The 55612-nt window shown below is 73.6% G+C and carries 58 protein-coding genes, 1 pseudogene and 1 riboswitch (2 of these 60 only partly in view); of the genes and pseudogenes, 23 read left to right on the top strand and 36 right to left on the bottom strand.

All coding sequences use genetic code 11. The features are described from left to right. The 3 genes in view from JQN84_RS14500 to JQN84_RS14490 are tightly spaced (at most 16 nt apart) and all read right to left on the bottom strand, a layout consistent with a single transcriptional unit that may run on beyond the window. Positions 1-398 carry the beginning of a heavy metal translocating P-type ATPase gene (locus JQN84_RS14500; RefSeq protein ID WP_204958853.1) on the bottom strand. Its footprint begins 1891 nt before the window's first position, so 398 of the gene's 2289 nt are visible here — the first part of the coding sequence; the start codon lies at positions 396-398; the stop codon falls past the left edge of the window. 14 nt (positions 399-412) lie between these two features. Continuing rightward, positions 413-622: a hypothetical protein gene (locus JQN84_RS14495; RefSeq protein WP_204958998.1), complete on the bottom strand. Its 210-nt coding sequence runs from the start codon at positions 620-622 to the stop codon at positions 413-415. A 16-nt stretch (positions 623-638) separates the two neighbouring features. Beyond that, complete coding sequence (locus JQN84_RS14490; RefSeq protein WP_204958852.1) at positions 639-845, bottom strand: heavy-metal-associated domain-containing protein; 207 nt, start codon at positions 843-845, stop codon at positions 639-641. Positions 846-939: 94 nt separating this feature from the next. Between JQN84_RS14490 and JQN84_RS14485 the strand changes: the two genes are divergently transcribed. Further along, positions 940-1239 (top strand): metal-sensitive transcriptional regulator, encoded by a 300-nt coding sequence (locus JQN84_RS14485; protein WP_091244878.1) that lies wholly within the window; start codon positions 940-942, stop codon positions 1237-1239. A gap of 111 nt (positions 1240-1350) precedes the next feature. Here the strand turns inward: JQN84_RS14485 and JQN84_RS14480 are convergent, their stop codons facing one another. The 3 genes from JQN84_RS14480 to JQN84_RS14470 all read right to left on the bottom strand — a co-directional run bounded on the left by JQN84_RS14480 (position 1351) and on the right by JQN84_RS14470 (position 4751). Further along, positions 1351-1971, bottom strand: a complete 621-nt coding sequence (locus tag JQN84_RS14480; RefSeq protein WP_281900934.1) for a DUF305 domain-containing protein — start codon at positions 1969-1971, stop codon at positions 1351-1353. Positions 1972-2040: 69 nt separating this feature from the next. After that, positions 2041-2586 carry a hypothetical protein gene (locus JQN84_RS14475; protein ID WP_204958850.1) on the bottom strand — a complete coding sequence of 182 codons (546 nt, stop codon included), beginning with the start codon at positions 2584-2586 and terminating at the stop codon, positions 2041-2043. A 44-nt stretch (positions 2587-2630) separates the two neighbouring features. Then, complete coding sequence (locus JQN84_RS14470; protein ID WP_204958849.1) at positions 2631-4751, bottom strand: heavy metal translocating P-type ATPase; 2121 nt, start codon at positions 4749-4751, stop codon at positions 2631-2633. A 161-nt stretch (positions 4752-4912) separates the two neighbouring features. Here JQN84_RS14470 and JQN84_RS14465 point away from each other — a divergent pair, with 161 nt between their 5' ends. Both JQN84_RS14465 and JQN84_RS14460 read left to right on the top strand, forming a co-directional pair. Further along, entirely contained in the window at positions 4913-6256 is a 1344-nt protein-coding gene (locus JQN84_RS14465) for a YibE/F family protein (protein ID WP_204958848.1), read from the top strand. Between the two features lie 166 nt (positions 6257-6422). Further along, positions 6423-6554: riboswitch (cyclic di-AMP (ydaO/yuaA leader) on the top strand. Between the two features lie 3 nt (positions 6555-6557). Continuing rightward, positions 6558-7583, top strand: a complete 1026-nt coding sequence (locus JQN84_RS14460; protein WP_204958847.1) for a coiled-coil domain-containing protein — start codon at positions 6558-6560, stop codon at positions 7581-7583. Positions 7584-7714: 131 nt separating this feature from the next. Here JQN84_RS14460 and JQN84_RS14455 read toward each other — a convergent pair whose 3' ends face one another. Continuing rightward, positions 7715-8389, bottom strand: coding sequence for a carbonic anhydrase (locus JQN84_RS14455; RefSeq protein ID WP_204958846.1), 675 nt, complete (start codon positions 8387-8389; stop codon positions 7715-7717). A gap of 256 nt (positions 8390-8645) precedes the next feature. On the opposite strand from JQN84_RS14455, the gene JQN84_RS14450 reads away from it, so the two are divergent. Continuing rightward, the gene (locus tag JQN84_RS14450) at positions 8646-8972 is read left to right on the top strand and encodes a helix-turn-helix transcriptional regulator (protein ID WP_372444599.1); all 327 of its coding nucleotides are present in this window, start codon (positions 8646-8648) and stop codon (positions 8970-8972) included. A 103-nt stretch (positions 8973-9075) separates the two neighbouring features. Here JQN84_RS14450 and JQN84_RS14445 read toward each other — a convergent pair whose 3' ends face one another. Continuing rightward, a complete protein-coding gene (locus JQN84_RS14445; RefSeq protein ID WP_204958845.1) occupies positions 9076-9678 on the bottom strand; it encodes a lipocalin family protein in 603 nt (200 codons plus the stop codon). A 239-nt stretch (positions 9679-9917) separates the two neighbouring features. Between JQN84_RS14445 and JQN84_RS14440 the strand changes: the two genes are divergently transcribed. The 5 genes and pseudogenes from JQN84_RS14440 (at position 9918) to JQN84_RS14420 (ending at position 13039) form a co-directional block, all read left to right on the top strand. Next, the gene (locus tag JQN84_RS14440; RefSeq protein WP_204958844.1) at positions 9918-10289 is read left to right on the top strand and encodes a hypothetical protein; all 372 of its coding nucleotides are present in this window, start codon (positions 9918-9920) and stop codon (positions 10287-10289) included. A gap of 231 nt (positions 10290-10520) precedes the next feature. Further along, the gene (locus tag JQN84_RS14435; RefSeq protein ID WP_204958843.1) at positions 10521-11318 is read left to right on the top strand and encodes a hypothetical protein; all 798 of its coding nucleotides are present in this window, start codon (positions 10521-10523) and stop codon (positions 11316-11318) included. 82 nt (positions 11319-11400) lie between these two features. Further along, positions 11401-11751 (top strand): YkvA family protein, encoded by a 351-nt coding sequence (locus JQN84_RS14430; protein WP_204958842.1) that lies wholly within the window; start codon positions 11401-11403, stop codon positions 11749-11751. Positions 11752-11797: 46 nt separating this feature from the next. Then, positions 11798-12205: pseudogene (locus JQN84_RS14425) on the top strand (TIGR03618 family F420-dependent PPOX class oxidoreductase); the annotation flags it as partial. A 231-nt stretch (positions 12206-12436) separates the two neighbouring features. Beyond that, positions 12437-13039: a hemerythrin domain-containing protein gene (locus tag JQN84_RS14420; RefSeq protein ID WP_204958840.1), complete on the top strand. Its 603-nt coding sequence runs from the start codon at positions 12437-12439 to the stop codon at positions 13037-13039. 44 nt (positions 13040-13083) lie between these two features. On the opposite strand, the gene JQN84_RS14415 is transcribed toward JQN84_RS14420, so the two are convergent. Then, positions 13084-13314: a ferredoxin gene (locus JQN84_RS14415; RefSeq protein WP_204958839.1), complete on the bottom strand. Its 231-nt coding sequence runs from the start codon at positions 13312-13314 to the stop codon at positions 13084-13086. A gap of 21 nt (positions 13315-13335) precedes the next feature. Beyond that, positions 13336-14544: a cytochrome P450 gene (locus tag JQN84_RS14410; protein WP_281900953.1), complete on the bottom strand. Its 1209-nt coding sequence runs from the start codon at positions 14542-14544 to the stop codon at positions 13336-13338. Between the two features lie 329 nt (positions 14545-14873). On the opposite strand from JQN84_RS14410, the gene JQN84_RS14405 reads away from it, so the two are divergent. Next, a complete protein-coding gene (locus JQN84_RS14405; protein ID WP_281900955.1) occupies positions 14874-16040 on the top strand; it encodes an AI-2E family transporter in 1167 nt (388 codons plus the stop codon). 109 nt (positions 16041-16149) lie between these two features. On the opposite strand, the gene JQN84_RS14400 is transcribed toward JQN84_RS14405, so the two are convergent. Further along, complete coding sequence (locus JQN84_RS14400; RefSeq protein WP_204958837.1) at positions 16150-16806, bottom strand: dienelactone hydrolase family protein; 657 nt, start codon at positions 16804-16806, stop codon at positions 16150-16152. A 125-nt stretch (positions 16807-16931) separates the two neighbouring features. Here JQN84_RS14400 and JQN84_RS14395 point away from each other — a divergent pair, with 125 nt between their 5' ends. From JQN84_RS14395 to JQN84_RS14385, 3 genes are all read left to right on the top strand, one after another. After that, a complete protein-coding gene (locus JQN84_RS14395) occupies positions 16932-17324 on the top strand; it encodes a MerR family transcriptional regulator (protein WP_204958836.1) in 393 nt (130 codons plus the stop codon). Next, complete coding sequence (locus JQN84_RS14390; RefSeq protein WP_281900958.1) at positions 17294-17641, top strand: thioredoxin family protein; 348 nt, start codon at positions 17294-17296, stop codon at positions 17639-17641. The genes JQN84_RS14395 and JQN84_RS14390 overlap by 31 nt, the downstream gene beginning before the upstream one ends. Positions 17642-17737: 96 nt before the next feature. Next, positions 17738-17917 carry a hypothetical protein gene (locus tag JQN84_RS14385; protein WP_204958835.1) on the top strand — a complete coding sequence of 60 codons (180 nt, stop codon included), beginning with the start codon at positions 17738-17740 and terminating at the stop codon, positions 17915-17917. A 56-nt stretch (positions 17918-17973) separates the two neighbouring features. Here JQN84_RS14385 and JQN84_RS14380 read toward each other — a convergent pair whose 3' ends face one another. The 9 genes from JQN84_RS14380 to JQN84_RS14340 form a co-directional block, all read right to left on the bottom strand. Then, on the bottom strand, positions 17974-20346 hold the full coding sequence (locus JQN84_RS14380; protein ID WP_204958834.1) for a glycoside hydrolase family 65 protein: 2373 nt from the start codon (positions 20344-20346) through the stop codon (positions 17974-17976). Further along, a complete protein-coding gene (locus JQN84_RS14375; protein WP_204958833.1) occupies positions 20343-21092 on the bottom strand; it encodes a beta-phosphoglucomutase family hydrolase in 750 nt (249 codons plus the stop codon). Before JQN84_RS14375 ends, JQN84_RS14380 begins: the two co-directional genes overlap by 4 nt. 48 nt (positions 21093-21140) lie before the next feature. Beyond that, entirely contained in the window at positions 21141-21608 is a 468-nt protein-coding gene (locus tag JQN84_RS14370; RefSeq protein ID WP_204958832.1) for a DUF4442 domain-containing protein, read from the bottom strand. Positions 21609-21750: 142 nt separating this feature from the next. Continuing rightward, positions 21751-23055 carry an ABC transporter ATP-binding protein gene (locus JQN84_RS14365; RefSeq protein WP_204958831.1) on the bottom strand — a complete coding sequence of 435 codons (1305 nt, stop codon included), beginning with the start codon at positions 23053-23055 and terminating at the stop codon, positions 21751-21753. 134 nt (positions 23056-23189) lie between these two features. After that, on the bottom strand, positions 23190-25364 hold the full coding sequence (locus JQN84_RS14360; protein WP_204958830.1) for a bifunctional glycosyltransferase/CDP-glycerol:glycerophosphate glycerophosphotransferase: 2175 nt from the start codon (positions 25362-25364) through the stop codon (positions 23190-23192). 17 nt (positions 25365-25381) lie between these two features. Then, positions 25382-27346 carry a DUF5941 domain-containing protein gene (locus JQN84_RS14355; protein ID WP_204958829.1) on the bottom strand — a complete coding sequence of 655 codons (1965 nt, stop codon included), beginning with the start codon at positions 27344-27346 and terminating at the stop codon, positions 25382-25384. Next, complete coding sequence (locus JQN84_RS14350; protein ID WP_204958828.1) at positions 27343-28083, bottom strand: ABC transporter ATP-binding protein; 741 nt, start codon at positions 28081-28083, stop codon at positions 27343-27345. Before JQN84_RS14350 ends, JQN84_RS14355 begins: the two co-directional genes overlap by 4 nt. Next, a complete protein-coding gene (locus JQN84_RS14345; protein WP_204958827.1) occupies positions 28084-28911 on the bottom strand; it encodes an ABC transporter permease in 828 nt (275 codons plus the stop codon). A gap of 59 nt (positions 28912-28970) precedes the next feature. Further along, positions 28971-30341, bottom strand: coding sequence for an L-serine ammonia-lyase (locus tag JQN84_RS14340; protein WP_204958826.1), 1371 nt, complete (start codon positions 30339-30341; stop codon positions 28971-28973). Between the two features lie 309 nt (positions 30342-30650). On the opposite strand from JQN84_RS14340, the gene JQN84_RS14335 reads away from it, so the two are divergent. Beyond that, entirely contained in the window at positions 30651-30857 is a 207-nt protein-coding gene (locus JQN84_RS14335; RefSeq protein WP_204958825.1) for a PspC domain-containing protein, read from the top strand. Between the two features lie 153 nt (positions 30858-31010). Here the strand turns inward: JQN84_RS14335 and JQN84_RS14330 are convergent, their stop codons facing one another. The 7 genes from JQN84_RS14330 to pdxH all read right to left on the bottom strand — a co-directional run bounded on the left by JQN84_RS14330 (position 31011) and on the right by pdxH (position 37082). Further along, complete coding sequence (locus JQN84_RS14330; protein WP_204958824.1) at positions 31011-31778, bottom strand: DUF4230 domain-containing protein; 768 nt, start codon at positions 31776-31778, stop codon at positions 31011-31013. 101 nt (positions 31779-31879) lie between these two features. Further along, positions 31880-33043 carry an acyl-CoA dehydrogenase family protein gene (locus JQN84_RS14325; protein WP_204958823.1) on the bottom strand — a complete coding sequence of 388 codons (1164 nt, stop codon included), beginning with the start codon at positions 33041-33043 and terminating at the stop codon, positions 31880-31882. 32 nt (positions 33044-33075) lie between these two features. Further along, complete coding sequence (locus tag JQN84_RS14320) at positions 33076-33381, bottom strand: type II toxin-antitoxin system VapB family antitoxin (RefSeq protein ID WP_145917627.1); 306 nt, start codon at positions 33379-33381, stop codon at positions 33076-33078. 179 nt (positions 33382-33560) lie between these two features. Continuing rightward, on the bottom strand, positions 33561-34163 hold the full coding sequence (locus JQN84_RS14315; protein ID WP_204958822.1) for a nitroreductase family protein: 603 nt from the start codon (positions 34161-34163) through the stop codon (positions 33561-33563). A gap of 2 nt (positions 34164-34165) precedes the next feature. Further along, complete coding sequence (locus JQN84_RS14310) at positions 34166-35095, bottom strand: aldose 1-epimerase family protein (protein WP_204958821.1); 930 nt, start codon at positions 35093-35095, stop codon at positions 34166-34168. A 68-nt stretch (positions 35096-35163) separates the two neighbouring features. Beyond that, positions 35164-36456, bottom strand: coding sequence for an MFS transporter (locus JQN84_RS14305; RefSeq protein WP_204958820.1), 1293 nt, complete (start codon positions 36454-36456; stop codon positions 35164-35166). Continuing rightward, positions 36453-37082 carry a pyridoxamine 5'-phosphate oxidase gene (gene pdxH / locus JQN84_RS14300; protein WP_204958976.1) on the bottom strand — a complete coding sequence of 210 codons (630 nt, stop codon included), beginning with the start codon at positions 37080-37082 and terminating at the stop codon, positions 36453-36455. The genes JQN84_RS14305 and pdxH overlap by 4 nt, the downstream gene beginning before the upstream one ends. Positions 37083-37353: 271 nt before the next feature. Here pdxH and JQN84_RS14295 point away from each other — a divergent pair, with 271 nt between their 5' ends. From JQN84_RS14295 to JQN84_RS14280, 4 genes are all read left to right on the top strand, one after another. Further along, positions 37354-38460, top strand: a complete 1107-nt coding sequence (locus JQN84_RS14295) for a citrate synthase 2 (RefSeq protein ID WP_204958819.1) — start codon at positions 37354-37356, stop codon at positions 38458-38460. Between the two features lie 264 nt (positions 38461-38724). Then, the gene (gene serC, locus JQN84_RS14290) at positions 38725-39852 is read left to right on the top strand and encodes a phosphoserine transaminase (RefSeq protein ID WP_204958818.1); all 1128 of its coding nucleotides are present in this window, start codon (positions 38725-38727) and stop codon (positions 39850-39852) included. Between the two features lie 188 nt (positions 39853-40040). Beyond that, positions 40041-41123, top strand: coding sequence for a septation protein SepH (gene sepH, locus JQN84_RS14285; protein WP_204958817.1), 1083 nt, complete (start codon positions 40041-40043; stop codon positions 41121-41123). A gap of 60 nt (positions 41124-41183) precedes the next feature. Further along, a complete protein-coding gene (locus tag JQN84_RS14280) occupies positions 41184-42170 on the top strand; it encodes an aldo/keto reductase (protein WP_204958816.1) in 987 nt (328 codons plus the stop codon). A gap of 120 nt (positions 42171-42290) precedes the next feature. On the opposite strand, the gene thpR is transcribed toward JQN84_RS14280, so the two are convergent. The 5 genes from thpR to JQN84_RS14255 all read right to left on the bottom strand — a co-directional run bounded on the left by thpR (position 42291) and on the right by JQN84_RS14255 (position 46891). Next, positions 42291-42863, bottom strand: coding sequence for an RNA 2',3'-cyclic phosphodiesterase (gene thpR / locus JQN84_RS14275; protein ID WP_204958815.1), 573 nt, complete (start codon positions 42861-42863; stop codon positions 42291-42293). Continuing rightward, positions 42860-43375 carry a hypothetical protein gene (locus tag JQN84_RS14270; RefSeq protein WP_372445978.1) on the bottom strand — a complete coding sequence of 172 codons (516 nt, stop codon included), beginning with the start codon at positions 43373-43375 and terminating at the stop codon, positions 42860-42862. Before JQN84_RS14270 ends, thpR begins: the two co-directional genes overlap by 4 nt. Before the next feature lie 90 nt (positions 43376-43465). Next, positions 43466-44770, bottom strand: coding sequence for an MFS transporter (locus JQN84_RS14265; protein WP_204958814.1), 1305 nt, complete (start codon positions 44768-44770; stop codon positions 43466-43468). A gap of 66 nt (positions 44771-44836) precedes the next feature. Beyond that, positions 44837-45286, bottom strand: coding sequence for a MarR family winged helix-turn-helix transcriptional regulator (locus tag JQN84_RS14260; RefSeq protein ID WP_204958813.1), 450 nt, complete (start codon positions 45284-45286; stop codon positions 44837-44839). A 126-nt stretch (positions 45287-45412) separates the two neighbouring features. Next, positions 45413-46891, bottom strand: coding sequence for an NCS2 family permease (locus JQN84_RS14255; protein WP_204958812.1), 1479 nt, complete (start codon positions 46889-46891; stop codon positions 45413-45415). Positions 46892-46980: 89 nt separating this feature from the next. On the opposite strand from JQN84_RS14255, the gene JQN84_RS14250 reads away from it, so the two are divergent. Next, positions 46981-47244 carry a DUF2530 domain-containing protein gene (locus JQN84_RS14250; protein ID WP_204958811.1) on the top strand — a complete coding sequence of 88 codons (264 nt, stop codon included), beginning with the start codon at positions 46981-46983 and terminating at the stop codon, positions 47242-47244. 4 nt (positions 47245-47248) lie between these two features. On the opposite strand, the gene JQN84_RS14245 is transcribed toward JQN84_RS14250, so the two are convergent. After that, positions 47249-48085, bottom strand: a complete 837-nt coding sequence (locus tag JQN84_RS14245; protein WP_204958810.1) for a DUF3027 domain-containing protein — start codon at positions 48083-48085, stop codon at positions 47249-47251. 85 nt (positions 48086-48170) lie between these two features. On the opposite strand from JQN84_RS14245, the gene JQN84_RS14240 reads away from it, so the two are divergent. Both JQN84_RS14240 and JQN84_RS14235 read left to right on the top strand, forming a co-directional pair. Beyond that, on the top strand, positions 48171-49868 hold the full coding sequence (locus tag JQN84_RS14240; RefSeq protein ID WP_204958809.1) for an MFS transporter: 1698 nt from the start codon (positions 48171-48173) through the stop codon (positions 49866-49868). Beyond that, positions 49865-50515, top strand: coding sequence for a futalosine hydrolase (locus JQN84_RS14235; RefSeq protein WP_204958808.1), 651 nt, complete (start codon positions 49865-49867; stop codon positions 50513-50515). The genes JQN84_RS14240 and JQN84_RS14235 overlap by 4 nt, the downstream gene beginning before the upstream one ends. Before the next feature lie 65 nt (positions 50516-50580). Here the strand turns inward: JQN84_RS14235 and JQN84_RS32700 are convergent, their stop codons facing one another. Further along, entirely contained in the window at positions 50581-51555 is a 975-nt protein-coding gene (locus JQN84_RS32700) for a GNAT family N-acetyltransferase (protein ID WP_504739425.1), read from the bottom strand. Positions 51556-52047: 492 nt separating this feature from the next. Between JQN84_RS32700 and JQN84_RS14225 the strand changes: the two genes are divergently transcribed. After that, positions 52048-52884 (top strand): 1,4-dihydroxy-6-naphtoate synthase, encoded by an 837-nt coding sequence (locus JQN84_RS14225; protein ID WP_204958807.1) that lies wholly within the window; start codon positions 52048-52050, stop codon positions 52882-52884. On the opposite strand, the gene JQN84_RS14220 is transcribed toward JQN84_RS14225, so the two are convergent. Both JQN84_RS14220 and JQN84_RS14215 read right to left on the bottom strand, forming a co-directional pair. Beyond that, complete coding sequence (locus tag JQN84_RS14220; RefSeq protein WP_088643517.1) at positions 52845-53231, bottom strand: cold-shock protein; 387 nt, start codon at positions 53229-53231, stop codon at positions 52845-52847. The genes JQN84_RS14225 and JQN84_RS14220 overlap by 40 nt on opposite strands. A 29-nt stretch (positions 53232-53260) precedes the next feature. After that, positions 53261-53884 (bottom strand): HAD family hydrolase, encoded by a 624-nt coding sequence (locus JQN84_RS14215; protein ID WP_204958806.1) that lies wholly within the window; start codon positions 53882-53884, stop codon positions 53261-53263. Positions 53885-53967: 83 nt separating this feature from the next. Between JQN84_RS14215 and JQN84_RS14210 the strand changes: the two genes are divergently transcribed. Continuing rightward, positions 53968-55612, top strand: the 5' portion of a protein-coding gene (locus JQN84_RS14210) for a helicase-associated domain-containing protein (protein ID WP_204958805.1). Its footprint extends 821 nt past the window's final position; only the first 1645 of its 2466 coding nucleotides appear in the window; the start codon lies at positions 53968-53970; its stop codon lies off the right edge, out of view.

Genomic DNA, 55612 nt, shown 5'->3' with positions numbered 1-55612 from the left:
AGCGACAGCCACTGCCAGTAGGTGAACTGCCAGGCCGGGACCATCGCCAGCACGATCACCGGCACGGTGAGCACGGCCGACACCCGCAGCCGGGTCCGCAGGGCACCCAGCTCGTCGACCGGCGCACCGGCCGGTTCCGTCCCGGCGGGGGTGGGCGGGGGCGGCACGACGGCGGTGTAGCCGGTCTTCTCGACGGTGGCGATCAGGTCGTCCGGGGTGACCCCGTCGGGGTACCGGACGGTGGCCTTCTCGGTGGCGTAGTTGACGCTCGCCTCGACGCCGTCGAGCCGGTTGAGCTTCTTCTCGATCCGGGCGGCGCAGGAGGCGCAGGTCATTCCGCCGATGGCCAGCTCGATCAGGTGGGGGGCGGTGGGCAGGTTCTGGGTGGTCGGGGTCATCGCGGCACCTCCGGTCAACCGTGGGTGTGACCGGCCCCGCCGGTGCCGGTGCCGGTCGGCGTCGGGTCGGTGGCAGGGTCGGGGCGGTGGACGGGTCGCGTGGGGTCGTGGCGGGTCTCGGCGGGCGGGGTACCGGGGCCGGTCAGCTGGCCGACCCCGTACGCCGCGCCGAACACCACCGCGAGGACCAGGGCGAAGCCGCCCAGCCTGGTCGGTGTGTTCATCGGTCGCCCTGGACCGTCACGCCTCGACGAGGTCGTAGCCGGCCTCGTCGACGGCGGCCCGCACGGACGCGGTGTCCAGCGGGCGGTCGCTGGTGACGGCGACCCGGCCGGAGGCCAGGTCGACCTGGACGTCGGTGACGCCGTCAAGGGCACCCACCTCGGCGCTGACCGCGCTGACGCAGTGCCCGCAGGTCATGCCCGTCACCTGGTAGTCCGTGATCATGCGACTCTCCCCTCCACTCGTCCAACATACCCCCCAGGGGTACGTCACCCCGCGACCGTAGCATACCCCCCAGGGGTACGCTATCGTGGTCCCCATGACCACACCGAGCACCCCGGTCCGGGGTTACACCGCCAGCAAGGACCAGCTGCTCGCGCGGCTGCGCCGGGTGGAGGGGCAGGTCCGGGGGATCGAGAAGATGGTCGACGACGACCGGTACTGCATCGACGTGCTCACCCAGATCTCCGCCGTGCAGGCCGCCCTGGACAAGGTCGCCCTCGGCCTGCTCGACGGCCACGCCCGGCACTGCATGCACGAGGGGGCCGCCGAGGGCCGCGCCGACGAGATGGCCGCCGAGATGATGGCCGCCGTCGGCCGCCTGATGAAACGCGGCTGACCCGACCCACCCGTCCGGCGACCGGCGGGGCAACGGCCGGGCGGGACCGGGCGGGAGACCGACGTCGCGGGGCCGGTGGGATCCGGCCCCGCGACGCGTCACGGGTGGCGGTCAGAGCCGGGCGAGGATCTTCCGCATGGTGTCGATCTCGCCCTGCTGGGTGGTGACGATCTGCTGCGCCATGGCCCGCGCCCCGGCGTGCCGGCCGTCCGCCAGCTCCTGGCGGGCCATGGTGATCGCCCCCTCGTGGTGGGCGATCATCATGCTGAGGAACCGGCGGTCGAAGTCCCGACCGGTCGCCCCCTCCAGCCGGGCCAGGTCGGCGTCGGACATCATCCCCGGCATCCCGTGGTCCATCCCTGGCAGATGGCCGTCGGCCGGGCCGTCGGACGGGACGGGCCGGCCCCAGGCGGTGAGCCAGCCGGTCATGGTGGCGATCTCCGGGGCCTGGGCGGCGCGGATCCGTTCGGCCAGCCGGGTGACCTCCGGATCGGCGGCCCGGCTCCCGGCCAGCTCCGACATGCGTACCGCCTGCTGGTGGTGCGGGATCATCATCTGGGCGAACATCACGTCGGCCGGATCCGCGGCGGCCGAGGAAGGGCCGGCCCCGGCGGCCGGGCGGCCGTGACCGCCGGCGGTGGAGTGGCCGCCGCCGCAGGCGGTCAGGGCGGACGCGGCGGCGAGAGCGACGCCGGCCAGGGCGACGCGACGGGCAAGGGTACGGGTGGACACGGGCATACCTTTCGGTGGACGGACACGTACGCGACGGACGGTGGACACGGCAAAGCCGCGCCGGGTGTCCTATCTGCGCAGTACCGACACCGTGGCGAGCCGCAGCCCGAGCGGGCGCGGTGGCGGGGCGCGCGGCTGGCGGGGCCGCGACGGCGGCCGGAACACCCCGGCCGGCCTGGTACGGACCACGAAGAGCAACACCAGCACCAGCACGGTGAGCGCCCCGAGCACCGCCAGGCAGACGCTCCACGCCGTTACGGGTGTGCCTGACGGGCCGGCGGGCAGCGCCACCGGGCACCCGTCCCCGCAGGACCGCACGGCCGGGTCCGGCACCGCGACGCCCCACCCCGGACCGACCGGCACCCCCCACACCGCCGGGATCAGGTGCATCAGGTCCGCCGCCGGCCCGGAGACGGACGACCTGTCGGTGTCGTGCCCGGCGGCGGGCCGGTGCGGGTCGTCGGTCGACGTGCCGTGGCCGGTGGGATGGTGGACGCCGCCGAGGTGCCCGTCGTGACCGAGGGTGTGCATCGCGGAGAGCCCCAGCAGCGTGCCGACGAGCAGCAGCAGCCGCAGCCACCGCCCGGTCGTCGTCGCCGTACCCGCCCGCCGCACGGCTCCACGCTAGCCGTACCGGTCGCCCGGCGGGCCGGTACGGGTCACCGGGCGTCGAGGCGTACCCGGCGCAGCAGTTGGGCGTTGAGCGCCACCACGATGGTGGAGGCGGACATCAGGACCGCGCCGACCGCCGGGCCGAGCGTGATCCCCACCCCGGCCAGTACCCCGGCGGCCAACGGCAACGCCACCACGTTGTAGCCGGCCGCCCAGGCCAGGTTCTGGAGCATCGTGCGGTACGCCGCCCGGGACAGCCGCAGCACACCGGCCACCCCGCGCGGGTCGGACGAGGCGAGCACCACCCCGGCCGACTCGACCGCCACGTCGGCACCCGCCCCGATGGCGATCCCGACGTCGGCTCTGGCCAGGGCCGGGGCGTCGTTCACCCCGTCACCGACCACCGCCACCCGCAGACCCCGCCGCTGCAACCCGGCCACCTGCCGGTCCTTGTCGGCCGGGAGCACCTCGGCGAACACCTCGTCCACCCCGGGTCGGAAGCCCAGGTCGGCGGCGACCGCCTCGGCCACCGGGCGGGCGTCCCCGGTGAGCATCGCGATCGTCCGGACACCCTCGGCACGTAGTGCGTCGACCGCCTCCCGCGCCTCCGGTCGCACCTGGTCGGCAAGGGCGAGCAGGCCGACGACGGTGTCGGGCAGGCGCACCAGGTACAGCACCACCGCCGCCCGGCCGGTCCACTCCCGCTGCGCCGCCGTCAGTTCGCCGGGCAGTTCCCGGCCCAGCTCGCGCAGCAGCGCCGGACCGCCGACGGCGTAGTCCGTACCGTCGATCCCGGCGCGGACTCCCCGGCCGGGCAACGCGCGGAACCCGGTGGCCGTACGTGCTCCGCCCCGGTCGGCGGCGGCGGTCACGATCGCGCGGGCCAGCGGGTGTTCGCTGTCGGCCTCCACGCCGGCCGCGAGCCGCAGCACCTCGTTCCCGTCGGTGCCGTCGGCGGCGGCCACCCCGACCAGCACGTGCTCGCCCCGGGTGAGGGTGCCGGTCTTGTCGAAGAGCACGGTGTCGACGGTCCGCATCCGCTCCAGCGCCAGCCGGTCGCGTACCAGCACCCCGGAGCGGGCGGCGAGCCCGGTGGAGAGCGCGACGACCAGCGGGATCGCCAAGCCCAGGGCGTGCGGGCAGGCGATCACCAGCACGGTGACGGTCCGCACCACCGCCTGGTCCGGCTCGCCGAGCGCGGTCCAGACCAGCGCGGTCAGCACGGCGGTGCCGGTGGCGACGTAGAACAGCCAGCCGGCGAAGCGGTCGGCGAGCGCCTGCGCCCGCCCGCCGGACCGCTGCGCCTGGGTGACCAGGCGGCGGATGCCGGCCAGCGTGGTCGCCTCGCCGACCGCCTCGACCCGCACCCGCACGGGCTGGTCGGTGGCGACGGTGCCGGCCACCACCCGGTCACCTGCCGACCGGGGCACCGGCCGGGACTCACCGGTGACCATCGACTCGTCCAGTTCCGCGGTGCCGGCCACGACGCGTCCGTCGGCGGGCACCCGACCGCCGGGGCGGACCAGCACCACGTCGCCCTCACGCAGCCCGGTCACCGGCACCCGTTCGACGTCGTCGTCCGCGCCGACGCGTTCGGCGTCGTCGGGCAGCAGCGCGGCCAGCGCGTCGAGTGCTCCTCGGGCCTGGCCGATCGCCTTCGTCTCCTGCCAGTGGCCGAGCAGCATGATGGTCACCAGCGCCGCCAGCTCCCACCAGAAGTCCAGGTCGAAGGCACCGAGGAAGGTCGACACCGAGGCGGTGTACGCGACGCTGATCGCCATCGCGACCAGCAGCATCATGCCCGGCGTACGGGCGCGGGCCTCCCGGAGCGCCCCGGTCAGGAACGGCCAGCCGCCCCACCAGAAGACCACCGAGCCGAGCACCGGCCCGACCAGGGAACGGCCGGGGAACTCCAGAGGGTGGCCGACCCAGTCCAGCACCATCCGGTCGGTCGCCACCACCGGCAGGGTCAGCGCCAGGCAGACGAGGAACCGACGCCGGAACGTCGCCGGGTCGTGCCCGACGTGTTCGCCCCCGCTCCGGTCCGGGGTGCGGCCGGCGTGCCCGACCCGGCTCCGGTGCGGGGCGGGCCCCACCGGGTCGGTGTGGCCACCCCGCGCCGTCGGGCCGGGGTGCGGGGTGGCTGCCCGGTCGCGGTGCTGGTCCATGGCCACCACCATCCTCTTCCGGCAGGCCGTGGGCACGGTGAACCGGGCGGGCGGGTCGGGGCGCTGGCTACCATCGTCCGACGATGACGCGCCGCCCGTGGGTGAACCGGCAGGTCGGCTGACACGTATCCCGTCCCGGACCGTTGGGAGAACTCGCAGACATGGGCGCCGACCACACCCGCCCCGCTCCGTCCACCCCGCCCCGGGTGCGACGGATCCTCGTCATGACGGTGGTGCCACTCATCGTCGTCACGGTGATCGCCACGCTGCTGCTCTGGCCAGGGAAGACCTCGAAGATCGACCAGGGCGAGCAGGTGCCCCGCTACCACGGCACGGTGACCCGGGTGGTGACCGAGCCGTGCCCGCCCGCCCCGCAGACGCCCGACGGCCCGTCGGGGGTGGCCGACGGGCCGTGCGGGACGGTGACCGTCACCGTCGGGCAGGGGCCGGACAGCGGTGAGCAGGTCGAGACGCCCGTCCCGTCCGGGCCGGGGGCACCGACGGTGGCCGTCGGCGACGAGGTCGTGCTCGTCGCGTTGGCCGACCCCACCGATCCGTCGGTGAGCAGCTACCACATCGCCGAGCACCAGCGGGGCATGCCGCTGCTCTGGCTGGTCGCCCTGTTCGCGGCGGCGATCGTGGCGTTCGGCCGGCTGCGCGGGCTGGCCGCCCTGGCCGGGCTCGGGGCCAGCTTCGCCATCCTGTTGACCTTCGTGGTGCCGGGCATCTCCGCCGGGGGCGCGCCGCTGCCGATCGCGGTCACCGGCGCCGCGTTGATCATGTTCGTGGTGCTGTACCTGACCCACGGGATCACCGCGCAGACCTCGGTGGCGGTGCTGGGCACGCTGGGCAGTCTGGTGCTGACCGGCGTCCTGGGCACGCTGGCCACCGCCGCCACCCACCTGACCGGGTACGGCAGCGAGGAGGCCACCACGCTGTCGATGTACCAACGCGACGTCGACCTGCACGGCCTGCTGCTGGCCGGGATCATCATCGGGTCGCTCGGTGTCCTGGACGACGTCACGGTCACCCAGTCGGCCACCGTCACCGAGCTGGCGCACGCCAATCCGGGGCTGTCCCGGTTGCAGCTCTACCGGGCGGCGACCCGGGTCGGCCGGGCGCACATCGCGTCCACGGTCAACACGATCGTGCTGGCGTACGCGGGCGCGTCACTGCCGTTGCTGCTCCTGCTCACCGCCGACAGCCGCCCGGTGAGCCAGATCCTCACCAGCGAGTTCCTGGCCCAGGAGATCGTCCGCAGCGCGGTGGCGACCCTCGGCCTGGTGGCGGCGGTGCCGCTGACCACCGGGTTGGCCGCGCTGGTGGTCACCGCCGGACGGGGGCCGGCCGACGCCGGTACGGCCGGGCCGACGCCCGCCCCACGTCCCGCCCCCGACCGTGCCGAGGCGTGGGAGGCGTTGAGCGCGCCCCGGCACGGCGAACCGTCCACCCCGGCCCCCGCACGGTGGCCGGACCCGGAAAGGAGCACGGACACCGCATGGTGACACTGCGCTGCGTGACCGAAGGCGAGGTCGCGGCTGTCGGCCACGTCACTGATTACCACTCGCTATCGGGAAAATACTCATTTGGTCGGGTTGCGGGCGTAGATCCCCGGTACGACTCTCGGGTAACCTCGCTGCCGGTCACCGCCGAAGGCGCCCACCGGAGCCAGCGGTGCCACCGCCCAATCGCCGTACGGCGAGCCGGGGAACCGAGCACCTGGGGTGAATCCGCGCCAGCGGTAGGGGCCACTTCCGTCCCGAACCCGTCAGCTAACCCGGTCGGCGGTCGACGGAAGGGACAACTGTGACGGCACCCCTACGCCACTGGTGGACTCCGGTGGTGGCCGTGCTCGCCGCTCTGGCGCTGGTCGCCGGCCCGGCCGCCGCCCCCGCGGCGGCAGCACCCAACGCGCCCACCCCCTCGGGGCACGAGGAGGACGAGGAGCCCAAGCTGCTCACCGACGTCATCGAGGCGACGAACCGGGAGTACTCGGCGGCGAAGACCCGACTGGAGAAGTCCAAGAAACGCCAACTCGAATACGCCATCGAGGTGGAGAAGGCGGAGCAGGAGCTGGCGGCGTTGGCTCCGCAGGTCACCGAGATCGCCGCCCAGTCGTACCGGACGGGTCGGGTCGGCGCGGTCGCCGCGCTGCTGGAGAGCGACGCCCCGGACGCCTTCGTCCGGCGGGCCGCCGCCCTGGACGAGCTGAACATGGTCAACGCCGGCAAGCTGGCCGAGGTCAACAAGGTCAAGACCCGGGCCGAGCAGGCCAAGCTCGCCGTCGACGCCGAGGTCCGTGAGCAGCAGAAGCAGGCCAACCTGATGGCCAAGAAGAAGACCGAGGCCGACAAGGCACTGGCCCTGGTCGGCGGTCGGGGCTTCACCGGCGGCCTGGTCGACGCGACGTCCCCGGTGGCCCGCGTCGCACCCGGCCAGACCGCCAACGGCGAGTGGCGCGGGGAGTCGTGCAGCGAGAACGACCCGACCACGTCCGGGTGCATCACCCCGCGCACGCTGCACATGTACAAGGAGGTCAAGCGGGCCGGATTCAACCGGTTCGTCGGCTGCTACCGCCCCGGTGGGCCGTGGGAGCACCCCAAGGGCAAGGCGTGCGACTGGTCGTTGCAGAAGAGCGGGTTCAGCCCGTGGCACAACAACGACACCCGGATGTACGGCAACAACCTCGCCGCGTTCCTGATCCGCAACTCGGACCGGCTGGGCATCTACTACGTGATCTGGAACCGGCAGATCTGGTTCCCGGCCAACGGCTGGAGTTCGTACTCGGGACCGTCCAACCACACCGACCACGTCCACGTGTCGCTGTTGTAGCGGGTGCAGCTGGGCCGAAGCTGCGGTGTCCGGCGTTCCGGACACCGCAGCACCGGCCCGGTGAGTTGATCGAGGCGCACGATGAGGGCCGCCCGGCTGAGCCGGGCGGCCCTCATCGTGACCGGTGCGGGTCAGGAGGCGACGGGTGCCGTCGCGGCACCGGCCGGCACGGCCGGTGCCGGCACCGCGGCGGCGGGCGCGGGCAGCTCGGGGGCTACCTGGCGCACCTCACCGGCGGCGAGCCGGTAGGACATCCCGACCACCGCGCACCGGCCGGCGGCCACCTCGGCGGCGATCACCGGGGAGTTGCCGAGCAGCACCTCGACGGTCTGCGCGATATGGATGTCGACGATCCCGTCGATGTCGTGCACCCCCTGCTGGGCCGCGCGACGCAGGCTCGGCCCGACGGCGGCGACCACCGAGTAGAGGTGTCCCGGGGGCTGGGTGCCGGTCCGGGCCGCGTCCCGGGCCGCCTGCACGGCACCACAGGAGTCGTGCCCGAGGACCACCACCAGCGGGGTGCCGAGCACCGTCACCGCGTACTCGACGCTGCCGAGCACCTCGGGCCCGGCGGTGTGCCCGGCGGTCCGGACCACGAAGAGGTCACCGAGACCCCGGTCGAAGATGATCTCGGCGGCGAGCCGGGAGTCGGAGCAGCCGACGATGACCGCGAAGGGATGCTGGCCGTCGGCGACGGCGGTGCGGTGGCCGGCATCCTGGTTGGGATGGTGGGGCACACCGGCGACGAAACGCCTGTTGCCGGCCTGCAACTCGGCCAGCGCCTGGGTCGGAGTGATCGGGGCCATTGCCTCACCTCGGTCCGGAATCGCACCTGGTCACGCCGGCCGGCGGCGACGACGGCCGTGTCCTCACGGTCACACGCAGCTAAAGGTACGTCAAGATTTCGTGATACACGTTTCAGGCATCGGTCGAAGCCGTGTCGACGGCGTGTCGGCCCCGGCACCCACCGAGGTCGACGGGCGACCCACCGGGGGCCGACCGGCCGCTCCGGGGCAACCGTCGGGGCGGCCGACGACGGGTCTCCCAGGTACGGGCCATACCATGACCGGCATGGCGACAGGCGGCACCGGGAGCACCCGGAACTGGACGTTCCTCACCAACCATGGTCATGTGCTGCTCGCCATCGCCCGTAACCCCACCGCCCGCCTCCGCGACGTCGCCGACGAGGTCGGGGTGACCGAACGGGCCGCCCAGGCGATCGTCGCCGACCTGGAGGCCGGCGGCTACCTGCGGCGTACCCGGGTCGGCCGGCGCAACGAGTACACGCTCAACCCGAGCGGCCACTTCCGGCACCCCGCCGAGGCCGACCGCCAGGTCGGCGCCCTGCTCGCCCTCTTCAGCCCCGATCCGGCCGACGCCGGGTCCTGAGCCGCCGACCCGGAGGGCGACGGCCGGCCCCGGCCAGGACACCGCCGGACCGGCACACGTCGACGGCCCGCCCCGGTGGGGACGGGCCGTCGACGGTGGAGGGTCAGCAGAAGCTGCCCGCTCCGCCGCCACCGTCCTGCCGGGTGGTGCGGAAGTCGCACAGGTCGTAGCCGTTGGCGGTGAGCGCCGCCTTCGCCGCCGCCGTCTGCGCCCCGGTCAGCGCCGGCTCCCGGGAGAGGACGAAACCGCTGCTGCGGTCCGGGTCGCCGACGACCGCCCAGCGGTAGTCGGGGTCGAGCCCGATCACCACGTAGTTCGGCCCACCCAGATAGATCCACTTACCGCCGAGCTTGAGGAAGGACACGGTCAACGCCGAGTCGGCCGGCGGGTTCTCGCTACGGGCCCGCCCGGTGACCGCGCTGGTGGTTCCCACGATGGTCCGGCAGCTGTTGCGGACCCCGATGGTGCCGTCGGGCTGGACGTCGTACCGCGCCGTCACGTTCTTGTAGCACTGGATCTCGAAGATCGCCGGGATGGCGGCGACCTGGTACCAGTCGCCCACGTAGCGCTCCACGTCGACGTCGGCCACCGGAGTGAGCGGTCCGGTGTCGACGGCGGTCGGCGCCGCCTGCGCGGGTACGGCGGTGGCCAGCACCGCCGCAGTGGCGACCGCGACGGCCGCAACGACCTGACGGCGTACTCCCATGGTGTCTCCTCCGGTCTGTCGGTCCGGCGCGGCGGGGCGTCGCGCCGTCGGCAGAGTTGCCCGGACCCGCCGGCCGGAAACTGTCGGCATTCTCATCGCCGTCGATGCATCCAGGCGCAGGTCAGTGGCCGTATCCCTGGTGGGAGCGGTCCGTCCACACGGCACACCGTGGCCCGGCTCACTCGTCCGGTCGGGCCACCGACCCTGCGCGGACGGCCGATCGGGGATAGGTTGGACAGGTGATCCGCGTAGCTTCCGCCCCGCCCGTCTGGGTGTCGAGGCTGCGCGATCTGACCCGGCTGGCCGTCACCACGCTGGTGCTCGCCGTCGGCCTCGGCGGGTTCCTCGCCGTCACCGGCGGCCCGGCCGCCGCTGCCGCCCGACCGTCCGTGGTGACCTCGCGGGTGGCGACGCTGCCCACCGACGCCCGGCCGACCCTCGACCGGCCCGGCACCCGGCCCGACGACGAGCGGCCCGCCGACGGGTCCCTGCCGCCCCAGCCGCCGACGCCCGCCGACGGTGCCGCCACCCGGCCCGTCGCGCCGGTCGCCGGGGCCACGCCGGACCCGGCCCGGGACGCCACCGGCCGGCGCGGCCCGCCCCGGAGCTGAGCCGCGCGGCAGCTGCGCGCCCGTCCGGCCGCGACCGGGCCACCGCCACGGCCGGGCCACCGCCGACCGCGGACCGGCAGCTGTCGGTCCGACAGCGGTCCAGGCAGACCCGATCCGGGCAGAACTGGGCCAGGCAGGTCCGGTCCGGCCGCCGCCGGGACGCGCGCACCGCTTCCGCCCACTGCCGGGCCCCCGTCCGTCCACATCGTTGTCCACCGTGAGGTGTTGGTGATGCAGACCGTCTTCTCCGCCGTCCTGCCCGATGTCCCCGCCGCCGCCGCGATCTGGCTGATCCTGCTCGCCCTCGCCGCCGTCGCCGTCGCGGCCCTGGTGGTCCGGCCCGGCCGGCTCCGGCCGGCGGTGGCCGGCCGGTTCCGCGACGCCGCCCTGCCCGACGACCCGGACCGGGCCGAGCAGGACCGGGAGCACACCCGGTACGCCGAGGAGGTCGCCGTGGCGGCCGACCGGGCCGGCACCACGGCGAGCCGGCTGCGGGCCGAGTGGCTCGCCGTCCAGGACGAGGTCGAGTCGGCCTGGACGGCCCTGGAGGCGGCCGAGGCGCACCTGCGTCGGCTCGCCGCCGCCGCGTCGATGCCCCTGCCGCACACCGGACAGACCCCCGCCGAGTACGCCGACCGGGAACGCTGGCTGCACCGGGCCGCCGACGAGGCCCACCGGCGGAGGGAGCTGTCGGACGCGCAACTCGCCGACGTCCTCGCCCACCGGGCCGGCTGGGACCCGCGCCGGCACCCGGTGGAGCAGGAACTGGTGCTGCGCCGCGCGATCCGGGACCACCTGGCGGCCCGGCACCGGGCGGCGGTGGCCCGGGAGCAGGCGGCCTGGCGGGCCGCCGACCTGGCCGGAGCGGCGGCGCGCAGCCTGCGCGACGAGGCGTTCGCGGCGCGGGAGCGCCGCCCGGAGCGGGCCGAGTCGGTGCTGCCGATGCCGGAGGCCCCCCGCCCGTCGGCGGACAGCACCCGGGAGAACCCGGTGGTGGCGCGCGGTCGGGCCGCCGTGGCCGCCTACTGACCCTCCCGCCGCGGCGACGGGCGGCGGCGCGGCGCCTCCCGGACGGCGGCGCGACGGGCTGCGCTGCACTAGCGTTGCGGGCATGTCCCGTCAGATGTGGGCGCTCGTCGTCGTCGGTGCGATCCTGGCCCTGGCCACGCTGGTCGGCGCGGTCCTGCTGGCGGTGCGGGTGGTCCGCACCCGCCGGCTGCTCGGCACGCTCGGCGTGAGCGGCAAGGTGGCGTTCTACGGCGCGCTGATCTACACGATCTCGCCGGTCGACCTCCTGCCCGACCCGATCTACCTGGACGACATGGGCGTGCTGGCCGGGGCGCTGATCTACCTGACCCGCCTGGTCCAGCGCCGCCGGGCCGCCGGTCGCAGCCTGCCCGGCCAACCCGGTCGGACGGGTGTCCCGCCCGGCCCGGGCCAGTCCCGCCAGATCGTGTCATGATCGGGGCCGGGTCGGGGCCACGCCGGCCCCGGGACGGGGGACGGACATGGCCGGCAGGCATCGGTTGGACCCGTACGACGAGCGGGTCCTCACGTTCTGCCGCGAGCGGCACCTGGCCACGCTGACCACCCTGCGGCCCGACGGCACGCCGCACGTCGTACCGGTCGGGTTGACCTACGATCCGGCGGCCGGGCTGGCCCGGGTGATCACGTCCGCCGGTTCGGCGAAGTCCCGGTACGTCGCCGCCGCCGGTGCGGCGGGGGTGCCGGTGGCCGCGTGCCACCTCGACGGCCGCTGGTGGCTGACCGTCGAGGGCCGGGCGGTGCTGCGGACCGACGCCGCCGCGGTGGCCGACGCCGAGCGCCGGTACGCCGAGCGCTACCGGCCGCCGCGCCCGAACCCGGAACGGGTGGTCATCGAGATCGGGGTGACCCGCCTGCTCGGCTCCCTCCCGCCGCTCGCGTCCGCACAGGACAGGCCGGTAGGACAGGCCGACGCGGCAGGACCGGCCGACAGGACAGGACCGGCCGGCGGGGCGGGTCGCTGACTGCCGCCCGCTGACGGGCGTGCCGTCCGGCGGGGTCGACAGGTGGTGGCCCATCGACGGTGATGGGTTCGGGTGACCGGCGGTGGGTACAGGCCCCGCCAGGAGCCGATCCGTCCGCAACCGGTAAGGGGCACCGAGATGAGCGATCCACAGGCCACCACGGGCCGGGACGTGGTGGACGTCCTGACCGCCGACCACCACGAGATCGAGGCGATCTTCGTGGAGCTGGAGAACCCGCAGGGCACCGCCGGGCACCGCCGCCGGCTGGCCGACGTGCTGATCGCCGAACTGGTCCGGCACGCGGTAGCCGAGGAGATGTACGTCTACCCGACCGCCCGCCGGGCCCTGCCCGACGGTGACCAGCTCGCCGAACACGAGATCGCCGAACACGCCGCCGCCGAGCGCACGTTGAAGGAACTGGAGCCGCTGGACCCGTCCGACGCCCGCTTCGAGCCGTTGATCAGCCACCTGACGAAGAGCATCAGGCAGCACGTACGGGAGGAGGAGTCGGAGCTGTTCCCCAGGCTGCGGGCGGCGGTCGCCCACGAGGAGCTGGTGGAGCTGGCCGACCGGGTACGGGCGGCGAAGGGGCACCTGCCGACCCGCCCGCACCCCGGCACACCGGACCACCCACCGGCGAACCGGCTGCTCAACCCTGGTGCCGGGCTGGTCGACCGGATCAGGGACACGCTGAGCGGGCGGCCGACCACCCGGGCAGAGCTGCACGACGGGCAGGACTGACCGTCGACGGTGGTCACCTCGCCGGAGGTGACCACCGCGTCCGGTCACGACTCCGGGGCGACCCGGCTGCCGTCCGCCGCGTCGGACACCACGATCGCCTCCATCGGGCAGGACTCAGCGGCGTCCAGCACCGCGTCCGCCGGATCGATCCGTTCGGCCACCGGCCGGGACAACCCGTCCACCAGGACGAAGTGCGCCGGAGCGTAGCTCGCGCAGATCCCCGCCCCGATGCACCGGGTCGGGTCCACGTGCACCCGCCAGCCGCTGTCCCCCATCTGCCCCACCCTTCCTTTCGTTTACCAGCTCACGGGCAATGCCGTCAGGCCCCGGACCAGCAGGCCGCTCTTCCAGGTCAGCGCCGCCGGGGGCACCGCCAGCCGCAGGCCCGGGGTACGGGTCAGCAGCGTCTCCAGGACCACCTGGAGTTCCATCCGGGCCAGTTGGGCCCCGATGCAGTGGTGCGGACCGTGCCCGAAGGCGAGGTGCGGGTTCGTCTCCCGGTCGAGGTCGAGCCGGTCGGCGTCGGGAAAGACGGTCTCGTCCCGGTTGGCCGAGGGGATGGAGACCAGCACCGGCTCACCGGCGCGGACCAGCACCCCGCCGAGCTCGACGTCCTCCAGGGCGTACCTGGCGAACGCGGAGGTGGCACCGAGCGGGATGAACCGCAGCAGTTCCTCCACGGCGGACGGCACCAGGGACGGCTCGTCGAGCAGCCGCTGCCAGACGTCGGGCTCGGTGAGCAGGACGTAGACCAGGTTGGGGATCTGGTTCACGGTGGTTTCGTGACCGGCGGCCAGCAGACCCGCGGCCAGCCGCACCATCTCGTCCTCGGTGAGCCGGTCGGCGTTCTCGTCGCGGGCCCGAACCATCGCCCCGATCAGGTCGTCGGTGGGGGTCACCCGCCGCTTCGCGATCAGCCCCGCCATGTACGACAGCAGTCGGTCCAGGTAGCTCTCGGCCACCTCCGGCCGCAGCGAGGTGGTCGACACGATCGCCTCGGACCAGGTGTGGAACCGGTCCTGGTCGGCGACCGGCACCCCGAGCAGGTCGCAGATGACCCGGATCGGCAGCGGGGTGGCGACGTGGGCGACCAGGTCGGCCGGGGAGCCGGCGGCGGTCATGCCGGCGACGAGTTCGTCGGTCAGTTCCCGGGTACGCGGGCGCAGTTCCTCGACCCGCCGGGCGGTGAACGCCTTGGCCGCCAGCCGCCGCAGCCGGCTGTGCTCGGGCGGGTCCATCCCGAGGATGCCTGATTCCCGCTGGTAGGGGACGCTGCGGGGCTCGTCGCGCCCGACGGCGGCGGCCCGGCTGAACCGGGGATCACCCAGCACGGTCCGCACGTCCGCGTGCCGGGTGGCCAGCCAGGCCGGTTCCCCGAACGGGAGTCGCACCCGGATCAGCGGTTCGTCGCGGCGCAGTTCGGCGTAGCGGGGGTCGACGTCGAGCCGGTGCGGATCGCTGAACGGATACGGCCTGGCCTTCGTGGCGTGCGTTGTCTCGGTCACCGGGGATGCTCCCTCTCGTCGACGGCCCGCGGGCTCGCGCGCCGACCCACTCCACACGACTCCACGGTGAGTCATGCCCCGAATGCGGATAGTAGCGAGAGTCCTCGATGGTTACCAGAGGTGATCAGCCTTTGACATGACACTGCCGGACCACCGCGGCACCACACGGCACGGCAGCAGTGGGCGGGCCGGGGCGTCGTCGCACCGGCGGCACCGTCCGGGAACGACCGTCCTGAACGGAACCCGGTGGCCGGGACGGCGTTGAGCCACCGGGTGTCGCGGTCGACCCGGACGGGTATCGACCCCGCCGAGACCGAGGAGGAACCGACGTGGCCGAGGACGGTGCCGGGCGTACGCCCGAGGTGACGGCTGCGGGTGCCCGCCCCAGCCCGCGGCAGGCCTGGGGGGCGTTGCCCTGGCTGGTCCGCACGGCTGTGGTGTGGAGCGCCTGCCTGGTGGTCGTGGTGTTCGGCTGCTACCTGCTGGGCCAGGTGGCGGTGCTGCTCGCGCCGCTGGCGATCGCGGTGGCGGTCACCCTATTCCTCACCGCACTGCTCGACCCGGTGCTGCTGATCCTGCGCCGGCTGCGGGTGCCGGCCGCGCTCGCCGCGTTGCTGAGCGTCCTGCTGCTGCTCGGGGTGCTGGTCGGGGTGGGGGTGCTGGTGTGGAACCTGACGGCCGCCCAGTTCGGTGAGCTGAGCCAGCAGCTCGACGAGGGCCTGCAACGCTCCCGCGACTTCGTCACCGAGACGCTGCCGGTCAGCGATGCCCAACTCGACAAGCTGATCGGACAGGTCCGCGACGGGCTGGGCGGCAGCACCCCCGACCCGGTCGGCGGGGCCCGTACGGCGGCCGAGGCCCTCGGCTCCGCCCTGCTCGCCCTGGTGCTGCTGTTCTTCCTGCTCAAGGACGGCCGGTCGATGTGGCACTGGGTGCTGCGCCGGATGACCGGGCCGAACCGGACGGTGGCCGCCGAGGCGGGCCGGGTCGGCTGGCGCACCCTCGGCTCGTACAGCCGGGGCACGATGATCATCGCGGCCATCGACGCGATCGGGATCGGGCTGGCGCTGGTGGTGCTGGGGGTGCCGTTGGCACTGCCGCTGGCCCTGATCACCTTCCTCGGCGGGTTCGTGCCGATCATCGGGGCGACGGTGGCCGGCGCGGTCGCCGTCCTGGTGGCGTTGGCCGCGAACGGGCCGACCACGGCGCTGCTGGTGCTGGCGGCGGTGATCGCCGTCCAGCAGGTCGAGGGCAACCTGCTGGAGCCGTTGATCATGAAGCGGCAGGTGCAGTTGCACCCGGCGGTGATCCTGGTGGTGGTCACGGCGGGCACGCTGATCGCCGGCATCGCCGGCGCCTTCGTCTCGGTGCCGATCGCGGCGGTCGCCTACCGGGTGGTCGACACCGTCCAACGGCACCGGGAGCAGGTCGCCCCGACCCCGCCGGCCGACCGCCCGCACCACCGCCGCGACGAACCCCCCGCCGCCCCAGCCTGAGGCCCGCCCCGCCCGTCCGCCGAGACCGTCGCAAGGGGGGCGATGTTGCGGGGTCTGAGCGCTCGGATCCGCAACATCCCATCCCTTGCGCGTCGCCCTGCCGACCCGGTCAGGCCGGGACGGGGAGGTGCCGGGTGAACCAGTCGGCGGCGGCGTCGGCCACCTGGTCGAGCGTGCCGGGCTCCTCGAACAGGTGACCCGCACCGGGCACCACACGCACCTCGTGCGGGGCGGCGAGCACCGCGGCGGCCTGCTCGTTCACCGTGATCACCTGATCGTCGAGGCCACCGACCAGCAGCAGCGTCGCCGCGCGTACCCCGGACAGGGCGGGGCCGGCCAGATCCGGCCGGCCGCCCCGGGACACCACGGCGGCGACCCGCTGCGGGCGGGCCGCGGCGGCCACCAGGGCGGCGGCGGCCCCGGTGCTCGCCCCGAACAGGCCGACCGGCAGCCGGCCCAGCGTGGGTTCGGCGGCGAGCCAGTCGAGGGTGCCGGTGAGCCGGTCGGCCAGCAGGTCGATGTCGAAGCGCCACTGCGCGGTCCGGGCGTCGACCGCGTCCTCCTCGGCGGTGAGCAGGTCCACCAGCACGGTCACCAGCCGGCGACGCTGGAGCACCCGGGCCACCGCCACGTTGCGCGGGCTGTGCCGGGAACTGCCGCTGCCGTGGGCGAAGAGCACCACCCCCGTCGCGTCGTCCGGCCCGTCGACGTCCGCCGGCAGCCTGACCTCCCCCAGCGCCACCGTGGCCTCGGCACGTACCCCCATGGTGGTTGCCCCTTCCCACTCGCCGGCCGGTGGCGGTTACCCGCCCGGGGGCCGCTCTCACCCGTTGCCTTGACACCGGCGGCAAGGTCTAGCGTGACGCCGGGAACTGCGGCGAGGAGGTCGGGATGCTGATCGGCGAGCTGGCGCAACGGGCCGGCACGAGCACCCGCACGCTGCGGTACTACGAGACGCACGGGTTGGTCCGGCCGCGCCGCTCGGCCAACGGCTACCGGGTGTACGACGAGGCCGAACTGCGGGTGGTGCACGAGATCCGGGCGCTGCTGGCGGTCGGTTTCGGCCTCGACGACATCCGACCCTTCGTGGCCTGCCTGCGGGCCGGCCACGCCTCCGGGGACGTCTGCCCCGACTCGGTGGCGGTGCTGCGCCGCAAGCTGGCCGAGGTGGACGCCTACCTCGACCGGCTCGGCGCGGTCCGCAGCCAGCTGCACGACCAGCTCACCCAGGCCATTGCACAACGGGAGGAAACATGCCTCAGGACACGGCAGCGCACCGGTTGACCGCCGTCACCGACGCCACCTTCGCCGACACGGTGCTGGCCGCCGACCGACCGGTGGTGGTCGACTTCTGGGCCGACTGGTGCCCGCCCTGCGTGGGCACCTCACGGCACCTCGCCGAGCTGGCCGAGGAGTTCGGCGACCGGCTGCGGGTGGTCACCCTGGACACCGACGCGAACCCCGAAACCACCAGGGCGTACGGGGTGATGTCGCTGCCCACCATGCTGGTCCTCGTCGGCGGGCAGGTGGCCGGCTCGATCGTCGGCGCCCGCCCCAAGAACCACCTGCGCCTCGCCTTCGCCCGCCACCTCGACACCTGACCGGCCCGCCCCCGGCGGCGGTTTGCGGGGGTTTCCGGCGGGAAGACGCGCGGCACACCGGCGCAGCCGCGCCCCGCACGGATCACGAGGTTCGCCATGGCCAAGCGGAAGGCACGTCAGCAGACCCGGACCATCGAACAGGACCGCCCCGAACCGGACGCCGGGCACGAGCCCGACTGGGCGGACGAGGCGGCGCAGGCGCGTACCCCGGAGGACCCGCGGGCGGTGGCCCCGCGCGACGCCGGTGGCCGGCCCTCCGACGGCCCCCAGTTCTGACCCCTGCCGGTCAGCTACGGGCGCAGGGTCGCCGTCGCGACCGCGACGGCGACCCCTCAGCCGGGGGATTCGGGCAGGCGCAGCAGCGGGGCCCGGCCGGGCGGCTGCTCCGGCGCCGGGCCGCTCTCGTGGCGCTGCGGCACCGGCACGGTCACCGGGGCGGCGGAGGTCACCCGGACGGTCTCACCGTGGTGCCGCAGCTCCATCACCGTGTCCGGGCCGCCGTTGCGCAGCGAGTACGTCGTCTGGTGCGGCCGGACGTCCACCCGCAGCCGCATCCCCCGCCACTGCAACGAGAACTCCAACCGGCTCAACCGGCTGGACAGCCGGGGGGCGAACGACAGCTCGCCGTCGTGGTCGCGCAGCCCGCCGAACCCGGCCACCAGCGCGATCCAGGCCCCCGCCAGCGACGCCATGTGCACGCCGTCGCGGGTGTTCTCGTTGAGGTCGTGCAGATCCATCAGCGCGGCTTCCCGCAGGTAGCTGTGCGCCAGCTCGGGGTGGCCCACCTCGGCGGCGAGCACCGCCTGGGTGCACGCCGACAGGGACGAGTCCCGTACGGTACGCCGCTCGTAGTAGAGGAAGTTGCGCAGCTTCTGCGCCTCGGTGAACGCGTCGCCCCGCCAGTGCATGGCCAGCACCAGGTCGGCCTGCTTGACCACCTGCTTGCGGTACAGGTCGAAGTACGGGTAGTGCAGCAGCAGCGGGTATTTTTCGGGCGGGGTGTGCGCGAAGTCCCACTCCTGGAGCCGGGTGAACCCCTCCACCTGCTCGTGCACGTCGAGGTCCTCGTCGTACGGGATGTGCATGGCGGTGGCGGCGTCGCGCCACTCGGCCGCCTCCTCCTCGGAGACCCCGAGGTCGAGGGCCTCGTCGCGCAGGCGCATCGCGCAGTCGGCGGCGGTGAGCAGGTTCCGCTGCGCCATCAGGTTGGTGTAGATGTTGTCGTTCTTGACGGCGGTGTACTCGTCGGGGCCGGTCACCCCGTCGAGGTGGAACCGGCCGTACCGGTCGTGGTGGCCCAGGGAACGCCACAGCCGGGCCGTCTCCACCAGCAGTTCCAGGCCGATGTCCCGTTCCAGCTGCTCGTCGCCGGTGACCAGGACGTAGCGGCGCAGCGCGTCGGCGATGTCGGCGGCGATGTGGAACGCGGCGGTGCCGGCCGGCCAGTACGCCGACGACTCCGGCCCCTCGATGGTGCGCCACGGGAAAGCCGCGCCGGCCAGGTTCAACGTCCGGGCCCGTTCGCGGGCCTGCTCCAGGGTGGCGTGCCGCCAGTACAGGGCGTCACGGACCGCGCCCGGCTGGGTGTACGTCAACACCGGCAGCACGAACATCTCGGTGTCCCAGAACGCGTGTCCGTCGTAGCCGGGACCGGTCAGTCCCTTGGCGGAGATCGGCCGCCGTTCGGCCCGCGCCCCGGCCTGGAGCACGTGGAACAGTCCGAACCTGACGGCCTGCTGCACCTCCGGGTCGCCCTCGACCCGGACGTCGGCGGCGTCCCAGAATCCGTCGAGGTAGCTGCGCTGCTCCCGGTGCAGCCCGTCCCAGCCGGCCAGCCGGGCGGCGGCCAGCGCCGCGCCGACCTGGTCGCGCAGCGCCGGCAGGGAACGCCGGCTGGACCAGCCATACGACAGGTACTTGACCACGCGGAGCGTCTCGCCGGGCTGGAGCACGCAGCCGATGGTGGTCCGGACCCAGTCCTCGTACCCCTCGGACTCCAGGGTGGTCTTGCCCGGGGCCTCCACGTCGTGGCCCATCCCGGCGGCCACCCGCAGCCCGCTGACCTTGGTGCGGTGGATGAGCAGGCCGCCGTCGCCCGTGGTCAGCTCCTCCTCGGCCTGCAACGGCGACTCCAGCACGGCGGCGACCCGGGGGTCGCGGCTCTGTGCCGGCAGGTTCTCGTTGGCGACCAGCTCGGACTGGAGGATCAGCCGCAGCGGGCCGCTGACCGCCTCCACCTCGTAGTGGATCGCGGCGACCGACCGCTGGGTGAAGGAGACCAGCCGGGTGCTGCGGACCTTCACCTCCCGGCCGGCGGGTGAGCGCCAGTGCATCTCCCGCTGCAGGGTGCCGGCCCGCAGGTCGAGGACCCGTTCGTGGCTGAGCAGCTCGCCGTAGCGCAGGTCGAGCGGTTCGTCGTCGACGAGCAGCCGGATCAGCTTGCCGTTGGTGACGTTGACGATGGTCTGCCCCGACTCGGGGAAGCCGAACCCGGCCTCCGCGTACGGCAGCGGACGCAGCTCGTAGAACGAGTTGAGGTAGGTGCCGGGCAGGCCGTGCGGTTCGCCCTCGTCGAGGTTGCCGCGCAGCCCGATGTGACCGTTGGACAGTGCGAACACCGACTCGGACTGGGCCAGCACGTCCATGTCGAGGCGGGTCTCCCGGATGTGCCACGGCTCGACCGGGTAGGCGCGTTCCCGGATCATGCGGTGGGCCCGCCCAGCAGCTCGGCGAGGTCGGTGACCACCACGTCGGCCCCGTGGGCGCGCAGCTCGTCGGCCTGGCCGACCCGGTCCACGCCGATCACGTGGCCGAAGCCGCCGGCCCGGCCGGCGGCCACCCCGGCCAGCGCGTCCTCGAACACGGCGGCCTCGGCGGGGGCCACCCCGAGCAGCTCGGCGGCGGCGAGGAAGGTGTCCGGGTGCGGTTTGCCGCGCAGCCCCTCGGCGCGGGCGACCAGCCCGTCGACCCGTACCTCCAGCAGCGGTTCCAGGCCGGCGGCGGCGACCACGTCGCGGCAGTTGGCGCTGGCCGAGACCACCGCGCGGCGCAGCCCGGCCTGCTCGGCCGCCTTCAGGTAGGCCACCGACCCGGGGTACGCCTGCACGCCGTCGTGGTGGATCCGGTCCAGCAGGACGACGTTCTTGCGGTTGCCGACCCCGTTCACGGTCTCCGCGTCGGGCGGGTCGTCGGGGCTGCCCTCGGGCAGGGTGATGCCCCGGGAGGCGAGGAAGGACCGCACCCCGTCGGCGCGCGGCCTCCCGTCGACGTAACGGTGGTAGTCCGGGCCGGGGTCGAACGGCCGGAACGGTTCGCCGTCGGCCTCGGCGTGCCGGCGCAACAGCTCGTCGAAGGTTTGTTTCCAGGCGGCGTTGTGCACCGTGGCGGTCGGCGTCAGCACGCCGTCGAGGTCGAAGAGGCAGGCGGTCACATGAGCAGGTAGGCCCAGCACGCTACGAATCTATCCAGCACCCCCACCGGGCAAACCCCGCCACGCGGGTCAGCGGTTCGGGCGCAGCGTCCACTGGACGGTCATGGTGGCGGTGACGGTGCCGTCGGGGGTGCCGATCTCCACCGCGACCGGGAACTCCGGGCGCTGCCCGGCGTCCAGTTCGGCGAGCACCTCGGCCGGGGGACGACCGAGCCGCGCGGTGGCCCGCACCTCCCCCATCGCCACCCGCCGGTACGCGATGTCGGCCCGTACGGCCAGCGGCGTGGCCCGGTCGAGCATCTGCCCGAACGCCGCCATCACCACCGCGCCGGAGGCGGTCTCGCCGAGGGTGAACAGGGCGCCGGCGTGCGGACCGCCGACGTGGTTGTGGGTGGCCGGCGAGTCGGGCAGCCGGACGACGGCCCGGACCCCACCCTCGGCCTCGGGCGCGACCTCGACGAACTCGAAGCCGAGCGTGCGGGCGAACGGGACGGCCCGGAGCACCCCGGCCGCCACCTCGCGGGAGTCAACGGTCATGACCCTGACGTTACCCGCGGGTAAATACCCCGCCAATACCGTGCGCGATTGTCGCCGACATTGCGTCAGGTGGACCTGCGGACACCGCCGTTCCAGCGGACCCGGCTGCATGGCGCGACCACACCGTGCCCGCGGCGGACCGTCAGCGCCAGCCGACGTCGATGCGGTCGCCGCGCTCGTCGAAGAAGTGCAGGGCGTCCATCCGGACCGCGACCGCCATCGGGTGTCCCGCCGCGATCGCCGGGTACGGGGCCAGCCGGACCGCCAGTTCGGCCGGGCGGCGGTGGTGGCGGCCGGGGTCGTTCAACACGCTGGTGCGGTTGCCGCCGGGCGTCCGGTCGACCTCCTCCGGGTCGGTGGCCCGCCCGGTGAGCCGGGACATGACCTGGCCGAACCGTCGCAGCCCGCGCTGGCCGGGGGCGGCGTCGTCGGCGGGGGCGCTCATCTCGTCGACCATGATGGCGGTGGCGCCGATGTCGAGGAAGGCCAGCGACTCGTGCCCGTGGTGCTCCAGGTAACGCACCCGGCCCTGGAGCACGTCGCCAGGGGTGTCCGGGGCGACCGGGGTGAGCGCCTCGGCCCGCATCCCGACCACGATCCGTTCGCCGTGGTAGTGCGCCACCGCCCGGCTGCGGATGTCGTCCCACGGCAGGTAGAGCGCCTGGTCGCCGAGGGTGAGCGTGACATACCGGTCGAGGTGGACGTAGACCGACGCCTCCAGCAGGTTCATCCGGGGGCTGCCGAGGAACGCCGCGACGTAGAGGGTCGCCGGCCGGCCGTACACCTGGGTGGGGGTGCCGACGTCCTGGAGCACGCCCTTGCGCATGATGGCCACCCGGTCGGCCATGGTCAGCGCCTCGGCCTGGTCGTGGGTGACGTAGATGGTGGTGACGCCCAGCTCGCGGGTCAGCGCGGAGATCTCGGCGCGCAGCTCGGCCCGCAGGCCGCTGTCCAGATTGGACAGCGGCTCGTCCATCAGGAACAACCCCGGCCGGCGGACGATCGCCCGGCCCATCGCGACCCGCTGCCGCTGGCCGCCGGAGAGCTGGCTCGGTTTGCGGCCGAGCACGTCGCCGATGCCGAGCGCGCTCGCCACGTCCTGCACCCGCTCGCCCCGGGGCACCGGCTCGACCCCGGACAGCTTCAGCGGGAAGCCGATGTTGTCGCCGACGGACATGTGCGGATAGAGCGCGAAGTCCTGGAAGACCATGGCGATCTTCCGGTCACGCGGCGGCAGGTCGTTGGCGACCTCGCCGTCGAGCATCACCGCGCCGGTGGTCGGCTCGGCCAGGCCCGCGATCATCCGCAACACGGTCGACTTCCCGCAGCCGGACGGGCCCAGCAGCACCATGAACTCCCCGTCGACGACGTCGAGACTGACGTTGTCGACGGCGATCGTCCCGTCCGGGAATACCTTTGTGACGTCCTTCAGCGCGACGGTGGTCACCGTCTCCTCCCCCAGCTTGGCCGAACCCCGGGTTGACTGTGACGAGCATCATCGGGTTAGCACATCGGGTAAACGTGCCATGTTCGGCTGATGACAGCCCTATTACGGGCCAGTACGGCGATCCGCCCGGATCCTCACCCCGGTTCACCGAGGAACACCCGCCGGACCACCCGTTCCGCCGCGTGTCCGTCGTCCCAGCCGCAGAACCGTTCCCGGAACGCCCGACGGGCCCGCTCGGCCGGTGGAGCAGCCTCCGCGCCGGAGCGGAAGACCTCCCGCAACTGGTCGAAGGTCAGCGCGACCGCGCCCGGCGGCTCGGCGGTCACGTCGAAGTACACCCCCCGGGCCAGCCGGTAGGCGTCCCGGTCCGGCGCGTAGATCACGATCGGCCGGTCCAGCACCGCGTAGTCGAACATCGCCGACGAGTAGTCGGTGACCAGCACGTCGGCGGCCAGGTAGAGGTCCTCGACGGTGCCGACGTCACTGACGTCGACCACCCGCCCCCCGGCCCGCCGCCGGACCCGGCCCTCCCGGTCGTGGAAGTAGTGGCTGCGCACCAGCAACCGGCCGGCCGGCCCGAGCACCTCCAGCAGCCGGTACGGGTCGAACGGCGGCCGGTAGCCGGGCAGGTGCTCGCGGTGGGTCGGCGCGTAGAGCACCACCCGCTCGTCCGGGGCGATCCCGAGCCCGGCCCGGACCGCGCGCACCTCCTCGGCGGTGGCGGTGACCAGCCGGTCGTTGCGCGGGTAGCCCACCTCCAGCCGGACGTAGTCCGCCGGGTAGGCGCGGTCCCACATCTGGGTGGAGAACGCGTTGGAGGTGATGCTGTAGTCCCACCGGTCCACCCGCCGCAGCAGCCCGGCGAAGTCCATTCCGACCGCGCCGAGCGGGTACCGCTGCTGGTCCAGGCCCATCACCTTGACCGGGGTGCCGTGGTGGGTCTGCACGTGCACCTGGCCGGGACGCTTGCGCACGAAGTCCGGGAAGTTGACGTTGTTGACCAGCCAGCGGGCCCGCGCCAGCACCCGCTGGGCGTCGCGGGTGCCGGCCACGACGTACTCGGTGCCGGGCGGCAGGGTGTCGACCCGGTCCCGGCGCACGATCCACACCCCCCGTACCTGCGGGGCGAGCCGGCGGGCGGCGGCGTGCACCGCCGCCGGGTTGCAGGCGTAGCCCCGGTACCAGTAGGCGGCGTAGACGGCGAGCGTCGGGTCGATCGGCCGGCGCAGCTCGGCCCGGTAGTACTCGTGCAGCAGGGCGTCCCGGGTCAGCCGGGCGGTCCGCCGGGCCACCGGCCGGACCCGCCGGCCGGTCACCCGCGCGGTCTCCCGGGCCTGGTTGACGGCGCGCAACGCGCTGAAGATGTGCCACCGGCCGGCGGCGACCAGCCGGTGCTTGAGCCCGTCCCCGCCGTCCGGCACCGGGTAGCCGCCGGGCGGGCGGAAGCGCCGGTGGTCGGCGGTGATCCGCCGGAAGAACGCCTGCCGCAGCGCGGGGGCGATCCGGTCGCCGTTGCCGAGCACGGTGAGGTAGTGCCAGATCATCCGCTCGAACACCGCCGGCCGCAGGCCCGCCAGCTCGGGCCGGTCGTCGAGGAAGGCGAACACCCGCTGCCACTGGTCGAAGACCTCGAAGTGCCGGTCGTCGAGGGTCCGGGTGATCGCGCCCGCCCGCCGCTGCCGGTAGTGCACGCAGACCCGGTCGAGCACGCCGATCCGCCCGGCGGCCAGCAGCACCGGGTAGCTGAACGCGACGTCCTCGTACCAGCCGGGGGCGAAGCGCAGCCCGAGGCCGGTCAGGAACTCCCGGCGGACCAGCCGGTTCCAGGCGGTGTGCAGCAGGCGCAGCGCCTCGGGCCGCTCCGCCAGCCGGAACGTCGCCGCGCCCGGCGGATCGCCGAAGACCTCCGGCAGGGCGCTGCGGGTGGCGCTCTCGTCCCAGTGCACCCGGACGTGGTCGACCAGCAGCACGTCGGGGCGGGTGGCGGTGAGCCGGTCGGCGACCTCGGTCAGGCAGTCGGGGGCGAGCCGGTCGTCGCCGTCGAGGAACCAGACGTACTCGCCGGTGGCCCGGTCCAGCCCGGCGTTGCGGGCCGGACCGAGCCCGACGTTGCGCGGCAGGCGTACCGCGCGGACCCGGGGGTCACGGGCGGCGTACTCGTCGAGGATGTCGCCGCAGGCGTCCGGGGACCCGTCGTCGACCCCGATCACCTCGATGTCCCGGTACGGCTGCCCGAGCAGCGAGTCCAGGCACTCGCGCAGGTAGCCCTGCACCCGGAAGGCCGGTACGACGAAGCTGATCAGCGTCATCCGCCCCGCCCCCGTCGTCAGCCCGGCGAGGCACCCCGCACGGGTACGGCCGCCGCCCGGCCCGCGCGGGCCGGCAGGACCACCCAGGCCAGCACGACACTCGCCACGAAAACCACCAGAAGGTACGTACCGATTGTAGCCATGGCAGGGGCGGCAAATCCGGCGATCGCCGCCACCGCCAGCAGCGCCGAACGCCCCTCCCAGCCCAGCGTCCAGGCGTGCAACGGTGGCGCCGCCTGCCGCTTCTCCAACCGGGCGGTCAGGTCGTAGTGGTGCACGGTCAGCACGAAGACGTACCCGAAGACCAGCCAGGCCGGCACCCCGCCGATCACCCCGACCACGGCGGCGAACAGGTACTCCCCGGCCCGCAGCGCCGCCGGCACCAGCCAGTCCAGCGGCCCGTTGTGCGCCGCGCCCGCACCCAGCCCGGCGACCAGCAGCACCACCAACGCCACCGGCAGCCACCAGCGCAGCCCGCCCGGGTCGCCGGCACCGGCCACCCGCAGCAGCCCCAGCACCAGCAGCACCGCCGGCCCGAGCACCCCGAGCACCGCCAGGGTCAACGGGCCCATCGGCCGGACCACCGGCAGCCGGGCCGCCAGCGGCCCGTCGTCGCGGTGCAGCGTCGCGTCGACGGTGTCCAGCACCGGCACCCACATCCAACGCGCCCGCAGGGTCCGCAACGCGCCCGTGTAACCGAACGCCAGCACCCCCCACACCAGCACCGAGACCAGGCTGACCAGCGGCCCGAACAGCGCGGCGGTGACCGCGATCAACGCCCACCGCTCGCCGATCGGGAAGACCACCGTGCGCTTCAACCAGTACGACACCGAGCCGGTGTCCGCCTGCACCCGGGTCGAGGCGGCGTTCAGCTTCCCGCCGATCCCCCCGGCGGCCGGGCCGGCCGGGCGGGGACGCCGGGCCGCCTCGTCGTGCAGCACCCCGTACCAGGCGTCGGTCATGTGCCTGACGGTCTGCAGGGTCATCGCCGCGATGGCCAGCGCCCAGCCGTAGCGGAACCCGGCGTGCGTCGCGCCGTAGCCCAACCCGGCGTAGACCAGGTACTCCTTCGCCCGGTCGGCCATCGTGTCCAGCCAGCCGCCCCAGGCGCTGAAGTGCCTGGTGTAGCGGGCCAACTGCCCGTCCACGCAGTCCAGCACGAACCCCAGGTAGAGCAGGACCGCGCCGGCCACCAGGGCGGGCCGGCCACCGACGCCGAAGAGCACCGCCGCGACCACCGCGAACAGCACCGAGATCATGGTGACCCCGGTCGGCGTCAGGCCCAGCCGGGCACACGCCTTCGTCACGTACGGCGACCAGGTGCTGACGAAGTAGGTGGTGAAGAAGTCGTCGCGTTCCTTCACCGACAGCCGCAGCTGCGCCCGGTCCTCGTCCACCCCGGCCAGGGCCGTCTCGGCGGCGGCCAGCCCGACCGGATCGGCGACCCGGTGCGCCACCAGCAGGCGTACCCGGTGGGCGAAGGTCAGGGTGCCGAGGTCGGCCAGCGCGGCGAACAGCCGGTCCACGGCGACGCCTGACGCCGGGGCGACGGCCGCCGAGCGGGCGGCGGCGGCCAGCGCCGGCAGGTCGTCCGCGCCGACCCGCAGCGCGCCGCCGAAGACGCCGGTGGCGTCGGGCAGCTCCGGGCCGGCGTCGACCACCTGCCCGCGCTCCTCGCGCACCAGCGTCGCGCCGGCGGCCGGCGGGTCGGTGAGCACCAGGGCCACCGTCGGGCCGACCGGGCTGGTCGCCAGGTGCCGCAGTACGGCCGTGTGCGCGACCAGGTCGCCCCCGGTGACCAGGACCGGGCCGGTGACGGTGTCCACCAGGGCGGCAAGCGCCTGCAGGTCGGCGACGGTGTGCACCCGCTGTGCCCCGGCCCGGTGCAACTGCCCGGCGAGCCGGTCGGCAAGCGGTTCACCCGTGCCGGTGGGCAGGCCCGCGGCCGACGCACCGGCGGCGAGCACGATCGCCACGGTCATCGCGGCACCGCGGCGTGGTACGCGTCGAGCGCCTCGGCGACCGTCCCGTCCACGGTCAGCCGCCCGCCGTCGAGATAGAGCCCCCGACGGCAGAACCGGGTCAGGTCCTTCTCGTTGTGTGACACCAGCACCAAGGTGCGCCCCTCCGCGAGCAGTCGGTCGATCGTCGAGTAACACTTCTGGCGGAACTCCGCGTCGCCCACCGCGGTCACCTCGTCCATCAGCAGGATCGGGTGCGGCAGGTGCGAGATGATCGCGAACCCGAGCCGCACCTTCATCCCCGACGAGTAGTGCCGTACCGAGGTGTCGATGGCCCGTTCCACCTGCTCACCGGCGAACCCGACGATGTCGTCGAAGTGCCGCCGCAGGTAGCCGGTGGAGAGCCCGTGCAGCCCGCCGACCAGGTAGAGGTTCTCCCGGCCGGTCAGGTCGTTGGAGAAGCCGGCCGACAGTTCCAGCAGCGGCGCGACGTCACCGGAGACGGTGATCCGCCCCTCGTCGGGGATGAGCACCCCGGCGATCAGCCGCAGCAGGGTGCTCTTGCCGGTGCCGTTGCGCCCGATCACGCCCAGCGTGTCACCCGGCGCGACGGTGAACGAGACGTCCCGCAGCGGCCAGAACTGGCCGGAGGCGGCCCGGCCGCCCCGGTGGATGAACAGCTCCCGCAGCCGCAGCTGCCGACGCCGGTTGCGGACGAAGCGGATGCCGAGACCCTGCGCCTCGATGATCGGCGGCACCTACAGTTCCTTCAGCACGGCCGGTTCGAGCCGGCGGAACGCCCACCAGCCGGCCGCCAGCACCAGCAGGCTGCCGGCGATCGTGGTGGTCAGCAGCCGGGCGTCGGGGAACTCGTCCGGGTACCAGATGGCGTGCTGGAGCTGGAAGATGCCGACCAGCGGGTTCAGCTCGTACGCCACCTTCACCCAGCCCGGCATGCCCGACTCCCGGACCAGGCTGAGCGGGTAGATGATCGGGGTGGCGTAGAACAGCACCCGGATGACCAGCCGCATGAGCCGTTCCACGTCGCGCATCAGCACGTTCGCCGCGGACAGCAGCAGGGCCAGCCCGATCAGCAGGGTGCCCTGCACGGCGACGGCCAGCGGCAAACTCAGCAGCGACCAGCCCAGCTCGATCCGGCCGTTGGCGGCGTAGACGACGGCGACGGCCAGCAGGATCGGCAGGCCGGCGACGTACTCGGCGAACCGGCCGGTGACCCGGCCGATCGGGAAGACCTGCCGGGGCACGTTCATGGTGGTGATCAGGCGGGACTGCCCGGTCAGCGCGTTGGTCGCCTCGCTCAGCGCCGAGCTGGTCCACATCCAGGCGAAGATGCCGGTGACCAGGAACAGCGGGTACGACCCGGCGGCCTCGCCGAGGTGCCTGTTGGTCGGCCCGGAATAGAGCACCCCGAAGACGAAGAAGTAGATCGCGCCCATCCCCAGCGGCTCGATCAGCGACCAGAGGTAACCGAGCACGGATTGCTGGTACTTCACCGCGAGGTCGCGTCTGACCAGGATGCGCAGCGAGTTGCGGTGCGACCACAACGCCGTGACGCCTGCGGTCACCGTCGCCTCCCGCCTGACAACAACGGACGACAGGTTAGCAGCCGGTGAACGAACGCCCCTCAGCACTCGATCACGTTGACGGCCAGGCCGCCGCGTGCCGTCTCCTTGTACTTGACCTTCATGTCCGCCCCGGTCTCGCGCATGGTCTTGATGACCTTGTCGAGCGAGACGTGGTGCACCCCGTCGCCGCGCAGCGCGAGCCGGGCCGCCGTGATCGCCTTGATGCTAGCCACCGCGTTGCGTTCGATGCAGGGGATCTGCACCAGCCCCCCGACCGGGTCGCAGGTCAACCCGAGGTTGTGCTCCATGCCGATCTCGGCGGCGTTCTCCACCTGCTCGGGGGTGCCGCCGAGCGCCTCGGCCAGCCCGGCGGCGGCCATCGAGCATGCCGACCCGACCTCGCCCTGGCAGCCCACCTCGGCCCCGGAGATCGAGGCGTTCTCCTTGAACAGCACCCCGATCGCCCCGGCGGCCAGCAGGAACCGCACCACCCCCTCGTCGGAGGCGTCGGGCACGAACCGGGTGTAGTAGTGCAGCACCGCCGGGATGATCCCGGCCGCACCGTTCGTCGGGGCGGTCACCACCCGGCCACCGGCGGCGTTCTCCTCGTTGACCGCGAGCGCGAACAGGGTCACCCAGTCCATCACGCGCAGCGGGTCGGTCGCGCCCGCGTTGGCCTCCAGGCTGCGGCGCAACTCGGCGGCGCGCCGCCGGACCCGCAACCCGCCCGGCAGTACGCCGTCGCGGGTGCCGCCCCGGGCCACGCACTCCCGCATCACCCGCCAGATGTCCAGCAGCCCGGCCCGCACGTCCGCCTCGCTGCGCCAGGACAGCTCGTTGGCGAGCATCACCCCGCTGATCGACAGGCCGGTGCCGGCGGTGACGTCGAGTAGTTCGGCACCGGTCGAGAAGGGGTGCCGCACGGCGGTGGTGTCGGCGGTGATCCGGTCCGCCCCGGCCGCCGCCTCGTCCACCACGAACCCGCCACCGACCGAGTAGTACGTCCGGGTGCGCAGCTGTGCGCCCGCCGCGTCCCAGGCCGAGAAGACCATCCCGTTCGGGTGGTACGGCAGCGACCGGCGGCGGTGCAGCACCAGGTCCCGGTCCGGTTCGAAGTCGATCTCCTGGCTGCCGAGCAGGGCCAGCCGGCGACGGGCGCGGATCTCGGCGACCCGGGGGCCGACGCTGTCGGTGTCCACCGTCTCCGGGCTCTCGCCGGCCAACCCGAGCAGCACCGCCCGGTCGCTGCCGTGGCCGTGGCCGGTCGCGCCCAGCGAGCCGAACAGTTCGGCCCCGACCCGGGTGACGGTGTGCAGCAGCCCGTCGGCCTTCAGCCCGGCGACGAAGGTGCGCCCGGCCCGCATCGGGCCCACCGTGTGGGAGCTGGACGGGCCGATGCCGACACTGAAGAGGTCGAAGACACTGATCATCGCTGCGCTTCCTCGCCGCCGCCCGGTGGTGCCGGGTCCGGCCGGGTCCGTGGCCGCCGGGGTCCCCGGTGACCTGCTGATCCCGCCCGGGGTGGGGCGGTGTCGATCGGCGAGCCTACCCGCCCCGGCCCACCGCACCCCGTCGTCCGCACCCCGTCGTCGCGTCGGCAGGCGTCGGCCGGGGTCGACTCGGGTAACCACCTACGGGTACCGGGTCACCGGATCACCCTCGGGACGGAGGGCACGGTGGCCGCCCCTTCCTACCGTGGAACGCAGCGCGGCGGATCGCCGCAGAGTGGGAGTACGACGATGAGTCGCAAACTGGTCCGACCCCGCGAGGGGCGCATGCTCGCCGGTGTCTGTGCCGGCCTGGCCCGCCGGTTCAACACCTCGGCCACGCTGGTCCGGCTGCTGTTCCTGCTGTCGCTGCTGCTGCCCGGCACGCAGGTGATCATCTACCTGGTGCTGTGGATCCTGATGCCCAACGAGGACCGCTACGCCACCACCAGCCACTGACCGCCCCGGCGCGACCGCGCCCGGCAGGGTCGCGCCCGGCGCGGTCGCGCCCGGCGGGATCGCGCCCGGTGATCAAGAGGTTTGCGTCAACTTGGAGATCAACGCTGACGCAAACCTCTTGATCACGAAGACCGCGGTCGAACCCGCTTCGGGTCAGGGGGCCGTGTAGGTGATGGTGATCTTCTCGTAGCCGAGCGAGCGGAGCAGGCCCTCCAGCATCTTGCGGGTGTTCTCCTCGGCGCGCTTGGCCAGGCCGCTGTCCCGGGCCGCCGCGGTGATCCGCTCCTCGGCCATCCGGTAGACCTGCTGCTGCCGGTTGGGGTCGCCCTTGACCAGGTCGCCGATCCGGTTGAACAGGCCGCGCTCCTCGGCGAAGACGTAGCTCTTGTCCATGTCGAGGTTGGTCTCGCCGAGCTGCGGCGCGGGCAGCTTGATTTCGACGGACTTGCCGTCGGCGGACGGCACCACCGCGCCCTCGCCGATCTTGCCGAAGTCGACGTACGCCTCGACGCTGCCCGCCCCGACGAACAGCGTCCGCTGGTTGAGCAGGAACTCCGGCACGTTGTCGCGGTCGTTCTGGAGGTCGACCACGACCTGGAAGTTGCCCTCGGCCGCCACGTAACGGCTCAGATCCTGGATCGACTTGAGCAGCGGCGGCTGGCTGCGGTCGGTCTGTTCCTTGGCGAACGGGTTGCGGAACTCCGGGAAGATCCCGGTCACCTGTGTGCCGAGCAGCACCACCACGACCAACGCCGCCGCGCCGAGCACCCAGAGCAGGCCCCGGGCCGGGCCGCCACCGGTGCGGGGCGGGTCGGCCGGTGGGGTGTCGGGGTCGACCGGGTCGCCCGACCGGGTGCGCAGTGTGTCGGCGGTCGGGTAGCCGGGGAACTCACTCTGGGGGGTTTCACCGTCGCGGGCCATCGCCCTCACCGTCCTCGTCAGACACGTGCTTCTGTCGATGACGGTACGGCCACCGTACGACGCGCGCGCGGCGAGCGACCCGAACGGGTGACGGGAGGACGTCAGCCGAAGGCGGACAAGCCGGTGAGCCGCTGCCCGACGACCAGCTGGTGGATCTCGGAGGTGCCCTCGTAGGTGAGCACGCTCTCCAGGTTGTTGGCGTGCCGCATCACCGGGTACTCGCCGGAGACCCCGTTCGCGCCGAGGATCGTCCGGCACTGCCGGGCGATCGCCAGCGCCTCCCGCACGTTGTTCAGCTTGCCCACGCTGACCTGGTCCGGTCGCAGCGTGCCCGCGTCGGCCAGCCGGCCCAGGTGCAGGGCGAGCAGCAGGCCCTTGTTCCACTCCACCGCCATGTCGGCGAGCTTGGCCTGGGTGAGCTGGAAGCCGGCCAGCGGCCGACCGAACTGGGTCCGGGTGCCGGCGTACGACAGCGCCGTCTCCAGACAGTCCCGGGCCGCGCCGAGCGCGCCCCAGACGATGCCCTGCCGGGCCTCGGTCAGGCAGCTCAGCGGCGCCTTGAGCCCGACCGCGCCGGGCAGCAGGGCGTCCGCCGGCAGCCGCACCCCGTCGAGGGCGATCTCGCCGGTCACCGAGGCCCGCAGCGACATCTTGCGGCGGATCTCGCGCGCCGTCACCCCGGGGGTGTCCATCGGTACGAGGAAACCCCGCACCCCCTCGTCGGTGCGCGCCCAGATCACCCCGACGTCGGCGACCGGCGCATTGGTGATCCACATCTTCGCGCCGTCGAGGATCCAGTCGTCGCCGTCGCGGCGGGCCCGGGTGGTCATCGAGGCCGGGTCGGAGCCGTGGTCGGGCTCGGTCAGGCCGAAGCAGCCGATCGCCTCGCCGGCGGCCATCGCGGGCAGCCAGCGCTGCTTGTGCTCCTCGTCGCCGAAGCGCCAGACGGCGTACATGGCCAGCGAACCCTGCACCGACACCAGGGAGCGGACGCCGGAGTCGCCGGCCTCCAGCTCCAGGCAGGCCAACCCGTACGCGACCATCGAGGCGCCGGCGCAGCCGTACCCGGTCAGGTGCATGCCGAGCAGGCCGAGGCGGCCGAACTCGCGGGCCAGGTCGCGGGCCGGGACGTCGCCGTCCTCGTACCAGCCGGCGACGTGCGGGCGGACCCGGTCGTCGACGAGCCGGCGGACGACGGCCCGGATCTGACGTTCCTCCTCGCTGAGCGAGGCGTCCACGTCCAGCAGGTCCAGCGGGGTGCCCATGGCCGCCACCTTAACGACTGCTCAGGCGGGCGTCACTCGGGCTGGCCGTTGTAGACCAGCACCCGGGCGTGGATCTGGTTGCGCTGCTGCAACGCCGCGCGCAACGCCCGGTGCAGGCCGTCCTCCAGATAGAGGCCACCGTTCCACTGCACCACGTGCGGAAACAGGTCGCCGTAGAAGGTGGAGTCCTCGGCGAGGAGCTTGTCCAGCGCCAACTCGCGCTTGGTCGTGATGAGCTGGTCCAACCGCAACGGGCGGGGCGGGATCTCCGCCCACTGCTTCAACGTCAGGTTGTGCTCCGGATAGGGACGCCCGTCCCGGACCGCCTTGAAGATCACGGCACGCTCCCCTCCCCGTGGTCGGGCCGACCCTCGGCGTGGTGCCGGGTCACGCCGAGCTGCCGCACCGTGCGGCACCGATCACGGTGCCAGCCTATCCGTCCCCGCCACACGGCGTTCCGCTCCCCGTTGTCGGTTTCCGTAAGCCCGGCACCCGCTGCGGATGGTACGAACCGGCATCAACTCCACCGGCCGCGCCGGACCACCTCGTCCACCGGCCGACGCCCGCGCCGCAGCGACGGCGACCGATGGTCGACTGCCCGATAACCTACCGTGACCGCGCCGATCGGGTGGTACTCCCCCGGCACCCCGAACGCCTCCCGGTACGCCGGCAACCGGTCCGGTGGAATGCCGAAGAAGCACGCCCCCAGCCCCTCGTCCACGGCGGTGAGCAGCATCAGCAGCGCGGCGAAGCCGGTGTCGACGTACCAGTAGGGCACCGGCCAGCGGTCCTCCGAGCGGTCCACCCAGCCCTTGTCCGGCTCGGCGTAGCGCTCCAGGTAGGCCGAGCGGTTGGCGTGCGGCACCACGATCAGCGGGGCCCGGCGCATCCCGGCCAGCCACCGGTCCCGCCCCCCACCGCCGGGCGTGGCCGCCGTCCAGAACCGCTCCCGGTCCGCCGGCTCCTCCAGCACCAGGAAACCCCAGCCCTGGGCGAAGCCGGCCGACGGCGCCCGGACCGCGTGGTCCAGCAGCCGCTGCACCACCTCCGGCGGGACCGGACGGTCCGGGTCGTAGTTGCGCACCATCCGGCGACGCCTCACCACCTCGCCGAACTCCATGCTCAGACCCCGGGCCGGATGCCCCAGGTGCCCCGCCAGGTCTCCCCCGGGGCCAGCGCGATGACGTCCCGGCCGGACCGGAACGCGTCCGGCGGGCAGGTCATCGGCTCCACCGCCACCGACCGACGGTGCCGCTCGCCGGTCAACGCGTCCCCGGTGAAGACCTGCCACCAGCCGAAGTGGTGGTCGGCCCACAGGCGCACCCCGTCCGCGTCGTCCGGGGCGGTCAGGGTCACCGACGAACCACCGTCGTCGTCCCGGATCACGTCGCCGAAGCAGAGGTCGAGCTGCGCGTCGCCGATCGGCCGGGCGGTGGTCCAGTCGTACTCGGTGCCGGCCACCGGGGTCGCCCCGATCGGCAGCAGCCGGGCGTCGACCTGGAGCCGGCTACGGGCCGGCAACCGCATCGTCAGGTCGTCCACCGCCACCCCGGCCAGCCGCAGGTACGGGTGCACCGAGAACCCGAACGGTGCGGCTTCGGCCCCGGTGTTGGTCACCTCGTGCTCGCCGCGCAACCCGTCCACCCCCACACTCCACCGGGTCCGCAGCCGCAGCGACCACGGGTAGCCGGGGGTCGGCGGCAGATCGTAACCGAGGGTCACCGCGTCGGCCGATTCCTCGACCGGCTGCCAGCGCACCCAGTTGACCAGGCCGTGCAGGGCGACCCCCCGGGCCGGCTCGGTCAGGTCCAGCTGCAACGACCGGCCGCCGAAGGAGTATTGCCCGTCCCTGATCCGGTTCGGCCAGGGCGCCAGCACGTGCCCGGCGCTACCGGGGCTGATCTCGTCCTCGGCGTACCCGTCGAGGTAGTCGACCCCGTCCCGCCGGTAGGTCCGTACCCCGCCGCCGACCTCGACGATGACGGCCTCGTGGCCGTCGGCGGCGATGGTCCACTGTGTCCCCGAGGGCGGGCGGTGCGCAGTGTTGTCCATGTCGTGACCTTAGTCGGTGCCCGGCCCGGCCCGCCGGACCCGGCGCACCCGTCCCACCGGGCGTGCGGTCAGCTGCGGTCCTCCGTCACCGTGCCGGCCCGGTAGCGCAGCAGGGCCGGGAAGCACGCCACCAGCAGCACCGCCAACCCGGCCGAGAGCAGCCCGCCGGCGACCCAGGCGACCGAGCCACCGAACCCGGCGGCCATCGCCCCGGCCCGCAGGTCACCCAGCCGGGGCCCGCCGGCCACCACCACCGTGTTCACCCCCTGGAGCCGGCCGCGCATCCGGTCCGGCGCGTAGACCAGCAGCATCGACTGCCGCAGCACCGCGCTGACCAGGTCCGCCGCCCCGGCCACCGCGAGCAGCAGCACCACCAGCCACAGCTGCCGGGCCAGCCCGGCCGCCGCGATGGCCAGCCCCCAGCCGACCACCGCCACCACCAGGGCGAGCCCCTGCCGCCGCAGCCGGCCGATCCAGCCGGAGGTCAGGCCGCCCAGCATCGCGCCGATCGCGATGGCGCTGTAGAGCCAGCCCACCGCCGCCCCGCCGCCGAACCGTTCCTGCGCCACCTCGGGGAAGAGCGCCCGGGGCATGGCCAGGATCATCGCGATCAGGTCGATGGCGAACGAGGAGAGCAGCACCGGCGTGGTGGCCAGGTAGCGGAACCCGTCGAGGATGCCGGCCAGGCCACCCCGGCGCACCTCCCCCTCGGTCGGTGGGGCCGGGGGCATCGCGGGCAGCCGTACCGTCGCCACCACCAGCGCGGTGAACAGCAGCGCGTCGGCGGTGTAGGCGACCGGCAGCCCGGCGTCGGTGCCGAAGGTGGCGAAGACCAGGCCGGCGGCGAGCGGGCCGGCCACCGACGCGGCGGTGAAGGTGGTGTAGTTCAGGGTGCTGCCCGCCGGGACCAGCTCGGGCGGGAGCAGCCGGGGCAGGATCGCCGACCGGGCCGGCGAGCTGATCGCGAACGCGATCGAGTGCACGGTCACCAGCGCCAGCAGCAGCACCGGGCTGCCGATCCCGGACAGCGCGTGCCCGAGCAGGCCGAGCATCGACACCCAGAGCAGCGCCGAGCCGACCAGCAGCACCCGCCGCCGGTCCCGGGCGTCGGCCACCGCCCCGCCCCACAGGCCGAAGACCAGTAGCGGCAGGAAACCCGCCACCCCGAGCAGCCCGACCCAGAACGAGTCCCGGGTCAGCGCGTACATCTCCACCGGCACGGCGACCGCGGTGAACTGGAACCCGAACATCGCCACCGTGTTGCCGAGCCACATCCGGCGGTACGCGGGAACCCGCAGCGGACGCAGGTCGATGGCCAGCCGGCGGGCCCGACCCGTCCGGGCCGGTGTGACCGCGGTCACGGGGCCAGCCGCTCGACGACCCAGTCGCCCCCCTCGGCCCGACGGAACCGCAGCCGGTCGTGCAGCCGCCCGGCCCGGCCCTGCCAGAACTCCACCGTCTCCGGCCGGACCCGGAACCCACCCCAGTACGGAGGCGTCGGGACCGGCGTGCCGGCCGGGAACCGCTCCGCCACCTCCCGGTACGCCTCCTCGAGCGCGGCCCGGTCCGGCACCACCGCCGACTGGGTGCTCGCCCAGGCCCCGAGCTGGGAGCCGCGCGGCCGGGAGGCGAAGTACGCCTCGGTCCCGGGCCGGTCGACGTGCTCCACCCGACCGCTCACCACCACCTGCCGCTGCATCGCGAACCAGGGGAAGACCAGGCTGGCCCACGGGTTGTCGGCCAGCTCGGTGCCCTTGCGCGAGCCGTGGTTGGTGAAGAAGACGAACCCCTGCGGGTCGTACTCCTTGAGCAGCACGGTACGGCCGCTGGGCCGGCCGGCGGCGTCGGCGGTGCCGAGGACCATCGCGTTCGGCTCGGGCAGGCCGGCGGTGACCGCGTCGGCGAGCCAGCGGCCGAACTGGGTGGGCCAGTCGGCGGCCAGATCCGGCTCGGAAAGTCCCAGGTCGGCGGCGTATTCGTGCCGCATGGCCGCCAGCGCGGGTGTGTCGCCCGTCACGTCGTCCTCCTCATGCCGGCCGTCCCGCGTCCCGGCGACGCCGGTCGGCCCACCGATCAGTCTCACGGAGCGCACCCCGGCGTCCAGCGGCGGGGATGTCGTGTGCAGCACAGTCGCAGCGGGTCGCGCGCTTGGTTACTCACCAGGCAAGATGACGAGGAGACATCCCTGAGGGTCGCCGTAGGTACCGGGCCGGACCAAGCCCGTAACGGGCGCACCGAGCCAGAAGCCAGGAGACGAAATGGCCGACTTCAAACCGGGCCTCGAAGGCGTCGTGGCCTTCGAGACCGAGATCGCCGAACCGGACCGCGAGGGTGGCGCGCTGCGCTACCGGGGCGTGGACATCGAGGATCTGATCGGCCAGGTCTCCTTCGGCAACGTCTGGGCCCTGCTGGTCGACGGCCGCTTCGGCCCCGGCCTACCGCCCGCCGAGCCGTTCCCGGTGCCGGTGCACTCCGGCGACATCCGCGTCGACGTGCAGTCCGCGGTCGCCATGCTCGCGCCGTACTGGGGGCTCAGTCAGCTGCTCGACATCTCCGACGTCCAGGCCCGCGCCGACCTGGCCCGGGTCTCGGTCACCGCGCTGTCCTTCGTCGCCCAGTCCGCCCGTGGGCTGGGCCTGCCGGCGGTGCCGCAGAAGGAGATCGACAAGGCGGAGACGATCGTCGAGCGGTTCATGAAGCGCTGGCGCGGCGAGCCCGACCCGCGGCACGTCAAGGCCGTCGACGCGTACTTCATCTCGGCCGCCGAGCACGGCCTGAACGCCTCCACCTTCACCGCCCGGATCGTCGCCTCCACCGGGGCCGACGCGGCGGCCTGCATCTCCTCGGGCATCGGCGCGCTCTCCGGCCCGCTGCACGGCGGCGCGCCGTCGCGGGTGCTCACCATGCTGGAGGCCGTCGAGCGCAGCGGCGACGCCGAGGGTTACGTCAAGGGCGTCCTCGACCGGGGCGAGCGGCTGATGGGCTTCGGTCACCGGGTCTACCGGGCCGAGGACCCGCGCGCCCGGGTGCTCCGGCGCACCGCCCGGGAGCTGGGCGCACCCCGTTTCGAGGTGGCCGAGGCGCTGGAGAAGGCCGCCCTGGCCGAGCTACAGGCCCGCCGCCCGGACCGGGTCCTCGCCACCAACGTCGAGTTCTGGTCGGCCGTGGTGCTCGACTTCGCCGAGGTGCCGGCGCACATGTTCACCTCGATGTTCACCTGCGCCCGGATGGGCGGCTGGTCGGCGCACATCCTGGAGCAGAAGAAGCTCCAGCGGCTCGTCCGGCCGTCGGCCCGCTACGTCGGGCCGGGCACCCGCAAGCCGCAGCAGGTCGAGGGCTGGGACGCTATCCCGCACGGCGTCTGAGCACACCCGCTCCGCGCAGGGGCGTCGACCGGCCGGTCGACGCCCCTGACGCGTCGCCGGCCACCCGCCCCCGGTGTGTCCGACGCCTCAGCCCCGGGCCTGGGACCAGCCGGCATCCGGGCCGCCACGGGTGCGAGGATGAAGGCCGGCAGTGTCGCCGGACCAGGCCCGGATCCGGCCACGACGTGCGCCAGCGCACGTCCGGCGCGGCTCCGCGCCCGTTGAAGGGCCCGCCCTCGCCCATGCGGAAGGATCGAGAAAACCGTGGCTGACGCACCGACCATCCGGATTCCCGACGACATCAAGCCCGCCGACGGGCGGTTCGGCTGCGGGCCGTCCAAGGTACGTCCGGCGGCGGTCTCCGCGCTCGCCGACGTGGCGACCACCTTCCTGGGCACCTCGCACCGGCAGCAGACCGTCCGGGCCGAGGTCGCCCGGCTCCGCCGGGGCCTGGCCGAGTTCTTCTCCCTCCCCGAGGGCTACGAGGTGGTCCTCGGCAACGGCGGCACCACCGCCTTCTGGGAGGTCGCCACCTTCGGGCTGGTCCGCGACCGGGCCCAGTTCGCCAGCTTCGGCGAGTTCGGCGCGAAGTTCGCGAAGTCGGTCAAGGACGCGCCGTTCCTCGGCGAGCCGACCGTGCGCAAGGCCGAGCCGGGCAGCGCGCCGAGCCTGGTCGCCGAGGCCGGGGTGGACGTCTACGCCACCCCGCACAACGAGACCTCCACGGGTGTCGCGGTGCCGATCGGCCGGGTCGCCGACGCCGACCCGGGCTCGCTGCTGCTGGTCGACGCCACCTCCGGGGCCGGCGGTCTGGACGTCAACGTCGGCGAGACCGACGTCTACTACTTCGCCCCGCAGAAGTGCTTCGGCTCCGACGGCGGCCTCTGGCTGGCCCTGATGTCGCCGGCCGCGCTGGAGCGGGCCGCCGAGATCAAGGGCTCGGGCCGCTACATCCCGGCCTTCCTCGACCTGGTCACCGCGATCGACAACTCGCGGCTGGAGCAGACCTACAACACCCCGGCGCTGGCGACCATCTTCCTGGCCGCCGAGCAGACCGACTGGATGAACTCGCAGGGCGGCCTGAGCTGGGCGGCCAAGCGCACCGCCGAGAGCGCCGGGATCGTCTACGGCTGGGCCGAGCGGTCCGGGTTCGCCACCCCGTTCGTCACCGATCCGACGCTGCGCTCCAACGTGGTCGCCACCGTCGACTTCGCCGACGGGGTCGACGCCGCCGCGATCGCCAAGGTGCTGCGGGCCAACGGGATCGTCGATACCGAGCCGTACCGCAAGCTCGGCCGCAACCAGCTGCGGGTCGCCCTCTTCCCGGCGGTGGAGCCGTCCGACGTGGAGGCGCTCACCGCCGCGATCGACTACGTGGTCGAGCGGCTCTGATCACACCCGTCACGGTGGGTGGTCGCAGCGGCTGCTGCGGCCACCCACTGTGATCATTGCCGCAGCTCAGTCGCGACATGCGGATTCACCTCCCCCACCTGTGGGCAGATGGGCGTACGGTGGTGCGAGGACGCCCGGGTGGCCGGCTCGTGGCGTGACGGCCAGCGAAGCGGGACGGAGGCTACGCCATGCGCCCAGTACGCTTCGTCGCCCTCTCCGAGGACGGCCAGGCGCTGGTGCTCGCCGACGAGGTCGGGCGCCTGCTCGCCCTCCCCATCGACGAACGCATCGCGACCGTGCTGCACGCCGAGCCCGGCACGCCGCCGCTCGCCGTCGTCCCGGTCGGGGCCGACCCGACCCCGTCGCTGTCCCCCCGCGACATCCAGGCCCGCATCCGCTCCGGCGAGTCCGCCGAGGACGTCGCCCGGATCGCCGGCGTCCCCGTCGACCGGGTGCTGCGCTACGCCGGCCCGGTGCTCCAGGAACGGGCCATGCTCGCCCAGCACGCCCGGCGCACCCGGCTCAAGGGCGCCGAGAAGGCAACCCCGCTGGCCGAGGTGGTCAACGGCCGGCTGGCCCAGCACGGTATCGACACCGAGAAGATCTCCTGGGACGCCTTCCGGCGCGACGACGGCACCTGGCGGATCATCGCCACCTGGCCGTCGGGCAAGGCCACCGCGCAGGCCGTCTGGGACCTCGACAAGCTCCGGCAGAACGTCACCCCGCACGACGACATGGCGCAGTACCTGTGCGCCGAGCGTCCCATGCCGATCCTCGGCCAGGAGCCGGCACCGGAGCGGGGCGGTCACGCGCTGCCCGGCCCGTCGCGTGGTGAGCCGAGCCGGGGCGGGCACGGCCTGCCGGCCGCCAGCGAGCAGGCCCGACCGGGCCGGGACCCGATCCGGGCCGGCCGGGACGCGTTGCTGGCCTCGCTGGACCGTCCGCTCGGCGGCACCTCGGGGCGGGGTCTCGACCCGCGGTCCCCGGCCGCGCTGGCCGGTGCCGACGCCCCCCGGCAGCGGGCCGTCGGCGGTGGCGCCGCCGCGCTGCTCGGCGGTGGGCAGGGTTCCGCCTTCGACGACGATTCGGACGCGCCGAAGGAGGTCCCGGCCGTGCCGTCGCTGGCGGTGCTCCGGCCGCGTCGCACCGGCACGGCCGCAGCCGCCGCCGGTGGCGAGTCGACGGACGCCTCGGGCAAGCCGCGTAAGCGCCTGCCGAGCTGGGACGACGTCCTCTTCGGCAGCGGCCCGGCGGCCCGCGAGTCCTCCTGACCCGAGGCTCCACCCTGGCAGTGCCCGGCGGCGTCCCGCCGCGCGTGTCAGGGTGGGGTCATGGAGTACACGAATCTGGGACGCACCGGCCTGTCGGTGAGCCGGCTCTGCCTCGGCACGATGAACTTCGGGCCGCAGACGTCCGAGCCGGACAGTTTCGCCATCATGGACCGGGCGCTCGAACACGGCATCAACTTCTTCGACACCGCCAACGTGTACGGCTGGCAGACCGGCGAGGGGATCACCGAGCAGATCATCGGCCGCTGGTTCGCCCAGGGCGGCGGCCGGCGGGACCGGGTCGTCCTGGCCACCAAGGTCTACGGCAAGATGAGCGAGTGGCCCAACGACCAGGGCCTGAGCGCCCGGCACATCGTCCGGGCCTGTGAGGACTCGCTGCGTCGGCTCCAGACCGACGTGATCGACCTCTACCAGATGCACCACGTCTCGCGGAGCACCCCGTGGGAGGAGATCTGGCAGGCGATGGAGACCCTGGTCGCGCAGGGCAAGGTGATCTACGTCGGATCGTCCAACTTCGCCGGTTGGCACATCGCCCAGGCGCAGGCCGCCGCCGGGAAGCGCAACTTCCTCGGTCTGGTCGCCGAGCAGTCCATCTACAACCTGCTCACCCGACACGTCGAGCTGGAGGTGATCCCGGCCGCGCAGCACTACGGGCTGGGGGTCATCCCGTGGTCGCCGCTGCACGGCGGGCTGCTCTCCGGAGTGCTGCGCAAGATGGCCGAGGGCGGGGCCGCGCGGGGCACCGCCGGTCGGGCCGCCGACGGGCTCGCCGCGCACCGGCCGGCCATCGAGGCGTACGAGAAGTTCTGCGCGGAGTTGGGTCAGGACCCGGCCGACGTGGCGTTGGCCTGGCTGCTCTCCCGGCCCGGGGTGACCGCCCCGATCATCGGCCCGCGTACGGTGGCGCAGCTCGACAACACCCTGGGGGCGCTCTCGGTGCAGATCGACGAGGCGACGGAGCAGCGGCTCGACGAGCTGTTCCCACCGGTCGGCAACGGCGGCCCCGGCCCGGAGGCATGGGCCTGGTGACCCTGGTCTGACGGGCCGCCGGCCCGACCCGTGATCAACTCAACGGGGGCGGCGTGCCGGGGTCCGGGTGACTCGGACACCGCTGTGTCGCCCCCGGTTGCGCGCGGGCGGCCGGGTAGGTCAGAGCGGCCAGCTGGTCAGGTGGGTGTGGTGGGGGCCGGGGCGGCTGTGGACCAGCACCAGGTCGGTGGCGGGCCAGGGCGGGCCGAGGTGGGCGTCGAGGGCGAGCCGGTCGGCCTCCACCTCGGACGGGGTGAGCCGGTCCCCGGGGCGGGCCACCGTCAGGTGCGGGCGGAACGGCTTCCCGTCGTACGGCAGGCCGGCCCGGTCCAGCTCGGCGCGGATCAGCCGGGCCAGGGTACGCAGCGCCGACACCTCCCCCAGCACGTCCACCCAGAGCACCGTGGAGCGGCCCTGGCCGAAGCAGCCCCCACCGCCCAGCCGCAACCGGGGCGGGCCGTCCCAGCCGGCCCGGGCGGTCCCGGCCGCCGCTGCGAGGGCACCCTGGACCCCGGGCAGTCGACCGGGTGCCACCTCACCGAGAAAGGCCAGCGTGACGTGCAGGTGCGCCGGCTGCGCCAGGCGTATGTCGAGGCCGGCGGCGGTGGCCGCACCCACCCGCAGCCGGGCCACCCGGGCGGTCACGTCGGCGACGACGGACGGCGGCGGGTAGACCGCGACGAAGAGTCTCACGCCCGCCGGTCGCGGGGGCGGCGGTCGGCGCGGGTGGCCGGCAACGCGAGGCCCGCCCCGGCGAGCAGCCCTTCGACCCGGACCCGTTCGATCTCCCGGTCGACCCCGGTCAGCTCGGCCAGGTGCTCGGGGATCCCCAGTGCCCGGCAGGCCGCGCGGAGCCGGTCGTCGTACGCCTCGATCACCGAGCTGTGCCAGACCACCGAACGGCCGCCCGCGGCGAGCCGGTGGCGGCCGAGCCGGCGCAGGTCGGCGGCGAGGAGTTCGAGGGGACGGCGGTCGGCCCGGTCCAGCTCGGTCAGGTCGAGGTCGCGGGTGACCGGGTCGGTGGCGAGGGCCCGGTCGAGCCGGGCGATGGTGCGGCGTTCCCGGCGGCGTTCCCGCCACTCGGCCCACCCGCAGGCCACCCGGTCGAGGATCTCGTCATAGCAGAAGACCAGGGCGAACGCCGCCGGCAGGCATGCCATGGCGAGGAACGCCATTACCAGCGTCAGCGCGCTCCCGCCTGCCACACCTCGACGCTAAGGCCCGGCGGGCCCGCGCGCCACCGCTTTGTTGCTATCTGAACGCTGTGCGTGTCCGCCGCCGGGCGGCGGCACCGCTCACCGCCCGCCGGGGGTGAGCAGACGGGGGCCGGGCACCACGTAGAAACGCGGCATCGGCAGCACCCGGAAGCGCAGCCGAGCACCGGAGCGCCGCAGTTGCCAGGTGAGCGCGAGCAGGGCGGTGGCCAGGGAGATGAGCCCACCCATCCAGATGCTCGCCCCGGCGCCGAAGGTCTCGGCGACCCAGCCGATGATCGGCGCGCCGACCGGGTTGGTGCCCAGGAACACCAGCACCCACAGCGCCATCACCCGGCCCCGGAAGGCGGCGTCGGTGCCGAGCTGCACCCGCTGGTTGGCCGCCTGGGCGAAGAAGACCATGAAGAAGCCGGTCGGCAGGAGGAGGGTCACCACCAGCCAGTACGCCGGGGCGAGGCCGACCAGGGTGCCGAAGGCCGCGCAGCCGACGGCCGCGCCGAGCACCAGCCAGACCGAGGGACGGCTGCGCCGACCGGTGCCGGCGAGCGCCCCGACCAGCGCGCCGACCGCCAGTGCGGTGCTGAACAGGCCGAACGAGGCGGCCCCGGTGTGGAACACCGTCTTGGCCAGCGCGGCGAGGGTGAGCTGGAAGTTGAACAGCGACATCCCGATCACCGACATGACCACCATCGGCAGCAGCAGGTCGGGGCGGCTACGGACGTAGCGCAGCCCGTCGACGACCTTCGCCGAGTCCCGCTCGCCGAGCGGCGGAAGTTCCTTGCGGTACAGCTCGGCCGGGCGCATCCGGACCACGTTGGCCAGCGGGGCGATGGAGCTGACGGCGGTGAACAGGAAGACCGGGCCGACGTCGAACGCGGCGATGGCCAAGCCGGCGACGGCGGGGCCGATGATCCGGGCCGAGTTGAACACGGCCGCGTTGAGGGAGAGCGCGTTGGGCAGCAGGGTGGTGCCGACGAGTTCGCTGACGAACGCCTGCCGGACCGGGGTCTCCACCGCGTTGGCGGTGCCGAGCAGGGCGGCGAACGCGAAGACGTGCCACAGCTCGACCAGGCCGGTGAGCACCAGGAGGCTCATCCCCAACGCCAGCACCGTCCAGACGGAGTTGGCGACGAAGAGCAGCATCCGCTTGTCGTACCGGTCGGCGAGGCGGCCGGAGAGCAGCGTGAGCAGCAGCACCGGGGTGAACTGCAGGGCGGTCACCACGCCGAGCGCGGTGGCCGAGTTGTCCGAAAGCTCAAGGACGAGCCAGTCCTGGGCGATGAACATCATCCAGACGCCGATCAGTTTGACCAGCTGTCCGGTGGCGAAGAGTCGGTAGTTGCGGACTCGTAGGGACTGGAACATCGTGCTCAGCTTCGCCTGCACTCTTGGTGCGCCTCCTCGGGTCGCGTACGCGTCATCGACGGCGGACGGCGCGGACCCGGTGGGGCGTCAGGCGCGGGCGAGCTGCTGGAGGATCTCGGCGGCCCGCCGTAGCGTGTCGCGTTCGTCCTCCGTGAGCGCGGCCAGCCGGCTGGCCAGCCACTCGTTGCGGGCCCGTTCGAACTGGTCGAGCACGGCCCGGCCTGACTCGGTGGCCGCCAGGATGACCTGCCGGCCGTCGGTCGGGTGGGGGGTGCGCTGCACCAGGCCGCGCTCCTCCAGCTTCGCGACGATCTTGGTCATCGTCGGTGGCTGGACCCGTTCGACGTCGGCCAGCTCCCGGGGCGTCAGCGCGCCCGCCAGCCGGAGGCTGGTGAGCGCGGAGAGCTGGGTGACCGTCAGGTCGCCGACCGGGCGGGCCTGCCGGACCCGTCGGTTGAGTCGGGTGATCGCATCACGCAGCTGGGGTGCCAGCTGCGCCGGTGGCACGCGGTTCGCCGTCACCGTCCGCTCCGTCACAGTCGTTAGCCTAACTAATGAGCCTGGCTAATGACATGCCATATGACCATGCTCACGAGGGGGAATGCCGCCGCCCCGGGCCGGGCAACCCCGACGGGTCACCCGGCCCGGAGACCGACGCCGGGACTACAGCACCGCGGACTCGATCGGTCCACGCAGGAAGTAGAGCACGAAGAGCACCGCCACCGCGTAGAGCAGCGGATGGACCTCCCGCGCCTTCCCCTTGGCCAGCTTGAGCACCACGTAGCTGATGATGCCCGCGCCGATGCCGTTGGAGATCGAGTAGGTGAACGGCATCAGGGTGATGGTGAGGAACGCCGGGATCGCGATCTCGTAGTCGGTCCAGTCGATGGTCCGCACCGCGGTCATCATCAGGAACCCGACCACCACCAGCGCCGTCGAGGCCGCCTCGAACGGCACCACCGTCGCCAGCGGCGACAGGAACATCGCCAGCAGGAACAGGGCGCCGGCGACCAGGTTGGCCACCCCGGTCCGGGCACCCTCCGCGACCCCCGAGGCACTCTCGATGTACGACGTGTTGCTGGAGACGCTCGCCGCGCCACCCGCCGCCGCGGCGATCGAGTCGACCAGCAGGATCTCCTTCGCCCGGGGCGGGGTGCCCTGCTCGTCGAGCATGTCCCCCTCCTGGCCGATCGCGACCATCGTGCCCATCGTGTCGAAGAAGTCCGTGATCAACAGGGTGAAGACGAACATCAGCGGGATCAACCAACCCGCCCGGCTCCACGAGCCCAGCACGTTGAAGTTGCCCAGCAACGACAGGTCGGGGATGTCCACGATCCGCTCGGGCAGCTTCGGCACGTTCAACGACCAGCCGTCCGGGTTGGGCTTGCCGTCGACGAACGACGGACCCACCTTGGCGACCGCCTCCACGATGATCGCCAGCACGGTCGAGGCCAGGATGCCGATCAGGATCGCGCCGCGCACCCGGCGCACCACCAGCACCAGCGTCACCAGCAGGCCGACCACGAAGACCAGCATCGGCCAGCTGACGATCTTGCCGTTGATGCCGAGCCCCACCGGCACGGTGGTGTTCGCCGCGTCCGGCACCCGCCTGACGAAACCGGCGTCGACCAGGCCGATGATGGTCAGGAACAACCCGATGCCGACCCCGATCGCGGTCTTGAGCTGCGTCGGGACCGAACGGAACACCGCCGTACGCAGGCCGGTGAGCACGAGGATCGCAATGAGCACACCCTCGATCACCACCAGCCCCATCGCGTCCGCCCAGGTCATCTGCGGGGCGATCTCGAACGCGACGAGCGCGTTCACCCCCAGACCGGCGGCCAACGCCATCGGGAACCGCCCGACGACCCCCATCAGGATCGTCATCAGGCCCGCCACCAGCGCGGTCGCGGCGGCCAGGGCGGGAATCGAGAGCTTCTTGCCGTCACCGTCGGCGGCCCCGCCCAGGATCAGCGGGTTCAGTACCACGATGTACGCCATCGTGAAGAAGGTCGCCAGGCCACCGCGTACCTCGCGGCTCATCGTCGAGCCACGGGCGGAGACCTCGAAGAACCGGTCGAAACCGTTCCGGGGTTGAGCGGGATCAGAGGGAATGCCGTTGTCCGGCGGCGCAATGGCCATCAGGTCCTCGCTAATGATCTACCGTTGTCGCGCGCATCGTCCCAGATCAGCGGCGGGCCGGGAAAGTACTTCGCGGTACGCTTCTGCCCGTGCCGCAGGAGCAACCACCCCGACCCGAGCCCCTCGACCCGCCGATGGTCCCGTTCGCGGTGGCCGGGCTGATCGCCTGGGCGGTTGCCGGCCTGTTCCTGCTGGTCTTCTTCCGTGACTGGCTCACCGAACACGGTCACCAGGACTGGCTCTGGACCTGCCTGGCCGGGTTCCTGTGGGGCTTTCCCGGTCTGGCCACGATGATGCGGCACGACGCCCACCGCCGCCGCCGACGGCAATCCACCCCCGGGGCTGACCGGTAGCTGGTCAGGCGGGGTCGGGCGACTCCACAGGCGCCGGCCCGTCGGCCGGGGACGCGCCGTCCACCGTCATCGACTCGACCGCGCTGTCGTCGTACACCGTCGGAAGCTCGTCGATCGCCGGCTCGGGAGTCTCCACCAGGGTCTCCGAGTGCGCGCCGCAACCGTGGTCGGCGCTGACCACCCGACCGTCGTCCGGGGCGTAGAAGTTGCCGCAGGCCCCGAACGCCAGCCGGAGCGCACCGGCGAGCGGCAGGTAGAAGCCGCAGGTGCCGCAGCGGGCCGACGCGGGGGCGGCGGTGGAGATCGCCGCCGACGGACCATGGTCGCCGTCGTACCAGCGTTGGGCCGCCTCGGCCCGGCCCTCCCGGGACAGCACCCGGGGGCGGCCCAGGCCCAGCTCCCAGGAGGTCTCCTCGACCGCCGGGTCGTCGGAGAGCAGGTAGCCGGGGGCGAGCCGGTCGTCGTCGGACGGGGTGGGCAGCAGGTCACCGGGGCCGAGGTCACCCGGCTGGAGCCGTTCCTGCCAGGGCAGCCAGCCCGGCGCGAGCAGCGCGTCGGAGCCGGGCAGCAGCACCGTCTCACAGACGGTGACCTGCCGGCTGCGCGGCACCCGGGTGACCGTCACCGCCCAACGCCAGCCCCGGTAGCCACCGAGCAGGCATTCGAAATAATGGGTGACGACCCGGTCGCCCTCGGCGACGGCCCGCAGGTGGTCGCCGACGTCGGTGGGCTCCACCTCGGTGATGGCGTCGCGGGCCACCTCGACGGCAGCGGCGCAGACCTGGTCGAGGCGGGCGGCACGGGCGGGAGCGGGCCTGGTCACCCGACCATTGTTCCCCATGCGCGCCGCGCACCGACAGGCACTCCCCGAGTGAGTCTTCCCCGTGGTGCGGCGTACCTGGAGCAGATGGGCAAGGATGGTGCACATGCCGCTGTTCTCCCGCTCCGGGTCGTCCGTACTGGGACGGACCGTCGGCACCGGCATCCGTGCCACCCGCCTGCTGCTGCGCAGCTCGGTCAGCGGCGGACGCTGGGTGACCCGCCGCGCCGGCTCGGCCCGCGCCCGGGGTGCCGGCGGCGAGGCCGGCATGGTCCGCCTGTTCGACCTGCACGCCGTCTCCTGCGCCGGCGACACGTTGATCGCCATCGGGCTGGCCGGGACCATCTTCTTCGACGTCCCGCTCGGCGAGGCCCGCAGCAAGGTCGCGCTCTACCTGCTGGTCACGATGGTGCCGTTCGCCATGCTGGCTCCCGTGGTCGGCCCGCTGCTCGACCACTTCCGACACGGCCGCCGGTACGCTCTCGCCACCACCATGCTCGGCCGGGCCTTCCTCGCCTGGCTGATCTCCGACTACCTCGGCAGCCTCGGGCTCTATCCGGCGGCGTTCGGCGTGCTGGCGCTCTCCCGGGCCTACGGGGTGGCCCGCTCCGCCGCCGTACCCCGGTTGCTGCCCGAAGGGCTCGGGTTGTCCCAGGTGGGGGCGCGGGCCAGCGTCTACGGCACGGTGGCCGGGGCACTGGTGGCCCCGCTGGGACTGGCGGCGTTCTGGTTGGGGCCGCAGTGGCCGCTGCGGGTCGCCTCGGTCATCTTCCTGGTCGGCATGGTGATCGCGCTGCGGCTGCCACCCCGGGCGGACTCGGAGCCGCCCGAGCGGGTGCCCCGGCCGCTGCGGGCACTGCGCCGCAAGGGCGACCGTCCGCTGGGCCGGGGGCGGCCGGCGGGCCGGCTGGTGATCGCCACCCTGATCGGGGCGGCAGGGCTCCGCGCGCTCTACGGCTTCCTCCTGCTCTTCCTGGCGTTCGCGCTGAAGAAGGGAGACCTGACCAACGACCTGTTCGGCCGGGAGCTCAACGACCAGGCGGCGCTGGGTCTGATCGGTGGCGCGCTGGCGGTCGGCGGTTTCCTGGCCACCGCGGTCGGCACCCGGCTGCGCATCCACCGGCCGGCGGCGATCCAGTCCAGCACGATGATCATCGTGGCCGGGGTGGGCATCCTGACCGTGTTGAAGTTCTCACTGCCCATGGTGGCGCTGTTCTGCCTGGTCGCCGCCCTGTCCAGCGGGATAGCCAAGCTGGCCGTCGACGCCTCGATCCAGGAACGGATTCCCGAACGGCTGCGGGCCAGTTCCTTCGCCCACTCGGAAACCGTCCTGATGCTCGCCTTCGTCGCCGGAGGCGGGCTCGGTCTCGTCCCGTTCGAGGGCCGGATCGGCATCGCGGTCGCCGCCGGGGTGGGTGTCCTCGCCGCCGTCCGGGGGGTCGTCGTCGCCGGTCGGCTCCGCGCCCAGCGGCTGCTCGGCCGGCCGCTGACCGACGAGGAACTGGCCGCCCAGGACCAGGCCGACGATGCCGCCACCGCGGCCCGTCGCGCCCGCCGCGCCCGCCGCGACCCCGCCGACCCGACCGACCCGGGCGACGGTACGGACGGGGCCGCCGACGACGCGGCGGCCGAGGCGGCGGCCCGTGCCGCACCGACCTCACCGGCACCGAGCGGAGCGGGCGACCCCGGGCGTTCCGGCGACGGGCTGGCCCCGCCCGGCTACCACATCTACCGGCCGTCGTCAGCCGTCCCGGGCAGCGGCGTCGACGACGAGCGGCGGCAGTCGCCGGGGTCGGTGCCGTGACGGGTCTGCTGGTGCTGACCGCCGTGCCGGCCGAGGCGGAGGCCGTCCGGGCCGGGCTGACCGACCCGACGGTCACCGTCCGGGCGCTGGGCGTCGGCCCCGCCGTGGCCGGCGCCACCACCGCCCGGATGCTGGCTCTGGCCGAGGCCGCCGGCCGCCCGTACCGAGCCGTGGTCAGCGCCGGGATCGCCGGCGGTTTCGCCGGCCGCGCCCCGGTCGGCGCCACGGTGCTCGCCTCCCGCAGCGTCGCCGCTGACCTCGGGGCCGAATCCCCGACGGGCTTCATCCCCGTCGACGAACTGGGCATGCCCCCGGAACTGCTCGGCGGCGGCCCCACCATCGACGTCGACCCGGCGCTGCTTCACGCGTTGCGCTCCGCCCTCCCGCAGGCGGTCGTCGGGGCGGTGCTGACGGTCAGCACGGTCACCGGCACCGCCGCGAGCACCGCCATCCTCGCCGACCGGCACCCCGACGCGGTGGCCGAGGCCATGGAGGGGTACGCCGTGGCGGTCGCCGCCACGCAGGCCGGCCTCCCCTTCGCCGAGCTGCGTACCGTCTCGAACCCGGTCGGTCCCCGGGACCGCGACGGGTGGCGGATGCGGGAGGCGTTCACCGCCCTGACCGAGGCGGCCCGCGCGCTGTCCTGAGGCGCACCCGGGGCGACGGCCGGGTGGCTACGGCGGTCGGGGCGGGCTATGGCCGAGGGGGCGGGCTATGGCGGACGGGATGGCCGGGGCGCGGGGCCGGCCGGGCGTTCCAGGGTCATGGCGAGGGGACGAGCGGACGCGACCCGGAAACCGCAGGCCGACAGGAAGCGGATGGCGATGTGGTTCTCGACCACCGTGTGGACCAGGCCGATGCCCGTCTCGTCCATCCGCTGCGCCATGGCCACCATCAGCCGGGCACCGATGCCGATCCGGCGGTGCCCGGCCGCGACCAGCACCCCGTCGAGTACGAGTTCACGCGGCCAGTCCCAGTCGTCCCCATGGGCCAGGCGCAGGTCACGCTCGTGGGCGCGCAGCTCCCCCAGGAGGGTGCCGTCGGGCAACTCGGCCACGAACCGCCAGGCCGTCGCCGGCCGCCCGTCACCCTCCACCCACCGGACCCTGGTGTCCCGACGCACCCGCTCCGCCGCCCGCCGCCGGTCCCGGTACCCCCGGTTCCGTTCGTACGCCGCCGGCGGCAACCGCAGCGGCCAGAGCGGGGGCGGCAGGTTGTACCAGTCCGCCCACCAGGCACCCGGCCAGTCCTTCGGCTCCCGCACCGGCCAGACGTCGAGGTGGGCCGGATAGCGCCGCCCGGCGGTGTCCCGCAGATCATCGTGCGGCACCGGCGGGAGCGAGCAGGTCACCTCGGTGGCCGACGCCGTGATCGAGACTTCGTTCGAGACTTCGTTCGGGGCTGCGTTCGGGGCGGCGGTCGGGGCAGCGGTCGGGATCGTGGTCGGGCCCGCCGTCGACGCTGGCCTGCCCGGCAGTGCGACCCTCAGGGTCCCACCGACCGCCCGCACCAGTCGCTCGACCGTGTGGAACCGTGGGTCGGTCGCCCTGCCGGACTCGATCCGGGCAATGGTCGCCTGGGGCACCCCTGAACGCCGGGCCAGCTCCCGCTGGCTCAGGTCGGCCTCGCGGCGCAGTGCCCGAACCGTCCGGCCCAGGTCGGCCAGCGGGGCTTCCTCCCTCGTCACCCCGCCATGCTCCCGTTGCGTCGACACGGTTTCAACAGCCCCACCCGGGGCTGTGGATAACCCTGTGGAAACCCGCTGGAGCTGGGGACAAACTATCGAGGTCGCGTCCTTTCGAGCTGATGACCTCACCGAATCACCCGGACCACCGAATCACCCGGACCACCGGACCACCGGACCACCGGACCACCGGGAAGCCAACCACCCAGCGGGGCGGATGCCCAGACGCGCGAGCCGGCTTCTGAATCGCTGACGTCGTCAGATCGAAAGGACGCGTAGGAGTACTCCTCGCCCGCCCAGGGCTGCCCGGATCTCGATCCCGGGCGACGCGCGGAAGGGGGACGGAGCAGACATTAAGCGGCCCGCTCACCGCTCACCGCCCGCCGCCCGCCGCCCGCCGCTCACGGTGCGCCGCCCACCGCCCACCGCTGGCCGCCACCGATCGCCGCAGACGGTGTGGATGTCGTCGGCAGAGGGCCGGGTTACCGTGGGGTCGTGGCGCTCTCCCTGGCGATCTCGCCCTGCCCCAACGACACGTTCGTCTTCGACGCACTGGTGCACGGCCGGGTACCGGGCGCGCCACCGGTCGAGGTGACCTTCGCCGATGTCGACGTCACCAACACCGCCGCCGAACGCGGCGCCTTCGATCTGGTGAAGGTCAGCTACGCCGCGCTCCCCTGGCTGCTCGACGACTATCACCTGCTGCCCTGCGGCGGTGCGCTCGGCCGTGGCTGCGGCCCCCTCGTGCTCACCCGTGCCGACGCCGACCGGGTCGACCTGGGCGGGGCCACGGTGGCGGTGCCCGGTGACCGGACCACTGCGTACCTGCTGTTCCGGCTCTGGTCGGCCGGGCAGCCGCCGGCCCGCATCGAAATCGTGCCGTTCCACGAGATCATGCCGGGCGTCGCAGCCGGTCGGTACGACGCCGGGCTGGTGATCCACGAGGCCCGGTTCACCTACCACCGGCACGGGCTGACCGCGCTGGTGGACCTGGGTGAGTGGTGGGAGTCCGACACGGGCCTGCCCATCCCGCTCGGGGCGATCCTGGCCCGCAAGGGCGCGGTCGACCCGGTGGCCGCCGCCGGCTGGATCCGCGAATCGGTACGCCAGGCGTGGGCGGACCCTGCGGCCAGCCGGGAGTACGTGCTCGCGCACGCGCAGGAGATGGAGCCCGACGTGGTGGACCGGCACATCGGCCTCTACGTCAACGAGTTCACCGCAGACCTGGGGGACGCGGGGTTCGCCGCCGTGGAGGCGCTGCTGGGCCGGGCCGCCGACGCCGGGCTGGTGCCTCAGACCTCCAGCTCGCGGGCCACCGCGTGGACCAGCTGAGCGATCTTCTGCGCGGTCTTCTTGTCGGGGAACCGGCCCCGGCGCAGATCCGGCTGGACCTTCGCCTCCAGCACCTTGATCATGTCTTCGACCAGGCCGTGCAGTTCCTCGGCCGGCCGACGGCGCAGCTCGGCCATGGACGGCGGCGCGTCCAGCAGCTTGACCCCCATCGCCTGGGCGCCGCGCCGGCTGTCCACCACGCTGAAGTCGACCCGTTGCCCACCCTTGAGGTCGGTGACACCTGCCGGCAGCGCGCCCTTCGGCAGGAACACGTCGCCACCCTCGTCACTGGTGACGAACCCGTATCCCTTGGCCGCGTCATACCACTTCACTCGCCCCGTCGGCACCTTGGAGACCCCTGCTTCACTCGATACGTCTACTGCTCCAAGGCTAGCCCGATGATCCGGTCGAGCGCCGCCGGGAATCCGGTGAGGTCGTCGAGCACCACCTGTGCACCGGCCGCGCGCAGTTCGTCCGCCGGGCAGGGGCCGGTGGCCACGCCCACGCCCGGGATGCCTGCCGCCCCGGCCGCCACCATGTCCGCCACGTGGTCACCGACGTAGAGCGCGGCCCCGTGCTCCCGTAACGAGGTCGCCTTCTGCTCGGCGAAGAGGTCGCCGGCCAACTCGTCGACCGCCAGCCCGAGGTGGTCCAGGTGCAGCCGGGCCAACCGGCCGATCTTGGAGGTGACGACCATCACCCGGCCGCCGTGCGCGTGCACCGCGTCGACCGCCTCCCGGGCGCCGGGCATCGGTACCGACGGGGTGATCGCGTACGCGGGGTACAGCTCCCGGTAGAGCGTCACCGCCTCCTCGACCCGTTCGGCCGGGAACCAGTGGGCGAGTTCGGTGCGCAGCGGCGGGCCGAGCCGGGACACCGCCAGCTCCGCGTCGACCGGCACCCCCGTACGGGCGGTGAGCTCCCGGTAGGCGGCGGCGATGCCGGGGCGGGAGTCGATCAGGGTCATGTCGAGGTCGAACCCGACCATCAGCGCGGACATGCTGCGAAGGTACCCGGACAGGTCGCCCGAGCCGGACGTCCGGGCGGCGGGATCGGGCGGCAGCGGGCTAGCGTGGAACGACGATGACCACCTCACTCGCCGACCAGCTGCGCGCGCTGCCCGACGAGGCGCTCGCCGCACTGCTCCAGTTGCGGCCCGACCTCGTCGTGCCGGTGCCGGCCGACGTCTCCGCGCTCGCCCTGCGGGCCGAGTCGCGGGTGTCGGTCGCCCGTGCCCTCGACGGGCTGGACCAGTTCACCCTCCAGATCCTCGACGCCGCCCGGTTGACCCGGCACGCCTCGGACGGCACCACCTCCACCGAGGCGGTCCTCGCCCTGGCCGCCGCCGGGCCGCACCCGCCCGCCCCGGCCACGGTCCGTGGCGCGCTCGACCGGCTCCGCGCCCGGTTCCTGCTGTACGGCCCGGAGCAGGCGCTCCAGGTCACCGGCAGCGTCGACGAGCTCGCCCCGTACCCGGCGGGCCTGGGCCGGCCGGCCGAGGAGCTGGACCTGCGGGCGGCGGCGCTCTGCGCGGACGCCGCGAAACTGCGCCGTACGCTGCTCGCCGCGCCCCCGTCGGCGCGGGCGATCCTGGACCGGCTCGCCGCCGGTCCACCGGTCGGCAGCGTGCCGCCCGGATCGCTGCAGGCGCCGGCGCTCGGCGCGGAGGACGACGTGCCGCCCGACCCGACCAACGGTGGCGCCCCGACCGGGTCGCCGGTGCGCTGGCTGGTCGAGGCCCGGCTGCTGGTGGCGGTCTCCGCCGGGACGGTCGAGCTGCCCCGCGAGGTGGGGCTGCTGCTGCGCCGGGACACCGGCCCGCTCGGGCCGCTGCGGATCGACCCGCCGCCGGTCGCGGCGCCGCCGCGGGAAGCCAAGGCCGTCGACTCCGCCGGGGTCGGGCAGACCATGGAGGTGGTACGGCACACCGAGGCGCTGCTGGAGGCGCTGACCGCCGAGCCGGCACCGGTGCTGCGTTCCGGCGGGATCGGGGTACGCGACCTGCGCCGGCTGGCCCGTACGGTCTCCCTGGACGAGTCGACGACCGCGCTGCTGGTCGAGGTGGCGTACGCGGCAGGTCTCCTCGGTGAGCTGGACCTGCCCGCCGCCGCCAGCCGGTACGGCGGCGAACAGCAGGTGCTGCCCACCGGCGCGTACGAGGTGTGGCGGGCGGTGTCGCTGGCCCACCGCTGGGAGCAGTTGGCCCGCGCCTGGTTGACGATGAGCCGGCAGGCAGGTCTGGTGGGGCAGCGTGACGACCGGGACCGGCCGATCAGCGTGCTCTCCGCCGAGGCGGAGCGGGCCGGTGCGCCGGCCGCCCGCCGGGCGGTGCTCGGGGTGCTGGCCGAGCTGGAACCGGCCACCGCCCCGACCGCCGAGGAGGTGCTGGCGCTGCTCGACTGGCGGGCCCCCCGGCGCAGCCGGGGTCGGGAGGCCGCGCACCGGGAGGTGCTGACCGAGGCGGCCCGGCTGGGGGTGACCGGCCTCGGCGCGCTCACCGCGTACGGGCGGCTGCTGCTCGCCGATGTGACGGACACCGACGAGCGGGGTGGCGACGACCCGCTGGGGTTGCGTGCCGACACCGACGGTGGTGACTCGTCGGGCACGGTCCGGGCGCTGGATGCCCTGCTCCCCGCCCCGGTCGACCATTTCCTGGTGCAGGCCGACCTGAGCGTGGTGGTGCCCGGCCCACCCGATCCGACGTTGGCCGCCGAACTGGAGACGGTGA

Source organism: Micromonospora humidisoli, assembly GCF_016900955.1.
GTDB lineage: Bacteria > Actinomycetota > Actinomycetes > Mycobacteriales > Micromonosporaceae > Micromonospora > Micromonospora wenchangensis.
This window is presented reverse-complemented; position numbering and strand designations above follow the sequence as displayed.

Excerpts from the sequence above, each read along its gene's own strand:
- JQN84_RS14495 (WP_204958998.1), bottom strand. The coding sequence starts at position 622 with ATGAACACACCGACCAGGCTGGGCGGCTTCGCCCTGGTCCTCGCGGTG.
- JQN84_RS14490 (WP_204958852.1), bottom strand. The coding sequence starts at position 845 with ATGATCACGGACTACCAGGTGACGGGCATGACCTGCGGGCACTGCGTC.
- JQN84_RS14485 (WP_091244878.1), top strand. The coding sequence starts at position 940 with ATGACCACACCGAGCACCCCGGTCCGGGGTTACACCGCCAGCAAGGAC.
- JQN84_RS14470 (WP_204958849.1), bottom strand. The coding sequence starts at position 4,751 with ATGGACCAGCACCGCGACCGGGCAGCCACCCCGCACCCCGGCCCGACG.
- JQN84_RS14465 (WP_204958848.1), top strand. The coding sequence starts at position 4,913 with ATGGGCGCCGACCACACCCGCCCCGCTCCGTCCACCCCGCCCCGGGTG.
- JQN84_RS14455 (WP_204958846.1), bottom strand. The coding sequence starts at position 8,389 with ATGGCCCCGATCACTCCGACCCAGGCGCTGGCCGAGTTGCAGGCCGGC.
- JQN84_RS14450 (WP_372444599.1), top strand. The coding sequence starts at position 8,646 with ATGACCGGCATGGCGACAGGCGGCACCGGGAGCACCCGGAACTGGACG.
- JQN84_RS14445 (WP_204958845.1), bottom strand. The coding sequence starts at position 9,678 with ATGGGAGTACGCCGTCAGGTCGTTGCGGCCGTCGCGGTCGCCACTGCG.
- JQN84_RS14435 (WP_204958843.1), top strand. The coding sequence starts at position 10,521 with ATGCAGACCGTCTTCTCCGCCGTCCTGCCCGATGTCCCCGCCGCCGCC.
- JQN84_RS14430 (WP_204958842.1), top strand. The coding sequence starts at position 11,401 with ATGTCCCGTCAGATGTGGGCGCTCGTCGTCGTCGGTGCGATCCTGGCC.
- JQN84_RS14420 (WP_204958840.1), top strand. The coding sequence starts at position 12,437 with ATGAGCGATCCACAGGCCACCACGGGCCGGGACGTGGTGGACGTCCTG.
- JQN84_RS14415 (WP_204958839.1), bottom strand. The coding sequence starts at position 13,314 with ATGGGGGACAGCGGCTGGCGGGTGCACGTGGACCCGACCCGGTGCATC.
- JQN84_RS14400 (WP_204958837.1), bottom strand. The coding sequence starts at position 16,806 with ATGGGGGTACGTGCCGAGGCCACGGTGGCGCTGGGGGAGGTCAGGCTG.
- JQN84_RS14395 (WP_204958836.1), top strand. The coding sequence starts at position 16,932 with ATGCTGATCGGCGAGCTGGCGCAACGGGCCGGCACGAGCACCCGCACG.
- JQN84_RS14390 (WP_281900958.1), top strand. The coding sequence starts at position 17,294 with ATGCCTCAGGACACGGCAGCGCACCGGTTGACCGCCGTCACCGACGCC.
- JQN84_RS14385 (WP_204958835.1), top strand. The coding sequence starts at position 17,738 with ATGGCCAAGCGGAAGGCACGTCAGCAGACCCGGACCATCGAACAGGAC.
- JQN84_RS14380 (WP_204958834.1), bottom strand. The coding sequence starts at position 20,346 with ATGATCCGGGAACGCGCCTACCCGGTCGAGCCGTGGCACATCCGGGAG.
- JQN84_RS14370 (WP_204958832.1), bottom strand. The coding sequence starts at position 21,608 with ATGACCGTTGACTCCCGCGAGGTGGCGGCCGGGGTGCTCCGGGCCGTC.
- JQN84_RS14360 (WP_204958830.1), bottom strand. The coding sequence starts at position 25,364 with ATGACGCTGATCAGCTTCGTCGTACCGGCCTTCCGGGTGCAGGGCTAC.
- JQN84_RS14355 (WP_204958829.1), bottom strand. The coding sequence starts at position 27,346 with ATGACCGTGGCGATCGTGCTCGCCGCCGGTGCGTCGGCCGCGGGCCTG.
- JQN84_RS14340 (WP_204958826.1), bottom strand. The coding sequence starts at position 30,341 with ATGATCAGTGTCTTCGACCTCTTCAGTGTCGGCATCGGCCCGTCCAGC.
- JQN84_RS14335 (WP_204958825.1), top strand. The coding sequence starts at position 30,651 with ATGAGTCGCAAACTGGTCCGACCCCGCGAGGGGCGCATGCTCGCCGGT.
- JQN84_RS14330 (WP_204958824.1), bottom strand. The coding sequence starts at position 31,778 with ATGGCCCGCGACGGTGAAACCCCCCAGAGTGAGTTCCCCGGCTACCCG.
- JQN84_RS14325 (WP_204958823.1), bottom strand. The coding sequence starts at position 33,043 with ATGGGCACCCCGCTGGACCTGCTGGACGTGGACGCCTCGCTCAGCGAG.
- JQN84_RS14315 (WP_204958822.1), bottom strand. The coding sequence starts at position 34,163 with ATGGAGTTCGGCGAGGTGGTGAGGCGTCGCCGGATGGTGCGCAACTAC.
- JQN84_RS14310 (WP_204958821.1), bottom strand. The coding sequence starts at position 35,095 with ATGGACAACACTGCGCACCGCCCGCCCTCGGGGACACAGTGGACCATC.
- pdxH (WP_204958976.1), bottom strand. The coding sequence starts at position 37,082 with ATGCGGCACGAATACGCCGCCGACCTGGGACTTTCCGAGCCGGATCTG.
- JQN84_RS14295 (WP_204958819.1), top strand. The coding sequence starts at position 37,354 with ATGGCCGACTTCAAACCGGGCCTCGAAGGCGTCGTGGCCTTCGAGACC.
- sepH (WP_204958817.1), top strand. The coding sequence starts at position 40,041 with ATGCGCCCAGTACGCTTCGTCGCCCTCTCCGAGGACGGCCAGGCGCTG.
- JQN84_RS14280 (WP_204958816.1), top strand. The coding sequence starts at position 41,184 with ATGGAGTACACGAATCTGGGACGCACCGGCCTGTCGGTGAGCCGGCTC.
- JQN84_RS14255 (WP_204958812.1), bottom strand. The coding sequence starts at position 46,891 with ATGGCCATTGCGCCGCCGGACAACGGCATTCCCTCTGATCCCGCTCAA.
- JQN84_RS14245 (WP_204958810.1), bottom strand. The coding sequence starts at position 48,085 with ATGGGGAACAATGGTCGGGTGACCAGGCCCGCTCCCGCCCGTGCCGCC.
- JQN84_RS14240 (WP_204958809.1), top strand. The coding sequence starts at position 48,171 with ATGCCGCTGTTCTCCCGCTCCGGGTCGTCCGTACTGGGACGGACCGTC.
- JQN84_RS14215 (WP_204958806.1), bottom strand. The coding sequence starts at position 53,884 with ATGTCCGCGCTGATGGTCGGGTTCGACCTCGACATGACCCTGATCGAC.